Here is a 56195-nt window from a genome sequence, read left to right on the forward strand (position 1 = left end):
AGGTGCCAGCGGCTCCGCCCATGACAAAAAGCCCAGGCAGAGGCACGCTTCGGTAACGCGTGAGGGAAGCCCTCTGCTGGACTTCTGCGATCAAGGATGCCCCCTCTCCGGGGCTTTACTCACCGTTTGCTGGTCACAAAACCGTTACGACTGCCTCTTGAACAGATTGTTCACAACGAAAAGTTGACAACGACTTGTGCCGCGCCGCATGGTTGAACGCATGACCTCCTCCACTGATCCCTTCATGGCGCCGCAGCCCGAGCAGGCGCGGGCCCATCGGGTCTACGCGTCCCTGCACCGCATCTCCGAGCGGCACGCCGCCACCGACGAACAGCGCGCCAGGCAGGCGCACCCCTCGATGCTGGGCGCCCATGAGGCCGTCAGGCTGGTGTCGTTCCTGCTCAGCGGGGCCGCCCAGGCGCAGGAGGGCGAGCCGGAGGTGGATCACGCCGACATCACCGCGGCGCTGAGCCTCGTTCCGCTGATGCGCGGGGAGATGGACGCGCTGGAGGCCGGGCTCCTGGAGATGGCCAGGGGACGGGGCATGACCTGGCAGGACATCGCCTTCGGCCTCGGCCTGCGGACCGCGCAGGCGGCCAGGCAGCGGCACGAGAGACTGGCCGGCCGTACGACGGCCGATGAGGACGTGCCGGGCTCGGACTGACGGCCACGCCCGAGCGGCGCGGTGCCGGCCGGGGTGGCCGGGCGGCACCGCGCCAGGGTCGTCAGCCGGCGGCGGCCGAGTTGCCCAGCGCCACCGGGGCGGGGCGTTCGCAGGTGCTCTCGACGTCCACCGAGCGCCCGGACTTGGCCGAGGCGAGCAGCGATTCCATGATGTCGAGCACATGGATGCCGAGCGTTCCGCCCGCCCTGGGCTCGCGGCCGAAGGCGAAGTCGATCAGGCCGACGCCGCGCCCCGCCTCCTCGTACCCGGCCGACACCGGCAGGGGGGCCGCGTCCTTCTCCCCCAGCCGGGTCAGCAGCACGGTGCCGTCGAAGTGGTTGGGGTCGGGGACCACGAGCGAGCCCAGTTCCCCGTGCACCTCGATGTTGGGCGCCTTGGTCGCCACCGCGTCGAAGCTCATGACCAGCGTGGACAGCGCGCCCGACTCGTGCACGAGCACGCCCGTGACGTGGGTGTCCACCAGGACCGGGATCTCCTCGCCCTGGCGCGGGCCCTTGCCGATCGTGCGCTTGGCCCGCGTACGGCCGGCCGCCCCGATGACCGTGGCCACCGGGCCGAGCAGCGTCACCAGGCTGGAGATGTAGTACGGGCCCATGTCGAGGAGCGGCCCGCCGCCCGGCACGTAATAGAAGTCGGGGTTGGGATGCCAGCGCTCGTGGCCGGGCGTCAGCATCGTCGCCGTCGCCGCGACCGGCCGGCCGATCAGCCCGTCGTCGATCGCCACGCGGGCCGTCTGCGTGCCGGTGCCGAGCACCGTGTCGGGCGCGCACCCGACCCGTACCCCGGCTTCGGCGGCTGCCTCCAGCACGCGTCGCGCGTCCGCGCCGGTCGCGGCGAGGGGCTTCTCGCAGTAGACGTGCTTGCCCGCGGCGATGGCCTGGAGCGCGATCTCGGCGTGGGCGGCCGGGATGGTGAGGTTGAGCACGGTGTCGATCCGCGCGTCCGCCATCAGGTCCGGCACGCTCAGCACCTCGACGCCCGCGTACGGCCGCACCGCCTCCCGCGCCCGGTCGAGATCCAGGTCGGCCACCGCCACCAGGTTCACCTGCGGCAGCCGGTCGATGGTCTGGAGGTACTGGGCCGAGATGGCCCCGCAGCCCACGATGCCGAGGTTCACCGGCTGGCCCACAGCATGCCCCTTTCGATGATCGTGCGCACGCTGTCGTTCTCCAGGACGTCGACGCTGTGCCCGGGAGTGGCGACGAAGATCTTCCCGTTGCCCCAGCGCCGGGTCCAGATAGCCGGCGAGGTCACCTCGCGGTGCCAGGGGTCCCACGGGCGGACCTTCTGCGTGGTGGTGGCCAGCACGTCGATGTAGGCGTCGCTCAGCACCCAGTACTGCTCGGTGACGAGGTCGAAGTCGGCGATCCCCCGGGTGATGGGGTGGTCGGCCGCCTCGGGGAGCATGTTGACGGTGTAGGGGACGAAGTTGTGCCGTTCCGTGCCCGCGTCCTCGTCGTCCGGGTGCTTGCCGGGGTGGCAGGCGAACTGCCCGCCGATGAGGTGCAGGTAGTCGGAGGAGTTGCGGTAGGAGTCGGCGATCCCGCCGTGCCAGCCCGCCATCCCGGTGCCCGCCTCGATCGCGGCCCGCAGGCCCTTGAGCTCGGCCGGCTCGATCTTGCCCATGGTGTAGCACTGGACGATGAGGTCGACTCCGGCCATGTACGCGGGGTCCGCGTAGGGCGCCGGGCTGTCCGACAGCCGTACCTCGAAACCGTTCTTCTCAAGGAAGGGTACGAAGAGGTCGGTGGCCGCCACCGGGGCGTGCCCTTCCCAGCCGCCCCGCACCACGAGGACCGTGCGCGTGTTCTCGCCCGCCATGCAATCGCCAATCGCTCGATGAACCATAAATCGGCCGTGTGCCGCCAAAGACATAGAAGCGGCACACTTCGCCAATTGTGTCTGAGTCCGGCGGAAAACTCCCGTTGATATTGCCGCCGATGACGCCGGGATTGTCGGGATTCCGGCGTCATCGCACAACGCGCTGGTCAGCGAGGTGATCGGGCGAGGTGGTGGACCACGCCCAGGTCGTGCGAGATGAACAGCAGCGCCGTGCCGTCCTCGGTCTGGAGGTCGGCGAGCAGGTCGAGCACCTGCGCCTGGATCGAGACGTCGAGCGCGGAGACGGGCTCGTCGCACATGAGCACGTCGGGGCGCGGGGCCGGGGTGCGGGCGCGCCGCTCGTCCCGCCCGCCGGTTCGCAGCGGCTCGGCGATCAGGCGGCCGGTGGTGTGGCGGGGGGTCGAAGCAGTCGACGGGGTTCTGCGAGATGAGCTGGATTCCGGGACGGAACGGGCGGCGCCGGCGTTCCGGCAGGGCGCTCCACGGCTGTCGGTGCAGGGTGACGCCGCCCTCGTCCGGGGTCAGCAGGCCGAGGGCCAGCCGGGCCAGCGTGGTCTTGCCCGAGCCGGATTCGCCGACGACGCCCAGGGTCTCGCCGCGGTGCAGGGTGAAGGACACGTCGACGACGCAGCGGGAACCGTACGAACGGAACAGCCCGGTCGCCGCGAGCACCGGCGCGGGGCCCGGCGTCTGAACGGTGGATTCCGGCCTGGGAGTGACGCGGGCCTCCTCCGTGGCGCGGCTCCCACCGGTGCGGGGAAGTGGGCGGCCAGGTGGATCGGCTTGCGGCTCATCGCGGCCGCTTCATGGGTCGGGTCACGCTTGGCTCCGGGGTGCTCAGTCTTCTGGATGCGGGAGGAACCGGCCGAAGCGGCCCTGGTGGTAGAGGAGGGGGCGGCCAGGGCTGTGCGTGGTCACCTCGGCGACCAGCCCGACCACCAGGATGTGGTCGCCGACCTCGGCCGTCTCGTACGGCAGGCAGATCAGGTGCGCGGAGACGTCCTGGAGCAGCGGCGCGCCGAGCGGCCCCGCCCGCCAGCGGGTGGGCGGCGCGAACCTGTCGATGCCCTTGCGCGCGAACCGGGCGGCCACCTCGGCCTGGTCGCTGGCCAGGATGTTGACCGCGAAGTGGTCGGCGGTGCGCAGCCAGGGCCAGGTGGAGGAGGACTGGTCGACGTAGAAGGAGACCAGCGGCGGTTCCAGGCTGACCGAGGAGAAGGAGGTGGCGGTCAGCCCGACGGGGACGCCGTCGTTCTGGGCGGTGATGATCACGACGCCGCTGGCGTGCACGGCCAGCGCCTTCCTGAAGTGCTCGGCTTCGACGGCGCGGTCGGGCAGGGTGTCCGTCATGCCCGGCCCCTCCTCTCGGATGCGTGGCGGGCGGCCATGAACCTGGTTGAGATCACGGAGTTGTTCCTCACGAAGAAGGGCGCGCTCAAGCGGCACGGCGCGAGCATGGGCGAGCGCGGGCGAGCGCGGGCGGAAGGGTTCGTCAGCGGAGCGTGGACGGCGTCGGCCACGCCGGAGCACGAGGGTGAAGGGCGGGCGGGGGCCGCGCCGCCGGCTACTGGTCCGTGATCAACGACACTGGGCGCTGGCGACGTGGCAGCAGTCCACGTGCGGGCGTCCGGTCAGGAGGAATCCCTGGCTCATGGCAACGACGCTAAGCCGCGATCCCGGATAAGTCAATATTTCCTACTGGTTATGAGGGAAATTGGCGAGGGAGCCCGGCGTAGACCTTCATCGCGTTGCCCGCGAGCACGGCCGCGGCCACCTCGTCCGGCAGCAGCCCGGCCACCGCGCGGGCGTTGGCGGCGGTGCCGGGAACGCCCGGCCAGTCGGTGCCGAAGATGCACTTCCCGGCCAGCCGGGCCAGGTCGAAGCGGGCGTAGTACTCCGGCAGCCGCTTGGGCGGCAGGCCGGACAGCTCCAGCCAGACCGTCTCGTTCGACAGGGCCAGGAAGGCGGCCGCGTCGTACCACCAGCCGCGCCCGCCATGTGCGAGCACCACGTCGAGCCCGGGGAAGTCGCGCACGACCGGGATGAGGAAGGCCGGGTCGGCGTTCTCGTTGGCCGAGCCGGGGAAGGTGCTGGTGCCGCAGTGGACCACCAGCGGCACGCCCTGCTCCTCCAGCACCTGGTAGGCGGGGTAGAGCGCCGCGTCGTCACAGCGGAAACCGCCGTGGACGGGGTGCAGCTTCAGCGCGGCGGCGCCGAGGGCGAGCTGCCTGCGCACCTCGGCGGCGAGGGGGAAGTGCAGGTGCGGATTGACGTTGGCGACCGGGCGGAACCGGGACGGATTGTGCTCGACGATCGGCAGCAGGTCCTCGAACGCCTGCGTGCCGGTGGCCTTCGGGCTGTATTCGCACAGCAGCAGCGCCACGTCCACGCCCTGCGCGGCGAACACCTCGTCCAGGCGGGCGGGACGGGGACGGCCCCCGGCGTCCCAGACGTCCTCGATCAGCCCCTCGGGGCCGAAGTCGCGGGCCCAGCGCAGCCAGGCGGGCTTGAGGGTGCCGAGCACCGGCACATGGACGTGGGCGTCGATGAGCGGCGTGCCGTCGAGCATGCCCCGTACATTACGCTCTACACAGCCATAATGGTTCGGCGGTGGTTTGTAGCACGTGAACGGCGAGAAGAGAGCCGGCATGATCCAGGGCGAGACACACGTCCAGACAAAGGCCAGGGGGTCGACGGGAGCGCGTTCGCTGCTGCTGACCGTGCTCGGCGAGTTCGTCCTGCCGCGCGGCGGCGAGGTCTGGACCGGCACCCTGGTCACCGCGCTGGGCGCGCTCGGCGTCGAGGAGAAGTCCGCCCGCCAGGCCCTCTCGCGCACGGCCGCCGAGGGTCTGCTCGGCTCCGCCCGGCACGGCCGCAGGGTGCGCTGGAGCCTGTCCCCGGCCGGCGACCGGCTGCTGCGCGAGGGCACCGAGCGCATCTACGGCTTCATGCGCGGGCCGCACGACTGGGACGGCCGCTGGCTCGTGCTCACCGCGGGGGTGCCGGAGTCGCAGCGGCGGCTGCGCCACCGCCTGCGCACCCGGCTCACCTGGCTCGGGCTCGGCTCCCCCGCTCCCGGCCTGTGGGTGATCCCCGACGCCTCGAAGGAGGCCGCGGTCCGCGAAGTGGTGCATGAGCTCGACCTCGGCGACCGCGTCTTCGCCTGGACGGGCCCGTCGGCCGGGATCGGCGACCCCGCCAGGCTGATCACGGCCGCGTGGGACCTCGACGACGTGGAGAAACGCTACCTGGCCTTCATCGAGCGCTTCGCGGGCCTCACCGCGGCCACCGGCCGGGAGGCGTTCGTCCACCAGGTGCGGATCGTCCAGGAATGGCGGGGCTTCCCGTTCCTCGACCCCGACCTGCCCGCCGAGCTGCTGGAGCACGACTGGCCGGGGCCGCGGGCCGCGGCCGTCTTCCACGACCTGCGCAACCGCTGGCACCGCAGGGCCCAGGCCGAGTGGGACGTCATGGACGGCGAGGCCGGCACCCGCCCGTGACGCCCATCGACACTCTACGGACTCTCGACGCCGGACCATCCGCCTGTCGCCGATCCCCTGGCTTTCCGCTCAGTTCTTGATGCCGGTGAGCGTGACCCCCTCGATGAAGTAGCGCTGCAGGAAGAAGAACAGGGCGATGATGGGCGCGATCACGGCGGCGGAGGCGGCCATCAGGTATCCCCACTGGGTGAGGTACGTGCTCTGGAAGGAGGCCAGGCCGAGGGAGAGCGTGTACTTCTCCTCGTCGTTGAGGTAGAGCAGCGGGCCGAGGAAGTCGTTCCAGGTCCCGATGAAGGTGAAGATCGTCACCACCACGATCGCGGGCTTCGACAGCGGCATGACGATCGTCCAGAAGACCCGCCACGGCGAGGCCCCGTCGATGTAGGCGGCCTCGTCCAGCTCGAACGGGATCGTCAGGAAGAACTGCCGCAGCAGGAACACGTTGAACACCCCGCCGCCCGCGCCGGCGAACCAGCTCGGCACCGTCAGCGGGACGAACGTGTCGAGCGCGCCCAGCTCCTGCCACATCACGAAGGTCGGGATGAGCGTCACCGCGTACGGCAGCATGACCCCGCTCAGCAGCACCGCGAACGCCACGTTCCGGCCCCGCCAGCGCAGCCGGGAGAAGCTGAACGCGGCCACCGAGCAGGTCAGCACCGTGCCGAGCACGCTGATCACCGCGATGACCACCGTGTTGACGAAGTACAGCCAGAACGGCTGCGCCGTGAGCGCCTCGGTGAAGTTGTCCCACTGGAACGGCGACGGGATCCACTCCGGCGGCGCGACGAACATCTGCGCGTCCTGCATGAGCGCGCTGCGCACCAGCCAGACGAACGGCAGCAGCGTCGGCACGGCCCCGGCCACGAGCGCCACGTACAACAGCGCCTTGCCGTACCTGCGCGGCCGGCGCGGGCCCGCGACCGGGGCGACCCGCGCGGCGCGCGGCGGCGTTTCCAGCGCGGTCATCGGGCCCCCGCCATCTCGTAGTAGACCCAGCGGCGGGCGTTCCTGAACAGCAGGAACGTGATCACCACGATGATCATGAACAGGACCCAGGCGAGCGCGCTGGCGTAGCCCATCTCGCTCTCCTTGAACGCCATCCGGAACAGGTAGTAGACGTAGAACAGCGTGGCGTTGTTGGGGCCGCCCTCGGTCATCACGTACGCCTGGTTGAACACCTGGAAGGTGCCGACCACGCCCACCACGAGGTTGTAGAAGATGGTGGGCGTCATCATCGGCAGCGTCACGTGCCAGAAGCGCCGCCAGGGGCCGCCGCCGTCGATCGAGACCGCCTCGTACAGGTGCCGCGGCACCCCTTGCAGGCCGGCCAGGAAGATGACCATGGTGTTGCCGAAGCCCCAGGTGCTCATCACGATCAGCGACGGGATCGCCATCGCCTCGTCGTAGATCCACTGCCCGGCCGGCAGCCCGGCCTGGCGCAGCAGCGAGTTGAGCAGCCCGAAGTCCGGGTTGAAGATCCAGATCCAGAGGACCACGTTGGCGATGGCGGGCACGAGTGTGGGCAGGTAGAAGATGGTCCGCCAGATCGGCAGGCCGCGTACCTTCTGGTTGAGCAGCATGGCGACGGCGAACGAGACGATCAGGACGAGCGGGACCGCGCCGAGCGTGTAGTACGTGGTCGCGCTCAGCGACGTCCAGAACAGCTCGTCGTCCACCAGCTCGGTGTAGTTGCCGAGCCCGATGAACGACGGCGAGCCGCCCACCTGCCAGTCGGTCAGGCTGAACACGAGCGAGGCCACCATCGGGCCCGCCGTGAAGATCACGAAGCCGAGGATCGCCGGGAGCGCCATGAGCAGCCCCCAGCGCCGCTCCATGCGGCGCTGCCCGGACAGGCGCCGGTCCGGCGGGCGCGGGTCCGGCTGGCGCGGGTCCGAAGGGCTTCGGCCGGTGGGGCTCCGGTCCTGGGTGCCCGGCATGTCACGGCTCCTGCACGTGCTGCCAGCCCTGCAGCATGCCGGTGATCTTCGGGCTGACCTCCTTGAGCACCTCCGCCGCGGGCCGCTTGCCCGACTCGAGCTCCTGCAGCGCGGGGGTGAGCACGTCGCTGGAGATGGCGGACAGGTTCTTGACCCGGTTGCGCAGGTCGGGCACGCCGTGGTCGCGGGCGTAGTCGACGACGGCCGTGCGGAACTCCGGCGGGTGGCCGTCGTTCTTGGTCCAGGAGTCTACGGCGGCCTGGTCCTCGTAGTACTTCTTCTCCTGCGGCATCCACAGGCCCTGCTGGTAGAGGTCCACGTACCGCGGGTCGATGTGGAAGGCGAACAGCTCGACGGCCTCCTCCACGTGCTTGGTCGTGCTGAACACCGAGGAGGCGCCGGCGACCTGGGAGGTGGTGAACGGCTCGGCGTACTTCGGCAGCACGCCGATGCCGTAGTCGACCTTGCTCTCGTTCATGTCGAGCAGGCTCCAGTGGCCGTCCACCACCATCGCCACCCGCTTGGTCTTGAGCAGGATGTTCGTGCCCGGCACGTCGTCGCCGGTGGCCGCCAGCTGGCCCGGTCCGGGGGCGACACGGTGCTTGTGGATGAGGTCCTGGAGGTTCTGGAACACCTGGATCGCCTCGGGGGTGTCCAGCAGGCACTTCTTGCCGGCCTCGTCGGCGAAGTCGGCGCCGTTGCTGCGCAGGAAGCCGTACCAGGCGGCGGCGTAGGTGAGGCTGATGGAGATGCCGAACTGCCTGACCTGCTTGGGGTCGAAGCCGGACTCGTCCGGGTGCTTGCCGTTCTGGTCCACGGTGAGCTTGTAGGCGTTCTCCACTAACTGGTCCCACGACCAGGCCGAGGAGGCCACGGCGGGCGGCGTGGCGGCGCCGGCCGCGGCGATGGCCGACTTGCTGTACCACAGCAGCTCGATCTCGTTGGCGGTGGCCACGCCGTGCAGCTTGTCCTGGCCGTACCAGAGGTAGGCGTCCGGCAGGTAGCCGGCCAGCTGCGGATACTTCTGCAGGTACGGGAACAGGTTGACCAGGTTGCCCTGTTCGGCCAGGCGGAACGACATCGACATCGGCACGTACCCGAGGTCCGGGGTGTTGCCGCCGGCGACCAGGCTGTTGAGCTTGACGTCGTACTCGTCGGGGGTGAAGACCGGCTTCACCTTGATGTCCTGGTTCTTCTGCTCGAAGGACTTGAGCATCTTCTCGACGGCGGCCTTCTCGAACGTCGAGCCCCAGTACATGAACTGCAGCTGCGTCGACCCGGCCGCGCCCGACCCTCCGCCCGAGCCGCAGGCGCTCACGCCCGCCGCTCCCAGGGCGGCCAGGCCGCCCATCCTGAACAGGTCTCTTCTCTTCATCGTGCGTGTCCTTACGCGAGGGGGGTCCAGACCCGCATGACGCCGCCGTCGCGGTTGTCCCACTGGTAGTAGGGAACGGCCACGGCGGTGGTGGGGGCCGGGAGGCTTGCCGGGGGTGCGGTGCCGTACGGGAGGCCGTCCGGCGGGGCGGGAGGCAGGCGGACGGCGTCCGCCTCGATGAGCACGGTCCTGCCGACGCCGGGCAGGTCGCGCTCGACGGCGCGCAGCCCGGAGTCCGGGGTCAGCGCCAGGTCTTCCAGATCGCCGTCCTGGTCGATCTGCTCGAAGCAGTAGACGAGCGGGCCGCGCTCGATCGCGGCGCAGCCGCGCAGCGCGTCGATCCTGCGGTGCGGCAGCACGAGCCTGGGCGTCATGTCCAGGTCGAGGGTGAAGGTGTCGCCGGCCCGCCAGTCGCGGCGGATCTCGGCGTAGCCGTCGGCGTTGGGGGTGAGCTCGCCGGAGGCGCTCCAGGCGGGGACGCGCAGCTTGAGCGTCCACTCCCCGCCCGGCGTGTCGCGGACGGTGAACCGGATCCGGCCGTCCCAGGGGTAGTCGGTCTCGACGGCGAGGGTGATGCCGCCGGCCCGGATGGTGCCGGGCACGTACTGGTGCACCGACAGGCCGTCGTCGTCGGTGGTGGCGACGTAGTGGCCGAGTGAGGCGACCAGGCGCATGATGTTCGGCGGGCAGCAGGCGCAGGCGAACCACTCCCTGCGCCGGCCCAGGTAGGCGTCCTCGAACAGGTCGGCGCGGCGCTGCAGCGGGTTGACGTAGAAGAAGCGGACGCCGTCGGCGGAGGTGGAGGCGGCGAAGGCGTTGTAGAGGGTGCGCTCGATGAGGTCGGCGTAGCGGCCGTGGCCGGTGGCCAGCAGCAGCCGCCAGTTCCAGTGGATGCTCGCGATGGCGGCGCAGCTCTCGTTGTAGGCGCGGTCCGGCGGCAGCTCGTAGCGCTCGCCGAACGCCTCTCCGTCGTGGCGCGAGCCGTGGCCGCCGGTGATGGCGGTCTTGGTGGCGACCAGGTCCTCCCAGCGCCGCACCGAGCAGGCCAGCAGCGTCTCGTCGCCGGTCTCGACGGCCACGTCCACCACCCCGGCCTCCAGGTAGAGCTGGCGCACGGCGTGCCCGACGGCGGTGTCCGCCTCGCGTACGGGCAGGTGGTCCTGGGCGTAGAGCGGCCCGAGCCCGGTCTCGGCGATCAGGCCCCGGCCGCGGTTGTCGATCAGCTTGCGGGCCAGCTCCAGGTAGGAGCCCTCCCCGGTGAGCCGGTACAGCTCGACCAGCGCCGTCTCGACCTCGGCGTGCCCGTCGATGGCGTCGTCGCCGTCCACCAGGAAGCGCTGGACCAGCAGGTCGGCGAAGCGGCGGGCGACCGCCGGCAGCTCGTCGCCGAGCCCGGCCCGCGCCGCGGCCACCGCGGCCTGGATGAGGTGGCCGGCGCAGTACATCTCGTGGCTGTACTCCAGCTCGGTCCAGATCTTGTCCGGCTTGACCATCTGGTAGTGCGAGTTCAGGTAGCCGTCGGGGCGCTGGGCGCGGGCGAGCAGCGCGGCCGTCTCCGCGACGAAGGCGCGGTAGCCGTCGTCCGGCAGCCGGCCGTGCTCCCACGCGACCGCTTCGAGCTGCTTGTACAGGTCGGAGTCCTGGAAGCGGAAGCCCTGGAAGGAACCCTCGCTCTCCCCTGCGGCCAGCCGCAGATTGGGCAGGGCTCCCGACTTCTCCATCTGCTCCAGGCCGAGCGGGATGCCGGCCTCCCTGTTGATCCGCTGCCAGCGCCCGAACGGGCCTCCTTCGATCTCGACGTCGTCGATGCCCAGCGGTCGCTGAACGCCGGTGGACGGTGCCAGCGGGCCGCGGACGCGGTCCGTGCGGTCAGACATCGCGCTCCCTGTGCCTGGGAAGAGGTTTTCTCGCCGAAATGTAGGATGTGATACAGCACTAGTCAATAGTCCCAGCATGTGCGGCGTATCTTCGTCGGCAAACGATTGCCTTCTCTTGCCCCCGCCGGAGGCTCTCCGGCGAGCTTCGTATCAGCCGAAAACCTTTTCTCGATCGAGCGTGTCGCCGTTTCCGCAACACAGCAGCGCGGCCTTGACAGACGACTTCTCCTGGGTTTTGCTTCCGAAAACCTTTTAGTTTTTCGCTTTCCGCAGCGCACAGACGGGTCTCCCATGAGACGAATGGCCGCCGTGGCCGTGTTACTCGCGTCCTTCCTCGTCGCCGGCACCCCGCCGCCCGCCCACGCCGCTCCCGCCGCCCAGGTGGCCGACCTGTTCGGCCGGACGGTCAACTCCTACGGCGTCAGGCTGGTGGAGTGGCAGGGCTACCTGGCCAACCCGTACGTCGAGCTCACCGTCAGGCCGCCGGCCGACGTGCGCTTCCCCGTCACGATCGACCTCAAGGCCGAGGGCACCTCGCGGCTGATGATGGACCTGCCCAGCCGGCTCACCGCCACCGGCGCGACCGAGACGCTGACGTTCGCGAACGCCGCCGAGTCCAAGGTCTTCCGGCTGGCCATCCACTCCAAGCGCGGTCCCGGCGCCGACGAGCGGCGCACGCTGCGGCAGTCGCGGGCCCGCTGCACCGCTCGACCGCGATGATCCTGGAGTACAACGAGGCGAACAAGCAGCTGTTCACCTCCCTGGCCGACGAGGACTGGTACAAGACCGACATCCAGGGTTCGGTGCTCGATGTGCACGGTCTCGTCATGCACGAGTACGGCCACGCGGTCGCCTTCCACAGCGACTGGGCCGGGACGCGCTCCTACGTGGCCTCCGGCGGCACCGACCCCGACGTGGTGGCGTATCAGGGCCGCGCCGTGCCGCTCGACGGCAGCTACCACATCCCCGGCGACCAGTCCTCCTGGGACCGGCTCAGCGGGCAGAGCGGCGGCCGGACCCACCTGTTCCCCACCCGCAGGTGGATGCTGACCAAGCTGGGCCCTGCTGGTGGCGGAGAACGCGGGCTGGAAGCTCAACCGGAACCTCACCCCGTTCCTGGAGCCGTCGATCACCACCACCTCGCTCCCCCAGGCCACGCCCGGCTCCGCCTACCGGCAGACGCTGGCCGCCAGGGGCGGCGTCCCCTTCTACGACTGGCAGGTCACCGGCGGCTCGCTGCGGGGCTCGCCCTCGACCGCTTCACCGGCGCGATCACCGGCACACACCCCGTCGGCCTCCCACACCTCCGCCTGGGAGAGTGTGGCGGCGTTGAACGACGGCATCGACCCGCCGTCGTCGAACGGCACGGTCAACCGCCGCTGGGGCACCTGGCCGCAGACGGGCACCCAGTGGGCCGAGCTGACCTGGCCGTCGGCGCGGACGCTGCGCTCGGCCGAGGCGTACTTCTTCGACGACGGCCAGGGCGTGCGGCTGCCCGCCTCGTGGAAGCTGCAGTACTGGGACGGCAGCGCGTACGCCGACGTGCCCGGGACTCACCCGGTCGCGATCGACCGCTACAACCGGGTGACCTTCGAGGCGGTGAACACCGCCAGGCTCAGGGTGGTGCTTCGGAGCGGCGCGGCTTCGGTCGGGCTGCTGGAGGTGAAGGCGTACGCCTGAGGGGTTCCGAGGACGTCTTGAGCCTGCCTGAGGACGCCTTCAAGCGCCTGGGCGGCCGGGTCAGGCGCCTGCGGGAGCCAGGCCCGCGCCGCCGAGCAGGTCCAGCTCGATCGTCTCGGCCGACTTCACCAGCCGGAACGCCTCGGCCGCCTCCGAGCTCCCTCTGACCTGCGCGAGCGCGGCGTCGAGGTCGGCCTGGCTGCGCCACAGCTCGGTCACCCAGACGGTGTCGGGCGCGTCGGCCTGCCGGTTGACCAGGTACAGCTCGCAGCCGGCCTCGTCCTCCAGCCGGGCGGCGGCGCTCAGGAGGAGGTCGGCGAGCTCCTGGCCCCGGCCGTCCTGGGCGATGAACTTCCCGTAACGGGCTTGTCGAGTCACGACGCCGAGCCTACCGGTGCCGATCAGTCCCCCGTGAACAGGGAGGACGGCAGCGGGATGGCGGGGAACGGGTTGTCGGGGAGCAGGACGACCCGGCGCGGCTGGTCCGCCCGGCCGGCCGCGTCGAGGTGCAGCAGGGCCGTGCCGATGCCGGCCGCGCCGACCATGTAGCCGGTGTCGGCCGTCACCTCGCCGGGCCGCAGCCGCCGGTACGCCTGGTACCAGCGGTAGCCCTGCCCGTTGTGGTCGGTGGCCCGGCCGATCAGGTCGGCGGCGAGCGTGCGGGCGTATTCGAGGTGGCGCGCCTCGCCGGTCGCCGCCCACAGCCCGGTGAACAGCTCGATCACGCCGGCCGTGCCGCAACACTGGCAGGCGACGTTCCAGTAGCCCTCGGTACGGTGGTGCGGCACGCCGCTGCTCACGATGCCGTGCGCCAGCCGTCCGGCCCACTCCAGGTCGCCGGGGTCGCCGGCCACCCGGTACAGCTCGTAGAACATCCTGGCCACGCCCGCCGAGCCGGAGCAGAACCCGAGGTAGTGCAGGTCGCGGGCCTGCGGCACGTGGTGCGGGACGACCGCGCAGGCGCCGGTCACGTGGCTGACCTCGCGCACGAAGGCGGCGCCGCCGCGGGCGGCGTGCAGGAAACGGTCCTCGCCCGTGACGCCGTACAGGCGGGCGAGCAGGAACGCGGTGCCGGACGTGCCGGCCAGGAAGCCCGGGGTGACGGCGTCGACCGGCAGGTCGGCGCAGTCGCCGAAACGGTGGCCAGGAACGGGCAGCCGGGCGATGCGCCGCCCGGCCTCGACCGCCGCCTCCTCGTACGCGGGCACGCCGAGGCGGGTGGCGGCGCGGAGGAGCCCGAGGATGATGCCGCCCTCGCCGCGCTGCGCCGGGTCGCGCGACCACCGCACCCCGTCGCCCGAGCTCTGCTCCACGCCCCGGCGGACGATCAGGTCGGCGATGGCCGCAGCCTCCGCCTCGAACCCGGCCTCGCCGAGCGTCCAGCCGGCCTCCATGAGGGCGATCATGACGCCGGTCAGGCCGTGGTAGAGGGTCAGGTCCTCCTGCTCGCGCCAGGTGGCGGCGAGCCGGCGGGCGCCGGCCCTGGCATCCTCCAGGTACGCCTCGTGCCCGGTGGCGGTGGCCAGTTCGAGGAAGAACAGCACGATGCCGGCCGCGCCCGAGTAGAGGGACCAGGGTTCGGAGGTGACCGCCGAGGCACCGCGCGCGTCGGGGTTGGCCAGCCAGCGCCGGCCGTGCTCGTCGTCGATCGCGGCCGACCTGATCCACCGGCCGGCCATGATGGCGGCGGTCAACGGGGAATCGGCGCGGGCGCTCGACGCGCGCATCTCCTCGAGGCTCATGCCCTTATTTTCCCATAGGTTGAGTAGGAATACTGGGAATTCCGGGATTTCGTCTCTTCACCCGGCGGCTTCGGCGGACCGTACCAGTATGGCGGCATCCCACCGCTCCGCCGATCCCGCCGCCGCCATCGTCTCGTCACCGTGACCCGTCCCGATCGGCCGCGTCGTTGCCGGTCACGTCACGAGCGGCCGCGTCATGATTGGTCGTGTCGTGAGCGGTCGCGTCACGACTGGTGGCGTCGTGGTCGGCCGGGTCGTGGTCGTCGTCGATCACGCCGAGGGCCCGCAGCAGGACGGTTCTGAGCTCGGCGTGGCTCGCGCCGCCGTCGAACCGCTGCTCGGTCGCGATCCTGCCGTCCTCCAGGACGAGCACGCGGTCGGCCAGCGCGATGGCCTCGTCCACGTCGTGGGTGACCAGGAGCACGGAGGGGCGGTGCTGCTCGTACAGGCGGCGCAGCGGGGCGTGCATCTTGAGCCTGGTCAGCGCGTCGAGTGCGCCGAAGGGCTCGTCGGCCAGGAGCAGGCGGGGCTCGCGTACCAGGGAGCGGGTCAGCGCGACGCGCTGCTGCTCACCGCCCGGCAGCTCGTTCGGCCAGGCCCGCTCGCGGCCGGCCAGGGCGCGCAGCAGGGTGCTCTTGCCGCAGCCGCTGCGGCCGAGCGGCGCGACGAACTCGCCGGGCTCCGGCTCATGCGCGTTGGCCGGAACAATCGCCGCTCGGTCCGCGCGCACGCGGCCGGAGAAGCCGGAATCCGTCCGCGTGCGGACCGGCCCGAGATGCCGTCCGTCAGTCCGCGTGCAGGCGGTGGAGGTCGGCGAGGCTCTGGCGGTAGAAGGCGAGGTCGCTCTCCAGCTTGGCCCGGGTGAAGCGGCCGGGGGCGGCGTCACGCGCCGAGCGGCCCATCTCCGTCCAGAAGGACTCCAGATCCGGCCCGTCGGCGCCCGCGTCGCCCTCGGGGACGAACTTGAGCGCCTCCGCGACGGCGTCGGCGGCGAAGGACCAGTCGGCGGCGACGGCGTCGAGCCCCTCCGGGTCGGACGGATCCTCGGCGAGCAGGAGGCCGCCTTCCAGGGCCCGGCTCGCGTACGTGGCCGAGACCAGCACCCACTGGCCGGGGTCGAGCAGCGCGCTCAGCCCCGTGCCGAACGTCGCCTCCGACTGCCTGGCCGCCTCCTCCGCCTCGTAGGGGACGAGCACCTCGACGCCGCCGGCGCGCACCAGCCAGCCCTCGTCCCCGTCGGCGACCGCCGCCTGCTCGGAACCGCCCGGCGCCACCAGGTCGAGATAGACGTACGCCTCCACGAGACTCCGCGCGGGACCCGGCCCGTCAGCACGGCGGTCCAGACCGCCTGTCAGGCGGTGGTCCGAGCCGTGGTCCGGACCTTGCTCCGAGCTGTGGCCGGAGGCTTGGCGGCGGGCGTCGGGTCCAGGGCGCTCGGGGTCGCGGTCAGGCATGCCGGGCCGCCAGGTCACGGTAGGAGTCGCGGACGATCAGCAGCCGGTCGAGCCGGAACCTGCCGGGCTCGGCCGCACGCACCTCCCGCCCGCGCGGCGACCAGAATCCATCGTCGGGCACCGCCTCCGCGCCGGGCGGGATGAACTTGACGACCTCCGCCACCGCCGCGGCCGCCACCGACAGCGTGCGCCTGGCCTCGGCCTCGTCGTCCACCGGCACGTTGCCCGCGGTCAGATCGGCCACCCACATCCACTCCCCCGCGTCCAGCAGCTGCGAGCGCTCCTGACCTCCGAAGGTCGGATAGCCCGCCGGCATCACGGGACGCTCAGGCAGCCCGAACACGAACTCCCTGCCCCTGCCGCACTCCCCGCAGACGCCGCTGTAGCGGTTGGCCGGCCCGCCTTCGGCGCCGACCAGACCGCTCTCCCAGGTCGTGTCCACCGAACCGCAGGCGCATGGGTGCAGGTCGAGGTAGAGGTGGGCCTCATCCCTCGTCCGCGCTACCGCGAAGGTCATCTCCGTCCTCTCCTCAAGGGTGTAGCCGGGGTTCCCATCATGCCCGTACCCGGCCGGTCCACGCCCGCAGTCCGCACCCGCAGGGGCCGTCCGCGGGGCAACGGCACTCCTCCTCCGGCGGCTGGAGACCGGTGCCGTCATTGAGCAGACGCATCCGCTCCCAGTACGCGTGCCGCGCGGCGGAGCGGCGGGTCGTTCCGAGCAGGGTGGTCAGGTGCGCGGCCATGGGAGCGGGCACGAGGTGGAACGGGGCGGCGGCGGCGAGGTCGCGCAGGACGCCCAGCCGACCGGGGCGCTGGGCGGCGGTGGCGGTGCGGACCTGGCGCGCGGCCTCGTACAGCTCGGCCAGTCTGGCGTGATCCGCGACCGGCAGGCCCATGGCCCGCGCCACGGCGGCGGCTGCCGTGGCGGCGGCGGCGCGCTCGTTCGCGCCGATCGTGCGGTGATCGTCCACCTGGAACGTCAGCACACCCCCGTCCTGAGCGGACCCGTTCTGAGCGGGTCCGCTCTGAGCGGGTCCGTTCTGAGCGGGAACGCGTTGGGCAGGTCCGCCCTGCACCGGCCCGCCCTGAGCGGCGCCGGGGGGCGTGGCGCGGCCGGCGGGCTGGACCTCGACGGCGATCGGCGGCCGGCCGGGCATCTGGATGTCCAGCAGGCCCGGGCCGTGTGTGCGGACGCGGGCGCCCAGGAGGGCGGCGCCGCGTTCGACGGCCTTGGCGGCGGCGATCTCGGGCAGCGCCACGGGACCGCGGATCGCCGCGATCTGCTCCGGGGTCAGCTCGCCCGCCCGCGCCAGGAAGATCGTCCTGGCCGCCGCGCCCGGCTGATCCGCGGCCAGGCCCGCCCTGCGTACCTCGGAACGGAGCTCGGCGGCGGCGGTCCTGGCGTCGGACGGCGCGCCGCCCAGCAGGGACGACAGGGTGCGGCCCCGGCCGGGCGCGGGCTCCTGCCGCGTGGCGGCGTCGATCAGGCTCCGGAGGCGGGCGATCGGCCCCTCTCCTCCGCGCTCCGGCCGCTGCGGGCCCGTGCCCCAGGGCGGGGGCGGCGGGGTGTGGCCGCGGCGCTCGATGTCGGCGGCGAGGGTGCCGATCGCCTCCGCCAGCCGCGACCGGGCGGCCGGGTCCTCCTCCGCCCGCCACTTCCGTGACAGGTGGGCGTGCTCGTCCAGGCGCGGCATCAGGCAGTGGTCCGTGCCCTCTGCCAGGTCGTGCGACAACGACGGCCGGACGACCCCCTGCCGGGCCCCGGCCGCCGCCGCGGCGCTCGCCTGGGCGGCGTGCGAGATCTCGTGCACCATCACCGAGGACACGACCTGCGGGTCCAACCGCGGCCCGATCCATATCACGTGCGGGGCGGTGGCGGTGCCGGCCCGCAGGTCCGTGCGGCCGAGCAGTCCGGGGCCCGGGTCCTCGACGAGCACCCGGATGTGCTGCTGGTTGGGCGAGCCGGTGAACTGCAGCACGATCCGGTTGCCGCCGGCCCAGCGCACGTTCGCCACCGCCCCGCCGAAGTCGGCGGCCGAGAGGGGCTGGGCGCGCACCTCGGCGAGGGTCAGGTCGGGGCTTCCCTCCGGCCTGGCCGCGGCGTCGAACGGCGTTCCGGCGATCGCCTGGTCGGTCGCCGAGGCCCCGGACCCCGAGCCCGCCGACCCGCCCGTCAGCCCCTGCGCGACACTGCCTCCCGCGGGCGCGTGCGACGGCCCGGTGGCGGCGGGCCAGGCGGGCGCGGCGGGCGCGCCGGGAACGGCGGCCGCGCCGGGAGTGCCCGGCGAGGCCGTGCCCGTCGCGTCAGGCGTGCCCGGGGCGGGTGCGCCGGTGGTGCCTTGCGCGGGCGTGCCGGTGGTGCCCGGGGCGGGTGCGCCGGTGGTGCCTTGCGCGGGCGTGCCGGTGGTGCCCGGGGCGGGCGCGCCGGTGGCGCCTTGCGCGGGCGTGCCGGTGGCGCCTTGCGCGGGCGGGAGGGCGCCGCGGTCGCGGACCGCGGCGGTCACCTGGTCGGTGAAGGTGCCTTCCACCTCCGAGTTCATGAAGACGTGCCGCAGGTCCAGCCGAGGGTGGCGGATCTGGTCGGCGACCTCCAGCAGGCCGGGCGGAAGGGTGGAGAAGGCCTCGGCGAAGCCCCCGTCGGCGGTGTGGCTGGTGATCACGCCGTCGGGGTAGGCGTCGTAGCGGTGCAGGCCGTCCGGCTCGCGTACCGCGACGACCGCCACCGCCCCGCGCTCCCTGGCGGCGAGGCGGGCGTCGCCGAGCACCTGGATGAGCCCTTGACGCCCGGACGCGGGCACGAACCGGAAGCTGTGCGACACGTCGGACCGGGGCCCGATGCGCACGCCCGACTCCATCCGCTCGCGCAGCTCCTCGATCTCCTCGCCGAAGAGGGTCACGTCCACCTCGCCGCCGCTCGCGGCCGGCATGTGGACCGCGTCGCCGACGGGCCGCACGTCGCCGTCGCGCAGCCGGGCCACGTGCTGGAAGACGAGGTCGTAGTCGACCCGCATCCGCACGGTGTAGACCTTGCCGCGGACGAACCTGCTGCGTTCGCGCCGCGCCCCGTGGTGGTCGTTGACGTTCTCCGACGACTGCTCGCCGGCCCTGGTGCCGACGTCGATGCCGAGCCCGGTCTTCGCGACGCCGTTCCCGGCCACGGGCAGGGCGCGGCTGCGCGACACGCTCACGTTCTGGGCGTCGGCCTTCCTGTCCACGTCGCCCTTCTCGGCGTCGAACGGCCCGGCCACGACGGTCATGTCGGACAGGCGGGCGCTGATCGTGACGTCGGCGCCCTGGTCCTTGAACTTCTGCCGGGCCATCCGCACGACGACGTCGCCGCCCGGCCCGGCCATCCGCTCGAAACCGCTGATCAGCGCGGACGGGTCGAGTCTGGCGACGAGTTCGGCCCGGCGTTCCGCGACCGTGTTGCGGCCCAGCATCTTGCCCAGCTGGGCGGTGACGACCTCGAGCAGCGTAGGCCGGCCGGGGTCCTGCCGCAGCGTCTCGACGAAGTGGCCGGAGTGCAGCTCGACCCGGCGGGGATCCGTCACCATGACGAGCGGGCCCGGGTCCTCGCTCGCGGGCCTGGCCATGCCGGTGGGCAGGCGGCGGACGAGCTTGGCGTCGTACCGGACGGGGAGCACCTTGGGACGGCGGCGAACCCGCTCGGCCGCGGCCTTGATCGCGGCGGCGGCGCGGGCCCTGGTGCTCGCGCCCGGCGCGCTCCTGACGCGGGCCGGCTTGCGCTCGACCTCGATGACCAGGACCATGTCCTGCTCGACGCGGTTGAGGCCGTTGAACAGGCCGATGCGCTGCAGCCTGGTCCCCTGCTCGTTGTTGGTGCTGGAGTAGGAGCGGCCGCGGTCGGTGGACAGGCCCGCGCCGGTTCCGTCCCCGTCGTCGCTGCTGGAGGTGTCGACGCCGGCGGAGTAGGACCCGTTGTACGCCTCCACGTGCGACAGGTCGGTGTAGCGGTAGCGCTGGATGATGATGCCGGAGTCGGAGGTGTGGCCGAGAAGCCTGCCCTTGCGCGGGTCGGCTCCTTCCGCGGGCTCCAGCCGCACCCGTACGGTGACCGCTTCCGGCCCGTCCGCCGGTCTGCCGCTCTGCACGTGGTAGGTCTTCTCGAAGCCGTTGGACGACCACATGGAGGGGATGCGGATCTGCGCCCGGTCGCCGGCGAAGTCGACGCTCGCCTCCCTGCGCAGGGTCGGCGTGTTCTCCTCCGCCCCCGGCATCGCCTCGTCCACGGCGTGCAGGACCGCGTCCAGCAGGTTGACGTCCTCGCCCTGGTCGTCGGTCAGGTCGAACGACTCCACGACGCTCAGGCCCATGCCGTTCTCGTACTGGGGCGCGAGCACGACCTCGTCGGTCCGCCTGATGTGCTCCTGGGCGTCGCTCAGCACCTGGTCGAGCTGGCGTTCTTCCTCTCCCTGCCTGGCCCGCGTGGCTTCCGGGCCGAGTCCCGTGACGTCTCTGAGCGACTTCAGCAGGCTCTTGGCGGTGTGCCTCTTGGCCAGCGCCGGCTCCTCGCCGCGGGCGCGCGCCTCGGACAGGGCCTTGACGTAGGTGTTGACGAGGGGCACGGCGAGGGTGCGGTCCAGGGTGAGGCTGCCGTTGCGGAAGCGTTCGACCGCGTCGGCGACCAGGTGCAGCGGGAGCGCGAGGTCGCCGTCGGCGTACATGCGCAGCGCGTCGTACTCGGGGATGGAGAACAGGACGGCGCCTTCGGCGGCGGCGGTCCCCGGCTTGCCGGCCGGGATGCGTCCCTCCTCCGTGGGCAGCGCGTTCGGGTAGCTCTCCGAGCCGGTGAAGGTGACGCCCATGTCGGCGCGCAGCATGTACTGGCGGCCGAATTCGATCGTCAGCTCCTCGGTGCCCCAGATGTCCAGGATGGAGGTGGAGGTCGAGGTGCCTCCCGAGCGGGAGGGCAGCGAGAGCGTGCCGCCGTCGCTCTGCGTGCCGCCGCCGTCCAGGTCGCTGAGGCCGGTCGAGGCGCCGATCGAGTGGCCGGCCGAGCCGCCCCACGACACTCCGGCGCTGCCCAGCCCGAACATGATCCGGCCGACCACGTGGTCGACGACGCCGATCACCTCGGCCTCGCCCAGCTCGCCCTGCACGTCCAGCGACGACTGGGTGGGCGCCGCCCCCTGCGGCCGGATCGCGGTGTCGCTGTTGATCGGCGTCTCCAGCATCTCGGGGTGCGAGACGAGGTTGCGCGTGTTGAGGAAGGCCGCGATGTGGTGGTACGCGGGCGAGTCCTCGCGCATCGCGGCGGGCAGCACCCGTCGCGCCGTGGCCATCGCGTCGCGCACGTCCAGGGCCAGCAGCGTGGCCCGGCTCATCAGCTTGCGGGTCGGCTTGCCCACCGAGGCGTTCTGGGCGGGGCCGTCCACCGGGAGGAGGTCGAGCGGCACCGACAGCCTCGCCTTGCCGTCGCGGGAGGCCAGCGGCGTCGTCTCGCCGTCGTGCAGGAGCTCCGCGGACACCACGTGCTTGACGTCCAGGAGCGCCTGCGCTCCCTTGGTCTCCCCGAGCGTCACCACGTTCACGGTGCCGCCGGTGCTGGAGCCCGCCGTGCTGGTGACGTTGCCGCCGGCGTTCACCCCGACCTCGTGCTTCAGCCCGTCGTGACCCTCTTCGGGGCCGTCGCCCATGCTCGCGGAGGGCCCGCCGCTGTACGTCCTGGACCGGCTGATCGCCCGCGCTGAGGTGTCGGTGCCGATGTCGAGGTCGACGTTCGTGTCCTCCTCGGTCACGCCGACGTACGTGCCGCGGTCGCTGAAGTCCTGCTTCAGCGACAGGCGCACGGTGTAGTGATCGGGGGCCTGGTTGAGGCCGTGCATGACCAGGTCGACCAGGATGCCGTCCTGCGCCACCTGGCTGTAGGCGGTGCGCAGGCGCCGCTCGGACAGCTGCTGGACGATCTCCTGCAGGTTGAGCACCTGGCTGGCGCGTTCGAGGGCGTTGGAGGAGTACTGCGGGACGCCGTCGACGATCCTGGGCACCAGGCCCTTGTCGGCGAGCTGGTCGATGACCTCCTCGGTGAACCCGTCCAGCCCGAAGAGCTCCTGCACGATGCCGGGGCCCGCGCCGCGGATCTGCCCCGGCCCGTCGCCCATGATCTCCGGCAGCTCGGTCTTCCGCCCCTTGATCGGCAGCGGCAGGGGGTCGCCGCGCAGCACGTCGTTGCCGTCGGCGTCGGTCAGGACCTTCCCGTTCACGCGGATCAGCGCCGCGTCGTCCACGGGCAGGCCGAACCGGTAGGCGAGGCGCTCCTGCATGCGCACGAGCGCGTCGCTCCGCATCGGCGGCAGCGTGACCGGCGGATCGCCGATCTTCTCCACGGTGAACGTGTGCCGCAGCTCCAGCCGGTAGCCCTGGGTGTGCCGGGTCTTCCTGAGCACGGTGGGATGGATGGCCTGGCCGTTGGCCGTCGCCGAGTACGTCTGGGACGCCGACCGCGCCCCCTTCAGCCTGGGCCCGATGGCCGGGTCGTACCCCGCCATGATGTCGACCGCCTGCAGCCCGGGGATGTTCAGCCCGGCCGAGGAGTTGCCCTCCAGCGATCCGCCCGCCGAGACCCCGCCGGGCGACGCGGCGAAGTCGACGAGCACCTCCTCCTCCCACTCCTGGTTGCTCGGGCCGCCCACCGGGCGGCTCGCGACCAGGACGACCTCGGTCTTGACGCGGATGCGGGCCTTGGGCTGGCCGTCCACGTCGATGGTCCGGTCGATCCCCTGGTCCGTCGCCTCCCGCAGCCGGCTCGGCAGCTCGTCGATGATGAACTTGCGCAGGTTGGACCGGGAGTTCGTGCCGATCTCGGCGAAGTCGCCGCCGAGCCGGCCCGCGAGCGCGTCGAGGGCCTCCTCCAGGCCGGTCATGCCGGTGACGACGTGGTTGGGCAGCGCGCTGGTGCGGCGCGCGTCGTCGATCCTGGCCAGCTTGCGGGGCGGCTGGTCGGTGTAGGAGTGCGTCACCCACAGCCGCTGGGCGGCGCTGTCGCCGGGCAGGCCCTCGCTGACCTGGGTGGTGCCGCGCCAGGCCTCGTCCCGTCCGGTGCGGATCTCGACCGTCCACGCGGCGGCCGCGTCGAACAGCAGGGACTCGCTGCGGTTGTCGGCGACCGAGCCGCCCTGCGCGTACGTGCCCGCCCCGCCCGACGTCGACCAGTTCCGCCCGGCGCTCACGCCCAGGCCGAGTCCGATCAGCTCGCCCACCGTGCGCACCCACTGGCCCTCGGGCAGCATCTGCGCGAGCCCGCTGGTGTTGAGGTTGCCGAACACGCCGGCGCTGCCCGACTCGGTCGCGGTGACCGTCCGGCCGGCCTGGAAGAAGATGCCCACCATCATCTCGGACGCCTGCACGGCCGGGTCGATGACCTCGATCAGGTCGGAGAGCGTGAGCCGGATCCGCAGCTCGGCCGCCGACCTGCCGTGGCCGGTGCGCAGCACGACACCTTCTCGCGTGACGACCTTGTGGAAGTCCGCCCGGATGGCGCGCCCGAGCTCGTCGGGGGTGAACTGCTTGGCGATCCCCTCGCGTTCGAGCATGGTGTTGACCGTGCGGGTGAGCGCGCCGAGGTGCGCCAGCCGGCCTGCGGGCATCGCGGCCGACAGCGAGACCTCCTGCGGCAGCGCGGCGGCCAGCGCGTCCAGGTAGCGCTGGTGCTGCTGCGTGGCCTGGCCCGCCAGGCGTGCCGCGATGTCGGCCATGCTGACCTCGCCCGGCGCCGGGGGCATCGAGGCGAACCGCAGCGCGCCCAGCAGTTGCTCGTACGCCTGCCTGGCTCGCGTCGCCTCCTCCAGCGCGGCGGTGTAGGCGTCGGCGATCCTGGTGTGCCTCAGCTGCGTGTTGCGGTGGCCGCGCGCCTCCCGCTTGGACTGGCGGGCGCGCTCGAAGCGACCGGCGTCGTGGTGGTTCAGCGTCCTGCGGGCCGACCGGCTGGCCTTCTTCCTCGCCTTGCGGGCGTTCTCCGCGCTCTCCCGCTTCGCGTCGATCTGCTGCTGGAGAGCCCGTTCCGCGCCTTCCAACGCCGTGACGACCGCGGCCACGTCGGCGGTGAGCGGATCGCCCGGTACGGGTGGCGCGTGGCTCGGGCGGCTGTCGCTCCCCGGAGCCCAGGGCGGGGCCGGCGGGGTGTCCCCGTGCTCCTGCAGCTCGCGCATGACCCCGTCGATGTCCACGGCCAGGCGGCGCTTCTCGGGCAGCGTACCGGCCCGCCTCCACTGCTCGGTCAGGTACGCCAACTCGTTGCGCCGGGCGGGCACGCACTCGTCGCGGGTCGGCCGGTTGCCGGGCAGCACCCGTCGCAGGACCCTCTGCCCCGAGTTGTGCCCGGTGGCCTGCAGGCGCTGGAGGGTGTCGGTGATCTCGTGCAGCCAGAGCCTCGGCAGCTGGTCGGAGGCGACGCGGGGGTTGATGTGGACGATGTGCGGGTCTTCGGGGACCGTGCCCTGCTTCAGCTCCGTCTGGCCCATCAGGCGGGAGTCGAGGCCGCCCACGACCGGGACGAAGTGATGCGTGTCGCCGTCGCTGGTGGTGACCATGAAGGTCCTGCCGTCCAGGGACCAGGCCAGCGCCTGGACCTCCTCGGCGCCGAAGTGGTCGGGGCGCAGGTCCGCGGTGGCGTCGCGGGCCTCGTCGGAGGTGAGGTCGGGGCCGGTACGGGTGCCGGGGACGTAACCGGTGCCGGGCACCGGCTGGGAGGTCACGGTCCCGGGCGCGCTCGCCATCACGGGGGCCGCGGCGCTGCCCGGGGGCTGCGCGGTGTCCGGGGATTGCCCGGTGTTCGCAGACTGCCCGGTGTTCGCGGACTGCCCGGCGTCCGGGGCGCCGCGTGGCGACGTGTCCGGGCCGGTGCGGGGGGCGGTGTCCTGGACTCCCTGGGGAGACGTGTTCGGGGCACCGTGCGGGGACGCGTCCGGGCCCGCGTCCGGGGCAGTGTCCGAGTTGCCGTCCAGGCCGCCTTCTGGTGCCGCCGCTGAGAATCGGTCGTCGGCCTGGGCGACGAGGAGCAGCGAGGCCGCCTCCACCTCCAGGTCGGCCTGACCCTGCGTCTCGGTGGCGCGGGCGTGGAGCACGGCGCCGATACGGCTCAGCGTGGCGGCGGGGAGGACCCGGGGGCCGCCGGGGGCCGGGACGATGAGGTCGCCCGTGGGACCCATCACCGCGTCGGGGAAGTTCGTGCCGATCGCGTCCACCAGCGCCGTCCGCGCCCGAGCCACCGGCGTCAGCTGGGCCGCGGTGGGCACCGCGGCACCCTGGGTCCGGTCGGGCCCGTCACCGGGCTCCGGCGCCGGCGTGGCATCCGCGGGACGCGACTCACCTCGCGACCCCGCTCCGTCCTGCGCGGACCCGTCCTGGGCCTGACCATTCTGCGCGGACCCATCCTGATTCGGACCGCGCTGAGCGGACCCGTCCTGGGCCTGACCGTTCTGAGCGAGCCCGTCCTGGGTGGAGCTGTCCTGTACGGGACTGTTCTGGGCGGGGCCGGTCTGTCCGGCGTCGTCCGGTCGAGAATCCGGCGAGGCCGGGTCACCGTTGGCCGGCGCGCCGCCGTCCTGTGCTGTCGCCCCTTGGGCGGGCGCCCCCGCGTCGGCTTGGGCGGGGGTGTCGTCGGCGGCCGGGGACGTCGCAGGCGACGTTTGGTGGTCGGCGGTGCCGGGCCGGCGGCCGGTGCTCTGGTCCCCAGCAGGGTCGGCGGCCGGGTCCGACTTCAGGACCGGCTCCGGCTCGGGGGCCGGCTCCGGCTCGGGGGCCGGCTCCGGCGTCGGTGCGGGAGCCGGATCCGGGGTGGACGGGGCGCGGCGGGGGGCGGACGTGTCGGGGTCGGGCATCGACGGCCGGCCGCCCTGCGGCGAGGAGGACGAGGAGGTGCGCTGGGCGGGCACGCCGGGCTGGTCGGGGACGCGGGTGGCCGCCTGGTTGCCGGGCCGGCCGCCCGAGGCGGGGCCTCCGGGCGCGGGGCCGGTCGGCGCCGTGGGACCGTCCGGGGACTGCGGCCCACCGGGACCGGCGCCAGGGCCGGAGCCGGGACCCGCGCCCGGACCGGCGCCCGAGCCGGCGTCCGCGCGGGCCGCGTCGGTCCTGGCGGCGGCGGTGTGCGCGGCGGCGAGCGTGCTCAGCGGGTGGGCCAGGGCGGAGGCGACGTCCGGGTTGAACGGGCTGATGCTGCCGGTCCGCCCCGCGCCGCCGAGGAAGCCGCCCATCAGCGAGTCGGCGGTGAAGGGGTTCTGCACCTGCCCGTACACGGCGGTGTTGGCGATGAAGCTGCCCACCGGGGAGGCGATCGTGTTCGTCAGGCCGGTGGTGAGGGCGCGGCCGGTGAAGCCGGGGACGCCGCTGGTGAGGCGGGACACGGGCCCGGACAGGCGGGTGCCGATGACGGCGCCGGTGCCCGCCCCGACGATCGCGGCGGTGGACTTCTGCCAGTCCCAGTCCTGGCGGGTGCCCATCCTGATCTGCTGGTACTGGGCCGCCGCGTCGATGAAGAACTCTTCGCCGATCTCCTCGATGAGTTCCCGGCCGATCGGCGAGGCCAGCAGCCGGGTGATGGCGCCGCGCCCGGTGGCGCCGCTGAGCACGGCCACCCGGGCCAGCCTGGTGGCGCCGGCCTCGCGGCCGGCCACGGTCGCCAGCCGGACGAGGATGCGGCTCAGCGCCGCGCGGGCGCCGGCCGCGTACGGGCCGATGAGGGCGGTGGAGGCCCCGGCGCTGAAGAAGGAGGTGACGATGGCGATGCCGATGGCGATGACCGTGATCCAGAACGCCACGTTGATGGAGAGCTTGGAGTACTGCGTCTCCACGGCGAAGTCGTTGGCCTGCTGCGCGTAAGCCCGCGCGTTGCGGTCCACGCCGGAGATGCCGTCGTCGCCGTACAGGGCCTTGATCCTGGTGACGAAGTGCGCGGTGGCGGGCGAGGCCCAGCCCGTGACGACGGTACGCGCGGCGGAGCCGGCGGGCCCGGCCGAGCCGACGGCCCCGTCGCCCAGCGCCTCGTACGCCCGCGCCAGCTGCGACAGCCCGCTCTCGCTGGCCTCCGGCCATTTCTGGCCGGCGGACAGCATGGGGATCAGCCAGTAGACGACCCAGCCGGGCAGCGCCTCGGTCTCCCAGACGGGACGCGTGTCGCTGTCGATGGTGACGGCACGCGTCCGGCTCGGCCGGCCGGCCGTGTTCTGGACGTCGATTCCGCCCGTGTGCGTCATCCCCGGGCGCCTCTAGACCTCTCGCCGCTGTGCGAGGCCCGTGAGGTCGTGCTTGATGTCGGCGTCCGTCTGGAGGGTGTTGTCGATGGCCGTCCTGAGCCGGTCGCCCGCGTCCGTGATCTCCTTGGCGAGCCGGGCGCACTGGTGGAGCATCTCGCCGGGCCCGTCGTCGCGGAAGTGCGTGCGGATGAACGCCTCGCCCTCCATCCCGCCGCCCCAGGGGGCGCTCGCGATGCGCGCCTCGACGTCGGAGACCAGCTTGGGCAGGCTCCGTTCGACCTCCTCGGCCATCACGGACCACGCGGAGATGCCCCGGTCGACGATCGGCTTGGCGATGGCCGCGCCTTCCCAATCCTTCACTCGCCACCTCCGGCCAGCTGGGACAGGACCGCCTCGACGTCTCCGTCGAGGTGCGCCTGGAACTGCTCGGGCGGGATCACGGGCGCGAAGATCTCCACGATGCGCTCGCGTGCGGTGGCGGCGGCGCGTTGCCCGGTCGCCACGATCGTGTCGGCCAGGCCGCGCGCGTCAGGGCGCCGGTAGATGCGCGGGTCCAGGTCGATCCGGACGAGCTCGCCGCGCGATCCGACGGTCACCGACACGAGGCCGTCGGGTGAGGTCTCCGTCACCTGGACCGCTCTGGCCCTGGTGTGCAGTTCGAGACCTTCCTCCTGTAGCCGGGTGAACATCTCGCGCAGTTCGTCCGCGTACGCCCGAACTCCCGCCACGTCTGGCCGCTCCGCTGATCCCATGACCCTCTCATGACGCTCTCGCCTTGTAACGACACATGTTCCTGACGGGTAAGTTTCCGTCACATGAACACCATCAAACAAGAGCCTGTCGCAAAAGTGAGGATTTCGTTGGATTTTCCCGGCGACTTTCACGGCCCGACAGGTACGGCCTCTTCGCGCATTTCGTCCACTTCGTCACGGTTTGCCCAGCAGCGATAGACGCCCCGTTCGACCCGGTCGAGCCCCAGCCGGCGCGCGGTGAGCACCGATCCGCCGAGGTATTCGAGCAGCAACCGCCCGTCCCGCTCCCCGTGCACCTGGAACGGCTCGCCCCGCCAGCGGCACACCACGGTCACGAAGTGCAGCGACTCGCACTCCCCGAACGGGACCGTGCGCACGTGACAGCCCGGCTCGACCTCCTCGAACCCGTCGGCCGGATCGGTCCTGCGCAGGCGTACCCACAGCTCCAGGGCGTGCGGCTCGGGGCTGGCGGTGTAGTCGGCGCCCCGCCAGCGGGCCCGGTAGGCGTGCCAGGCGGTCACGACGCCCTCCCGATCAGCAGCCAGCGGCGCAGGTCGCCGTGGTAGACGGCCCTGCGGTGCTCGGTTCCCGCGAGGGTCAGCTCCCAGATCTCGGCGCCGTGGGGCAGGCCCACGCCGTACACCTTGTACTCGCGGATGACGTTGTCGGGGCTGGGCACCAGCCCCATGCCGACGAACGGCGGCTCCTCGACCACCCAGCCCGCCACCGCGTCCCGGCCCTCCTCGTCGGTCCCCCCGTACGGCGTGCGGTAGAGGCCGAGCCCGACGGGACGCCAGCGCAGGATGTTCAGCGAGCCGCTCGCGCTCAGCAGGTCCGGCCGGCCCAGCGCCGCCGCGAGGACCGCGGGCGTGGCGATGTGGGAGACGTCGAGCGCGTGATGGCAGTAGCCCGACACCCTCGGCTCGCTCGCGGCCAGCAGGTCGGGCAGCTCGCCGGTGGCGAGCAGCTTCTGCACCACGGGCACGCCAGAGCCCGGTTCGAGCAGGAGGTCCTGGGTCAGCGTGGGCACCGCGAGCCGCGCCACCGTCCCCGGTTCGAGCTGGAACGAGACCGGCAGCCCCGCGTTGACCGCCAGCCCCCAGCGCGGCTCGGGCCAGCCGGCCGCCAGCTCCGTCATCGACGTGATCCGGCAGTGCGTGGCGGTCCCGCCGGTGGCCAGCCGCATCGCCTCGACCGAGGTGTAGGCGAGCAGCCACGTCCGCCCGGGGCCCGCGGCGGTCGCCCAGGCGGGTGTCTCCTCGCCCGCCGCCGCGGCGGCGCTGATCGGCAACGCCAGGTCGGCGCCGCGCAGCAGGCTGAGGCAGAGCGCCAGGTGCCCGTCCCGATGCGCGGCCCACAACTGCTCCTCGAACGGGGTCACCGGCAGATGATCATCGTCGGCCATCCGCCCATTCTGCCGGGTACACCCACCACCCACCGCGCACCGGCCCCGGCACCGGCGGCTGGGCTGCCACCGCCGCGGGTCGGTCACGGGTCCGTCGCCCGGTCACGAGTGGTTCCCGACGCGGGTCGGTCAGGAGTCCGTCACCAGGTCGCGGGGCGTTCCCGTCGCGTGGATGATGCGTTCGGTGGCTTCGTCCCAGCGCCACGGCACGTCGCGCCCGTGCAGGCGTACCCCGCCGATCCACCGGTCGAGGCCGTTGAGCGCCACGTGGTCCGCCGCCCCGGCCAGGACCTGCGCCCCCACCGGGGTCAGCCGCAGCTCGGTGCCGGGCCCGACCGGTCGGCCGGCCGGTTCGGCGTCCAGGAGCGGGACGGGCGCGCGGGCCATCCGCTCCATCATGGTGAAGCACCAGGAGTCGCCGAGGTACGGGCGCGTCTCGCGCGCGGCGGCGTGGACGTACGCCGCCCCGGCGTCGGTGGCGCCGCCGGCGACGGCGGCCAGCACGCGCCGTTCGGTCAGCGACAGCCCGTCGCGGGTCGAGGGGTATTCGCGGCTGAGCCGGTCGAACGCCTCGCCCAGGAAGCGCAGCTCGGCCGAGCGGTCGGCGGCGACGGCGCCCAGGCCGTCGGGGACCGGGGCGCGGAAGGCCGCCCACGCCCGGGTGGCCAGGTCGAGCGCGGCCGGGCTGAGCCGGATGCGGGCGTTCGTGCCGGGGAGCGCGCGCAACTGGCCGGCCGTCAGCTGCCCGAGCCCGCCGAAGCGGGCGATGCCGGGGTACTCGCCGATGCAGATCAGCGTGATCCGCTCCGCCGGCACCCCGAGGCCGGCCAGGCGGGACAGGATCTCGATGATCTGCAGCTGGTCGTACAGGTCGGCCTCGAACCACAGCACGTACGCGCCGTCGCGATTGTCCGCCAGCGTCCGGTCCCGGTCGGCGAACATGCGCTCGCCCTCCGCGTGATCGTCCGCGCCCGCCCCGGTCAGGAACGCCACCCTGATCCGGCGCAGCTCCTCCGGCTCCACCTCGGGCACGGGACCCTCGTGCAGGACGTCGCGCCAGTAGATGAGGCGGCGCGCGAGCCCGGTGCCGGGCAGGTCGGTGGCATCGCCGTTGCTCACGTGCAGCGCCGCCGTCAGGGTCTCGGCCCCGCGGGCACGCTTGAAGCCGGACAGTCTGGTCATCGTCGTCTCCCGCGCTCCGCCGGGGATGGGGCGCGGATCGCATTTTACCTGGTACGACGGCCGTTCACGAGGTGAGCAGCTGGCTCGGCAGCAGCACCGCGTTCGCCAGGCCGCCACCCAGGATCAGCCCTGAGCCGACGGTCGCGGCGAAGGCCCCCTCATCCCCTCTGCGGCGCTGCGAGACCAGCTTGGCCACGCCGCCGAGCAGGATGGCGGCGGACGTGGCGGCGGGCAGCAGCACGCCCAGCCCGAGCAGGGTCGTCAGGGCCGGCGTCCAGGCGAGCGCCAGTCCGGCCAGCCCGGCGGGGACGAGGAAGAGCAGGGCCGAGCTCGCGTACTCCGGCGACCCCCGGAGCAGGCCGTTCAGGAACTCCAGGGCACTCGACGTGGGCGCGGGGAAGGCGGCGGTGCCGACGCCGCCCAGCTCGCCGACCAGGAAGAGCAGCGTGATGCCCGTGCCCACGCCGGCGACGCTGCCGATCGCCTGGCAGGCGAGGAGCTGCCGGGTGCGGAGCGCGTCCCGCGCCGGCGCCGTGGCGGCGACCTTGGCCGCCTCGATGAAGTACGCCGACGCCAGCGCCGAGCCGCAGATGAGGCCGACGAGCAGGTACGCCGCCCCCTGCGGCACGTGGGCCAGCGCGAGGACGACCAGGGTGAGGAACTGCAGCACGCCCGTGGGCGCCATCCCGGTGGCGGCGTTGACCCGGTTGAGGATGACGGCGAAGAGCGGGGCGAGGACGACGAGGGCGACGGCGATCGTCCGGTACGGCGGCGGCAGCGCCACGACAGCCGTTACCGTCACGGCGGCCACGCCCGCCGCCGCGAGCCATCGGTGGCCGCCTCTCCCCCGCATCGCCCTGACGGCGGCCCGGCGCGGCCCGTCCGCCGTTCTCGCCGCGAAACCGCAGGCGTAGCCGAGCAGCAGGCCCACGCCCACGGCGAGGATCCAGGGCGAGCCGAGATGCTCGGCGTAGGCGGGGGCGGGCCGCGGTGCCGCGCGCAGCGCGGTGGCGTACCAGACGACGAGGGAGTACGCCGCCCCGAGGCCGATCCAGACCGTGGCGGCCCCCGACAGGCGCAGACCGAGCCCGAAGAGCATCGGCGACAACGACAGGACGAGGTACGGCGGCAGGCCGGGAGCCGGTGGGAGAGAGTCCCGGCCGGCGACCGCAGCCGTGAACGCGAGCACGGCGGCGACGACGGCGGACACGACAATGAGACGCTGCCGCCCCGCGCCCGCGTCGCCGGAACCGGTGAGGGCGTGCATGAGGTCGATGACCGGCCACAACGCCGGATACTTCAGGCTGGGGTCACCGATGATCGAGGGGGCCAGGACGACGCCAAGGACGAGGCCCAGGAGGTTCGCCAGGAGCGCCAGGCCGACGAGCGCGATCCAGGCCGGCATGGGCGCGCCGCCCAGGAGCGCGGCGCCGATGCTCGTGTCGATCGCGGAGACCGCCAGGGTGCCGCCCGAGGCGGTCGCGTAGGTGACGAAGAGGGTCCGCCAGTCGAGCTTCCGCAGCAGGCGCAGGGCGGCGCCGCCGAGCAGCACGGTGATGATCGCGCCGCCGGATCCGGTGCCCGCCTTGAAGGCCAGGATGACGTTGAGCACGCTGAGGCAGCCGCCGAGCAGCACACCGAGGGCGACGGGCGCGAGCGTGAGGTGACGGGGTGACGGCGGCGGGGATTCCTCACGGGGGCCCGACGGCATGAGCCGGCCTACGCCCGCTCGTGGAGCAGGCGCAGGCCGGCGGCATTCCGGAGACGGCGATCCCGCCTGGTCTCCACCAGAGATCCTCCTCACGAACGCGCGCACCGAGCAGGCCACGCACGGCACGCGTTCCTCCCGGCCGCGCACGCATGTCCACCCGGCGCGCACATGCCAGGCCGGCCGGGACGGCGGCCCCGCTGATCCCGAGCCCCCAGGATCTGACGGGGGCTCACCCGATGTCGAGTCGGCACCGGACGGCCCAGCTCCAGGCGGGCCGGCACCGGACGGGCCGACACCAGGCGGGCCGGCACCGGACGGCGTCGCCGCCGAGTGGCCGGTGGCACCTGGGTGGGTCAGGTCGGTCGGTCGGCCAGGTTCCGGAGGCGGGGTTCGCCGATCATCGTGAGCATGTCGGTGTGGGCGGGGGTCCAGCCGAGTTCGCCGCGCGTGCGGGGTGCGCGGCAGCGGCTCGATCCGGCCAGGATCAGGCCGCCCATGTCGCCCCACACACCGGCCGCCTCCTCCGGAGTCAGGGTGCGGGTGCCGCAGCCCAGGTCGTCCGCCACCGCCTCGGCGATCCACCGGTTCGGGATCTCGCCGGCGACCGCGTGGTACAGCGCGCCCGCGGCGCCCTTCTCCAGCGCCAGGGCGAAGAGCCGGACGACGTCGTCGATGTGCACGTTGGAGTAGGTGTTGAGTCCTTCGCCGACGTAGCACGCGGCACCGGTCGCGGCGACGGAGCCGTAGATCATCGAGAGGTGGCCGTGGTCCCCCGGTCCCCAGATGAGCCCCGGCCGGATGACCAGGGACCGCACCTGCCGCTCGGCCGCGGCGCGTACCGACCGCTCGACGCCGAGCCGGCGGGCGGCGAGCGGCTCGACCGTGAAGGGGTCGTCCTCGCCGAAGCTGTCCTCGCTCCAGGCGCCGCCCATGCGCTGGATGAGAACGCCGGTGCCGGAGGTGAACACGAACGTCTTGCCGGTGCCGGCCAGGGCGTCGAGCAGTCCGGCGACCGCGCGTTCCTCCGTCCCCGGGTCCGGCTGGGCGGCGAAGATCACCGCGTCGGCTCGCCCGGCGGCCGCCAGAACGGCCTCGAACCTTCCGCGCTCCTCCTGGCCGGTGCCGGACACTCCGGAAAGGCCGCCCGGCTCGTCGCCTGACGGGCCGGAGAAGTCACCGGACGGCTCCGAACGACCGCCGGGCGGGCCCGGCAGGTCGCCTGCCACGGGGGTGATGCCCTGGGCGGTCAGCCGGGCGGCGGCCTCACCGGAGCGGGCCAGGCCGGTGACCGTGTGACCCCGGGTCGCGAGGTGGCGTGCGACGGCTCCGCCGACGAAGCCGGTGGCGCCGACGACCAGGACGTTCACTGCGGCAGGGTGCTGCGCTCGCCACCGTTGGCGACGATGACGGTGCCGTTGATGTAGCTGCTGTCGGCGTGGATGAGGAACTGGACGATCGAGGCGATCTCCTCGGGTTCGCCGATCCGCTCGCGCAGGTTGACCTTGCCCATCATCTCGATGTTCTCGCCGAGCATGGCGGTGGTGCCCGCGGTGCGGACCGGGCCGGGCGAGACCCCGTTGATCCGGACGCCGCTGGGGCCGAACTCCGTGGCCCAGGAGCGGGTCAGCAGTTCGATGGCGGCCTTCGACGCGCCGTACGCGCCCCCGATCGGGGCGGGGGAGGTCGCCGCGGTCGAGGTGATGTTGACGACGAAGCCGTGCCCGCGCTCGGCCATGCCCGGCGCCAGCGCGCCGACCAGCAGGAACGGGGCCCGCGTGTTGATGGCGAACTGCTCGTCGAAGCTCTCGGCGCTGGTGCCCGGCGTGCTGGTGAAGGTGTAGATCCCGGCGTTGTTGACCAGGATGTCCACCTTCCCGGCCGCGGCGGCCAGCGCCCGGGCCTCGCCGGCGTTCGCCAGGTCGGCCGTGACGAAGCGCGCGGTGCCGCCGGCCGCGGTGATCTCCTTGACGAGCTGGGCGCCGCGTTCCGGGTCGCGGCCGTGGGCGACGACGTGGCTGCCGTCGGCGGCCAGCCGCAGCGCGACGGCGCGGCCGATGCCGGCGGTGGCGCCGGTCACGAGGGCGGTGAGGGTGCGTGCGGGAGCGATGGTCATGGTGTCGGTCTCACTTTCTGGGTTGTTCTGTCCAGAAAACGTAGGGGCATTTTCTGGATTGCGCAACCCAATCCGGTAGGCTCTGGACGTGCCCGAAGCAACCAAGCCCCGCCGCCTGACTCCGAAGGGCCAGGCGACGAAGAACCGCATCATCGAGGCGGCGACCGCGCTCATCGCCCAGCGCGGCGTGGCCGGCACCGGCATCGAGGACGTACGCGCCGCCGCGGGCGTCAGCGGCTCGCAGCTCTACCACTACTTCGCCAGCAAGCAGGCCCTGATCAGGGCGGTCATCACCCGTCAGGCCGACTCCGCGCTCGATCCCGGCCTGCCGCGGATCACGGCGCTCGACAGCTTCGAGGCCCTGCGCGCCTGGGCCGACGCGGCGATCGAGCGCCAGCGGGAGAACGGCTGCCGTGGCGGCTGCGACCTCGGCACGCTGGCCGGCGAGCTGAGCGGCACCGACGAGGAGTCCAGGACCGACCTGGCCAACGGCTTCCTGCGCTGGAAGGACCTGATACTCAACGGTCTGCGGGCCATGCGCGAACGCGACGAGTTGCGCGCCGACGCCGACCTCGACGAGCTCGCCTTCGCGCTGCTCTCCGCCCACCAGGGCGGCACGCTGCTGTCGCAGACGGTGCTCGACGTGCAGCCCCTGGAGGCGTCGATGAACGCGACGCTGGCCTACATCCGCTCGTTCGCCACGGACCAGCGGCAGCCCGTACGGTAAGGGCAGTTATCTCCCTTTTGCCCTGTCCACCTATAGTGAGGTTTACCTACCCGATATACATAAAAGCGGCCGCCCCCGTCCCGTGTGGTGGCCGTTTTGCTCAGGAGTCACCTTGACCAGGAAGTTCGCCGGCGTCGCGGTCGCCTTGGCCCTCGCACTCGCCGCATGCGGATCGGACCCGGCGGCCGCGCCCCAGGAGGGCGCGGGCAGCGGCGCCGCCACGATCGAGATCGGCTCCCTGTACGAGCCGCAGAACCTCGACAACACCGCCGGCGGCGGCCAGGGCGTGACGGAGACGTTCAACGGGAACGTCTACGAGGGTTTGTACCGGCTCACCGACGCGGGCCAGGTGGAGAACCTGCTGGCGGAGAGCGAGAAGGTGTCGGACGACGGCCTCACCTACACCTTCGAGCTGCGCCAGGGCGTGACGTTCCACTCCGGCAAGGCGCTGACGGCCGCGGACGTCAAGCACAGCATCGAGCGGGTGAGCGCCGAGGACTCGCAGTCGGCGCGCAAGAGCCAGCTCCAGGTGATCAAGTCGGTGACCGCGCCCGACGAGCACACCGTGGTGGTCAAGCTCTCCAGCAGGTCGATCTCCCTGCTCTACAACCTCAGCTACGTGTGGATCGTCAACGCCGACGTCAAGGACCTGACGACCGGTGAGGACGGTACGGGGCCGTACAAGCTGGGGTCGTGGAAGCGCGGCTCGACGCTCAGCCTGGAGCCCTTCCCCGGTTACTGGGGTCCGAAGCCGGCCAACGGCGGCGTGGTGTTCCACTACTTCACCGAGGCCACCGCGCTCAACAACGCGCTGATCACCGGCGCCGTGGACGTCGTCACCAGCGAGCAGAGCCCCGACGCGCTGGCCCAGTTCACCGGCAACCCCGACTACAAGGTGGCCGAGGGTCACTCCACGACCAAGCTGCTGCTCGCCTTCAACGACAGGAAGGCGCCGTTCGACAAGCCGCTGGTGCGCAAGGCCGTCTCCTCGGCGATCGACGACGCCAAGCTGCTGGAGTCGATCTGGGCCGGGCACGGCAGCCTGATCGGCTCGATGGTGCCGCCCACGGACCCGTGGTACGAGGACCTGACGAAGGTCAACCCGTACGACGTCGAGCTGGCCAAGAAGCAGCTCGCCGAGGCGGGCTACGCCGGCGGCTTCCGCTTCACCCTGGACACGCCCAACTACGACCCGCATCCGACGGTGGCCACGTTCGTCAAGAGCGAGCTGGCCAAGGTCGGCATCACCGTCGACATCAACGTGATCACCGCCGACGAGTGGTACAGCAAGGTGTTCAAGAAGCGTGACTTCGCCGCCACTCTCCAGGAGCACGTCAACGACCGCGACGTGGTCTGGTACGGCAACCCCGACTTCTACTGGGGCTACGACAACAAGCAGGTCACCGGCTGGGTCGAGCAGGCGGAGCGGGCCAAGACCGCCGAGGAGCAGACCGAGCTGCTGAAGAAGGCCAACCGGCAGATCGCCGAGGACGCCGCCAGCGACTGGCTCTACCTCTATCCGCAGATCGTCGTGGCCTCCTCCAAGCTGTCGGGCTATCCGGTCAACGGCCTGAACTCGCAGTTCTACGCGTACGGGATCAAGAAGGGCTGATGGCGCGTTACCTGCTGCGCCGCACGGCCTTCCTGCTCGGCTCGCTGCTGCTGGCGGCCTCGCTGCTGTTCGTGCTGCTGCGGCTGCTGCCCGGCGATCCGGCCAACGCCCTGCTGTCCATCGGCGCGACCCCTGAGCAGATCGCGGCGGCGCGCCGCCAGACCGGCTCCGACCTGCCGCTGCCCGAGCAGTTCGGCGCCTGGCTGGGCGGCCTGGCCCGGCTCGACCTCGGCACCTCCTACGTCAGCAAGCTGCCGGTCGGCGGCGAGATCGCGGCCCGGCTGGTGGTCACCGTGCCGCTGACGCTGCTGGCGTTCGCCCTGGCGGTGGTGGTGGCGGTGCCGGTCGGGTTCCTGGCCGCGCACCGGGCGCAGCGCTGGTACGGGCCGCTGCTGAGCGGTTTCGCGCAGCTCGGGATCGCGGTGCCGGTGTTCTGGATCGGCATGCTGCTGGTGACGGTGTTCGCGCTGCGCCTGCGGCTGCTGCCGGCCGGCGGGTTCCCGCGCGAGGACTGGGCCGAGCCGGGACGGGCGCTGGCGGCGCTGACCCTGCCGGTCGTCACCATCGCGCTGGTCATGTCGGCCTCACTGATCCGCTACGTCCGCTCGGCCACGCTGGACGTGCTGGGCAGCGACCACCTGCGCACCGCGCGGGCGCTGGGCGAGTCGTTCGCCGGCGCCATGTGGCGGCACGGCCTGCGCAACGCGGCCGGGCCGGTCATCGCGGTGCTCGGCATCGAACTGGCCACGACGTTCCTCGGCGCGGTGGTGGTGGAGAGCGTGTTCGCGCTGCCGGGGCTCGGCACCCTGCTCATCGAGGGCATCTCCGAGCACGACTATCCGGTGATCCAGGGTGTGCTCGCGGTCAGCACGTTCGCGGTCCTGGTGATCGGGTTCGCCGCCGACGTGGCGCAGCGGCTGGTCGATCCGCGGCTGCGGACCCGTCTGGGGCGGTCGTGAGGGGGCTCGGGAGCAAGGGGCTCGCCGCGGGGTGCGTGCTGGTCGGCGTGGTGCTCGGGGTGGCCGTCGTGTCGCTGGTGTGGCTGCCGTACGATCCGGCCGACACCTCGGGCGGCCGGCTGGTCCCGCCGGGGGGCGAGCACCTGCTGGGCACCGACAAGCTGGGCCGCGACCTGCTCACCCAGCTGATGATCGGCGCCCGCATCGCGCTTGTAGCGGGCGGCGGTTCGGTGCTGCTCGGCGGCGTGCTCGGGGTGCTGGCCGGGCTGGCCGCCGGATTCGCGACGCGGTGGCTCGACGACGCGCTCGCGGCGGCGCTGGACGCGCTCATCGCCTTCCCGACCCTGCTGCTGGCCATGCTGGTGGTGGCGGTGCGGCAGGCGTCCCTCGGCTCGGCGGTGCTGGCCATCGGGCTGGCCATGTCGGCGGTGGTCGCGCGGCTGACGCGGATCCTGGTCAAGCGGGTGCTCGCGCAGGACTACATCACGGCGGCGCGTACGTCGGGCAGCTCGTGGCCGCGGATCATCGCCGAGCACGTGCTGCCGAACATCTGGCCGACGCTGCTGGTCAACCTGGCCCTCCAGCTCGGCCTGGCCGTGCTGGCCGAGGCGTCGCTGTCCTACCTCGGCCTCGGCCCGCCCCCGCCGAACGCGTCCTGGGGGCGGCTGCTGCACGAGGCGCAGGCCACCGTGCTCACCGCGCCGGTGGGCGCGATCGCGCCGGGCGTGCTGCTGGTCGTGCTCGTCGTCGGCGTGAACCTGGTCGCCGACGGGCTGCGCGACCTCGCCCCTGGGAGGAGCCGATGACCGGGGAGAAGCCGATGGTCCCGGACCGGTCGCCGGCACCGGGGATCCCGGCGGAGCCGGCCGCCCTGCTCGACGTGGACGGCCTGTCGGTGCGCCGGGCCGACGGGCACGAGCTGCTGCGCGGCGTGTCGTTCACGCTGGCGCCCGGTGAGCGGCTGGGCCTGATCGGCGAGTCGGGGTCGGGCAAGTCGCTGACCGCGCTGGCCGTCCTGGGCCTGCTGCCCGCCGGGCTCAGCGCGCACGGCAGCGTGCTGCTGGCCGGCACGCAGATCGTCGGCGCGCGGGACCGCCGGCTGGACCGCGTCCGCGGGCGGACGGTGAGCGCGGTGTTCCAGGAGCCGCTCACGGCGCTGGACCCGCTGATGCGCATCGGCAGGCAGCTCGCCGGGCCGATCCGGCGCCGGCGCGGGCTGCGCGGCGCGGCGCTGCGGGCCGCCGTCTCGACCGCGCTGGACGAGGTCCGCCTGCCGGAACGGGTCGCGGGCGCGTACCCGCACGAGATCTCCGGCGGCCAACGGCAGCGCGCGGCCCTCGCCATGGCGCTGGCCTGCGAGCCCGACCTGCTGATCGCCGACGAGCCGACCACGGCGCTCGACGTGACCGTGCAGGCCGAGGTGCTCGCGCTGCTCAACGGGCTGGTCTCGGGCCGGTCGATGGCGCTGCTGCTCATCGGCCACGATCTGGCCGTGGTCGCGGACGTGACGGACCGGCTGGCCGTGCTCGAACGCGGCTCGCTGGTGGAGACGGGAAGGGCGGAGGACATCGTGCGCGAACCACGGCACCCCTACACCCGTGCGCTGGTGGAGAGCGCGGAGGCGTTCGAGGCCGAGTTCGATCGGCTGGCGCCATGACGCTGCTGGAGGCCAGGGAGGTCGGGTTCGCCTACCGGGGCGGGACGCCCGTGCTCTCCGACGTGTCCGTCACGGTGACGGCGGGACGCAACCTGGCGCTGGTCGGTGAGTCGGGTGCGGGCAAGAGCACGCTGCTTCGGCTGCTGCTGGGCCTGGCCCGGCCCAGTACGGGTGAGGTTTTGTTCGACGGCCGGCCGCTGCGGCCGGGACGCGACCGGGAATTCCGGCGCAGCGCGCAGCCGGTGTTCCAGGACCCGTACTCGTCGCTCGATCCCCGCCAGCCGGTGGACCGCATCGTGTCGGAGCCGCTGCGGGCGATGCGGATCGGCGCCCGCGACGAGATCGGCGACCGGGTGGCGCAGACGCTGCGCGCCGTCGGCCTGCCGGCGGACGCCGCGCGCCGCTATCCGCACGAGTTCTCCGGCGGGCAGCGGCAGCGCATCGCGATCGCCAGGGCCATCGTGTGCGAGCCGCGGATCCTGCTGGCCGACGAGCCGGTCAGCGCGCTCGACGTGACCACCCGGGTGCGCCTGGTCGAGTTGCTGCGGGAGCTGAAGGCCACCAGGGAGCTGACGCTGGTGATGGTCTCGCACGACCTGGCCGTGGTGAGCGCTCTGTGCGACGAGATCGCCGTACTGGACGCGGGCCGGATCGTGGAGCAGGGGGCGAGCGCGGCCGTGCTCGGATCGCCCGAGCACCCTCACACGCGCCGCCTCGTCGCCAGCGTCCCCCGCCTGCGCCGGGACACCGGCCCGGCGGCTCCCTGACCGGCCCCTCGTCCTGGTCAAGGCGCGGGGCGGGGGCCGCCGTCCTTGGGTGCGGCCCGAGCCTGGTCCGTGCGCGGCTCGGGCTCCGTCGCCGGCTCCTCGCCGTCCTCATCCAGGTACGCCTCGGGTACGTCCGGCATGACCGGCATCATCTCCTTACGGGACACGAACGTGTCCACCAGCGACAGCAGCATGGCCAGCACCGGCACCGCCAGCAGCGCGCCCACCGCCCCGAAGAGCTGCGCCCCCAGCAGCACGCCCGCGAACGCGACCCCCGGATGCATGTTCACCGCCCGCCCGCTGATGCGCGGCTCCAGCGTCAGGTTCTCCACCTGCTGGTACAGGATCCCCCAGGCCAGCGCCGCCAGCCCGATCCACGGCTGGGGCGAGACCAGGCCCACCACGGTGGGCAGGGCGATCGCGATGTACGTGCCGATCGTGGGCACGAGCTGGGCCACCATCCCGGTCCACACCGCCAGCGCCAGCCACGAGGGCAGACCGATCAGCAGGAACACGACGGCCGAGGTGGTGCCGTTGATCGCGGCCAGGATGAGCCGGGCGGAGACGTACCCGCCGGTCTTGACCAGCGACACGTCCCACACCGTGAGGAAGACCTGCTGGATGCGGCCGGGCAGCAGCTGGGCCAGCCAGCGCCGCAGCCGGGGGCCGTCGGCCGAGAAGTAGAACGTGAGCAGCAGCAGGGCGAAGGCGTTGAACACCGCCGCGGTGATCGTGCCGAGCAGGCCGAGCACGCCGCCGAGCAGGTCCTGGGCGTAGGTGGCGGCCTGCTGGGGCGTCAGGTTGATGGAACTGAGGATGGTAGAGATGTCGTACCTTGTGCCGAACCGGGCGTTGATCCACTCGATGGCGCCGGTGACCACCTCGGGCAGCGCGCGGACGAGTAAAGCGGCCTGCTCGACGAACAGGTTGCCGAACAGGAAGAGGAAGACCGCGGTGAGCAGGGCGATCCCGATCATCACCAGGACGGCCGCGGCGCCCCGGCGCATGTGCCGGGCCAACCGGCCGACCGCGGGCTCCATCGCCAGCGACAGGAACCACGCCATCACCACGACGACGATCAGCGATCCGGCGTCGGTGAGGACGAAGCGGATGAGGTACACCACGACGACGACCGCGACGACGACGAACCCCACCCGCCACACGTTGGCCGGCGAGAACAGCACCTGGACCCGCTGGGTGGCCTCGGGGCGGGGCTTGCGGGGATTCCGGGGCTCGAACGGCTTGGTCATGGCACCCTCCTGACCGGGGCACGCGGCGATATGCCTCACCGGCATCTCTTCCCCGTCCGGAGTGGATCGTGCACGACGCCCCCGGGCACCTGAGCGGACGTGAGGTCCATCAGGGGCTCTCGGGCAGGTGATCACGGTGCCCACGGCCGGCGCCGGGTGGTCACGGGCGGGTGGCGGCGGCCACGAACAGCGGCAGGGCCAGGAAGAGCCGGTCGCGCCGCCCCCGTTCGCGCTGCTCGGTGAGCCACGCCTCGGCCTGCGCGGCGCTGATCGACCCGGCCGAACGCGCCCGCTCCGCGAGGTCGGCCAGCACGGGCACCGCCGCCGCGCCCGTGAGGACCCAGGTGTGGACCTCCACGGTGACGTCGATGAAGCCGGCGTCGAGGAGGAGGTTGCGGTGACGGCGGGCGACGCGCGGGCCGGTGACCAGGTCGGCGCGGGCGTGCACGACGGTACGGGTGAGCGCGGCGTCGTCGGAGTCGACGACGTAGGTGTCCCAGTCCTGCCCGATCAGCACGATGCGCCCGCCCGGAGCCAGCACGCGCCGCGCCTCGGCGACCGCGCGGGCGGGGTCGTCCAGGATGTGGTACAGCTTCTCGGCCCGGTAACCGCTCAGCTCGCCGTCGGCGAACGGCAGCGCGTAGGCGCCCGCCACGCGGAAGTCTGCTGCGGGCCATCGCCGGCCGGCCACCTCGATCATCCGCTCGTCGAGGTCCACGCCGACCGGCCGCGCACCCCGTCCGGCCATCTCCCCCACCGCGCGGCCGGCCCCGCACCCGACGTCGGCGATCGCCGCGCCCGGCGCGAGGCCGAGGAGTTCGTAGGAGCGGGCGCGCAGGCCGGCCGCCCCGGGGAGTTCGTCGCCGAGGTCGAGCAGGGCGATGAGCGCGTCGGTCTGCTCGCTGGTACGGCCCGTGCCCGGCGTCCTGTCCAGGTTCGTGTTCGTGTCCATGGGGGCGATCCTGCGACTTCAAGTCCGCTTGAAGTCAAGCGACCGCCCCGGGCAGGTGAGCACCACCCGCACCGGCGACGAAGCCCGGCGCGCCGGGTGACCACCTGGAGGAAGGTCACCCGGCAGCGGCCGGGCGGAGCCGCCGGTCAGGCCGCGCGGTGCACCCGGCGCGGCCGAGCCGGTCGTCAGGCTCTCGCTGTGCAGGCGCCCGGCCGGGGAGCCCTGGCCGTGATCAGGTAGCGGTCGATCTGCCGCTCCAGGCAGGTGGACCCGCCGGCGTAGGCCGTGTGACCGTCGCCGTTCTTCGTCAGCAGCACGCCCTTCGACAGCTGCGCCGCCAGCGCCTTGGCCAGCGCGTACGGCGTCGCCGGGTCACGAGTCGTGCCCACCACGACGATCGGCGGCGAGCCGTGGGCCCGCACTTTCTTGGTGAACCTCTTGCCCTTGACCGGCCAGTACGGGCAGCGCAGCTCGGGCCGGTCCAGGCACTGGATGGCCCGGAGCGCCTCCAGCGTGTTGGCGTACGTGCCGTCCTCCCGGCGCCCGTTGTACAGGTCGGCGAGACGCAGCAGCAGCGAGCCGTCGCCCTTGAACCCCTGGGCCAGCGCCAGACGCAGCGTCGGCCAGTACGCCACTCCGTACAACGCCTGCTGGACCCCGGTGCGCACGACCGCCTCGCTCACCTGGCGGCCGTCGTAGGTGTTGCGCAGGGGCGCGCGATCGGCCCGCTGGTACAGCGCGTCGATCCGCTTGACCGCCGCACGCACCGAGTGCTTCTTGAACGGGCAGCCCTTGGCCTTGAAGCAGTCGCGCAGGAACGACTCCAGCGCCGTCCCGAAGCCCGCGGCCTGGCTCTGGACGAACTCGCCGCCCGACTGGTTGGGGTCCTCGGCGCCGTCCAGCACCATGGCGCGGATCCGCCTCGGGAACAGGTCGGCGTACCGGGCGCCCAGGTAGGTGCCGTACGACCAGCCGAGGTAGGTCAGGCGGGAGTCGCCCAGCGCCGAACGCATCACGTCCATGTCGCGCGCGGCCTCGCCGGTGCCGACATGGGCGAGCAGGTCCTTGCCCGCGTTGGTCGCGCACGCCTTCGCGAACGTCTTCGCCCACATCCTGGCCTGCTTGAGCTCGGCCTTGGTGTCGGGCGTCGGGTCGGTGGAGTAGTAGGCGTCCAGGCCCAGCGTACCCAGGCAGCGTACCGGGGCCGATCCGCCCACGCCGCGCGGGTCGAAGCTCACGATGTCGAACCGCCGGCGCAGTGAGGCCGACACGATCGTCCTGCTCACCTTCAAGCTGTCCACTCCCGAGACTCCGGGACCGCCGAAGTTGAGCACCAGCGAGCCGATCTTCTTTCCGGTGGCGGGAAGGCGGATGAGGCTGATCTTAATCCGTTTCCCGGCCGGCTTCGAATAGTCGAGTGGAACCTTCAATGTGGCGCACTGGAAGCCGCCACCGCACGCTGACCAGGCCAGACGCTGTCCATAAAAATCGGAGACCCGGCCGGGCGCCGTGGCGTTCGCCGTACCGGCCAGGCCGGTCATGGCGATCACGGCGGCGATCACGGGCGAAATGATGATGATGAAACGTCGCATAAGGAAAAAGTGACCGCTTAACCTTGCGGCCCTCTTTAAAGGCGCTGGAATAGATCGCTTGCAAGAACGCCCGCGCCATGGCCGCGCGCCGCCGTCCTTTCGTGACCGCGCGCCGCCGTCAGGGCGCGGAGCGCTCCGGGGCGCGCAGGCCCGCGATGATGCGGTCGAGGGCGGCCAGGTCCGCGGGGTCCAGGGCGAGCAGGGAGCGCGGCGGGCGGGCCAGGATGCGCTCGGCCTCCTCGGCGACCGCCGTTCCCGCCGCCGTCAGCGTGACGATCCTGCTCCGGCGGTCACCCGGGGCGATGCTGCGGGTCACGTAGCCGCGCCGCTCCAGGTCGTCCACCATCAGCGTGGTGTACGGCTTGTCGGTGGCCAGCTCGGCGGTCAGCTCCCGCATCGTCATCGGCCCGGCCAGCAGCCGGCGCAGCGCCTTGACCCGGAAGAAGCTCATGCCGAGCGTCTCGGCCACCTCCTTGCGACGGTCCTCCTGGCGCAGGACGAGGTCGTACATGCCGGACCAGACGCGGGAAACCGCCTCCTGGTCGGGGGTGTCGCTCATGAGGTGTACGCCGTTCCTTCCGCGGTGGGGGCGAGCCGTGCGGCGGTGCGGGCGGCGCTGTCGCGGGCCCAGCCGGTCGTGGTCAGGATACCGAGCAGGAGGATCACCAGTCCGGCGCCGGCCACGATCCACCAGCCGATGCGGCTGGCCACGGGGAAGCCGGTGGCGAACGGGCCGGACACCGCCGAGGTGACCAGCGAGCCGATGACCGCTACGCCGAGCACCTGCCCGATCTGCCGGCTGGTGGAGGCCACCGCCGCGGCCACCCCGGCCCTGGCGCGCGGCATGCCGGACACGGCGGTGTTCGTGATCGGCGCGTTCACCATGCCGAACCCCAGCCCGAACAGCACGTACGCGACCATGAGCCGCCACAGCGGCATGTCCGCAGACAGGCCCGTCAGGACCAGCCCGCTGAGCGTCAGGCCGGTCCCGGCCACGACCAGCGGCACGCGCGGCCCGGCGCTGCCGACGATCCGGCCGGCCAGGGGCGCGCAGACCACGGTCAAGCCGGCCATGGGCAGCGTGTAGAGCCCGGCGTGCAGGGCGGACAGGCCCAGCACGTCCTGGAGATAGAGGGTGTTGAGGAACAGGAACCCGCCCAGCGCGGCCAGGGCGCACACGGCGATCACGGTGGCTCCCGCGAACGGGACGCTGCGGAAGAAGCGCAGGTCGATCAGTGGTTCGGCGCGGCGCAGCTCGTACGGCACCAGGCAGGCCAGCGCCAGCGCGGCGACCGCGAAGCAGGCCAGCGTCCGCGGCGAGCCCCAGCCGGCCGCCGGCGCCTCGATGAAGGCGTACGTCACGGTCGTCAGCACCACGATGACCAGCAGCTGGCCGACCGGGTCCATCCGGCGGGCGCGCGGCGCGCGCGACTCCGGCACGAACAGCGCGCACAGCACGAACGCGGCCAGCCCCACCGGGATGTTGATCCAGAAGATCGCCTGCCAGCCGGCCGACTCCACCAGGCTGCCGCCGACCAGCGGGCCGAGCGCCATGCTGACGCCGACCACGCTGCCCCACACGCCGATGGCCCTGGCCCGCTCGCGCGGCTCGGTGAAGGTGTTCGTGATGATCGACATGGCGACCGGGTTGAGCATGGAGCCGCCGACGGCCTGCAGCGCCCGCGCCGCGATGAGCCAGCCGAGGCCGGGCGCGAGCGAGCACATGAGCGAGCCGAGCGTGAACAGCACCAGCCCCGTCTGAAACGTGCGGCGGCGGCCGAACCGGTCCCCGGTCGAGCCGGCCAGCATGAGAAGGCTCGCCAGCACCACCGTGTAGGCGTCGATGATCCACTGCAGGCCGGAGACGGAGGCGTTCAGGTCGCGGCGGATGGCGGGCAGCGCGATGTTCACGATCGTGTTGTCCAGCCCGACGATGAACAGGCTCATGCAGCAGATGCCGAGGACGAGCATCCGCCGGCGGGGGATGAGCACGGGGGCCGAGTCAGGCGGGGCGGAGACCCGCCCGGTTATCGACATATAATGATTATATTCGCATAACTAAGTACCTTGAAACCGCATCGAGCGGGCCCGGACGCTACACGGGCGAGCCGAACCCGATGCCTTCGCCGCCGTCCTCAAGCTCCAGCAGCCCCTCGATGCCGTTCTCGAGGAACCGGGCGGTCTCCGCGGCGCGGGGCAGCATGGTCTTCTCGTACGTACGGACGGCGTCGCCGACCGTGGCGGAGCCGGCCAGCGCGAGCGCGAGTTCGCAGGCGTCCAGCATGGCCAGGTTGGCGCCGACGCCCAGCGGGGGCATGAGGTGGGCGGCGTCGCCGAGCAGGGTCACGGCGGGGTCGTGCTCCCAGGCGTGCGGCACGGGCAGGGCGAACAGCGGGCGGTCCACGTACGGGCCGTCGTTGTCGGCGATCATCCGGAGCATGGACGGCGACCAGCCGGAGAAGGCGTCCAGCAGCCGGGCGCGGATCCCGGCGGTGTCGCCGGCGTCCAGCCCGCTCGCCGCGATCCAGCCCTGGGGCAGGCGCTGGACGATGTAGACCCGGATGTGGTCGCCGCTGTTGCGCTGGGCGAACAGGGCGCGGTCGCCGTCGGCGGCGAGGGCGCCGCCCTGCCCGACGAGCGCGGCCAGGGCGGGGTGCGCGTTCTCGACGTCGTGGAACCAGGCCTCCAGGAAGCCGGCCCCGATGTAGCGCGGCACGGCCGCCGACACCGCCGGGCGGACCCGGGAGAACGCGCCGTCGGCCCCGATGACCAGGTCGGCCTCGACGGCCGTCCCGTCACGGAACCGCAGCCACCTCGGACCACCCTCCCGGCCACCACCCGAGCCGTCTTTCACCCCGTCACCCGAACCGCCGCCCGGGCCGCCGCCCGGGCCGCCGCCCGGGCCGCCATCCGGGCCGCCATCCGGGCCGTCGCCGGGGCCGCTGACCGCTTCGAGGGCGTGGTCCCATCGCACGGTGCCCGGCTCCAGCGAGTCGAGCAGCAGCTTGCGCAGCACGCCCCGGTCGATCTCAGGGCGGGACAGCTCGCCCTCGTCCGGAAGGTGACGGCGCACGATCCGGCCCGCCGGATCGAGCCGGCGCATCTCCTGCCCCTCCGGGCGGGCCAGCCGGAAGAACTCCTCGATCAGGCCGGCCTCGCGCAGGGCGATCTGCCCGTCGTCGGCGTGCAGGTCGAGGGTGCCGCCCTGGTCACGGGCCCGTGGATGCGGGTCGCGGTCGTAGACCGTCACGGGGATGCCGTGGTTCTGCAGGATGCGGGCGCAGGTGAGCCCGCCGGGACCCGCTCCGACGACGGCGATCCTGGCGGCGGCCGGTGCTGGTGAGCGCATGACTTGTCCTCTCGTTCATGACCCTCGCGAAGCCGCGGGGGCTCCGTGGAACGAGCTCCACAAAAGCAGACTCGATTAAAAAGTGCAACCAGTCAACTTTTGAACCGGGACCACCTTTGCTAGGGTGTCCGTATGGACAAGCCACCCGTCGTCGGCCGCCGCGAGCGCAAGAAGGCGGCCACCCGTCAGGCGATCGCCGACGCCGCACTGGAGCTGTTCCTGGAGCGCGGCTACGACGGGGTGAGCATCAGGGACATCGCCGACGCCGCCGACGTGTCGACCACGACGCTGTTCAAGCACTTCCCCGGCAAGGAGGCCCTGGTCTTCGACCAGGAGGAGAATCTGGAGGCGGAGCTGATCGGCGCCGTACGTCAGCGCCCCGCCGGTCAGAGCGTCATCGACGCGCTGCGCGAGCACGCCCTCAGGTCCTGGCTCCCCGTCGCGACCCACCCGCGCTGGGCCGAGTTCAGCCGGCTCCTCGACTCCACACCGGTGCTCCGCGAATACGCCAAGCGCATGTGGACCCGCCACGCGGACGCGCTCAGCGCCGCCATCGCCGACGACGCGGGGGTCGGCCACGACGACCTCGCCTGCCAGGCCCTCGCCCGGTTCGTCCTGGAGATCCCGGCACTCACCCGAAGCCGCCCGGACCATCGGGCCGCCGTCGAGGAGCTCTTCGACCTCCTCACCCACGGCTGGCGCCCGCCCGTGCCCGCGAAAGGTCAGGCCCGGCTACCCGCTCCCCAGTAGAACGGGCCGAAGGTGGGGTGCACCTCGACGCGCCAGCCGGTTCGGGCCGGCCGCCGTTCGAGGTCGCGCGGCCGGTGCGGAACCTCGACGATCCGATACGCGCTCCCGTCCAGGAGCCGCCGCCGGATGCTCGCCGGGGAGTGCTTGCAGAGGTGCGCCGTCAGCGATGTCATGAGACGACTGTCACCGAACGACCGCCGGACTGCGACACCCATCGGGCCGGGCGGGGGTGAGGTGGGTGTTCTCGCGGGGAGGAGACGACCATGGGCGAACCGGTCTCCGCACGGCGCGATGGAGGCGAGGAGCGCGGTACCGCGATCCTCGATGTCAGCGGGCTGCGCTGGGCCTCGGAGCAGAACGTGGTCGTGGCCGTGCTCGGCCGGCGTCCCGGGGTGCTGCACGTCGAGGCCAACCCGGTCGCGCAGACGGCGACGGTGCGCTTCGACCCGCGCCGCACGTCCGTCGCCGAGCTGCGTACGTGGATCGTCGAGTGCGGCTACCACTGCGCGGGGCAGTCCGTACCCGCTCACCTGTGCGACCCGATGGCCGAGCCGGGCCGGCCGGTCGATCACGCGGCGCGCGCCGGCGCTGAGGCGGCGCCGCACGGCACGGCGGTTCGCGACGGCGCGGAGGCCGCGCCGCACGAGACGGCGGACCACGACGGTCACGGTCATGGTCACGGTGGTCACGGTGGTCACGGTGGGATGTCGATGGCGGCGATGGTCGCCGACATGCGGAACCGCTTCCTGGTGGCCGTGCTCTTCTCCGTCCCGATCGTGCTCTGGTCCCCGATCGGCACGGACGTGTTCGGCCTGGAGCTGCCCGTGCCGTTCGGATGGCGGCAGGACGTCTGGGCGTTGCTGCTCAGCCTCCCGGTGATCTTCTACTCGTGCTGGATCTTCTTCGCCGGAGCCGTACGCGCGCTCAAGGCCCGTACGCTCGACATGATGGTGCTCGTCGCGGTCGCGGTGGGCGCCGGCTGGCTCTACTCCCTGATCGTCACCCTCACCGGCGGCGGCGAGGTGTTCTACGAGGCCGCCACCGTCCTGGCCGCCTTCGTGCTGCTCGGCCACTGGTTCGAGATGCGCGCGAGAGGCGGCGCGAACGACGCCGTCCGCGCCCTGCTCGACCTGGCCCCGCCCATGGCGACGGTCCTGCGCGACGGCCGCCCGGTGGAGGTGCCGACCGCCGAGGTGGTGGCCGGTGACCTGCTGCTGGTACGCCCCGGGTCGAAGATCCCCGTCGACGGCGTGGTCGAGGACGGCCAGAGCGAGGTGGACGAGGCGATGGTCACCGGCGAGAGCCTGCCGGTGCACAAGGAGCCGGGCTCGGCCGTCATCGGCGCCACCATCAACCGCGACGGCACGTTGCGCGTCCGCGCGACCAAGGTCGGCGCCGACACGGCCCTGGCGCAGATCGTCCGCCTGGTGCAGGAGGCGCAGAACTCCAAGGCGCCGGGGCAGCGGCTGGCCGACCGGGCGGCGTTCTGGCTCGTCCTGGTGGCGCTGGCCGGCGGGGCGCTCACGTTCCTCGTCTGGCTGCTGGCGGCGGGGCAGCCGCTCGGCGTCGCGACGCTGTTCGCCATCACGGTCGTCGTCATCACCTGCCCGGACGCGCTCGGCCTGGCCACCCCGACCGCCATCATGGTCGGCACGGGGCTGGGCGCCGAGCGGGGCGTGCTGTTCAAGAACGCCATGGCGCTGGAGACCTCGGCCCGCGTCGACGTCGTCGTGATGGACAAGACCGGCACGTTGACCAAGGGCGAGCCGGAGGTCACCGATGTGGTGACCGGCGGCGCGCTGCCGGAGGAGGAGTTCCTGCGCCTGGTCGCGGCGGTGGAGCGGGAGTCGGAGCATCCGCTGGCCGCGGCGATCGTCCGGCACGCCGACGACCTGGGCCTGGCCCCGATGGCGGCGAGCGGGTTCGAGAACGTCCCCGGGCACGGCGCCGTCGCGGAGGTCGGCGGGCGCAGGGTCGTGGTGGGCAACCGGCGGCTGCTGGAGCGCGAAGGCGTGGCGCCGGGGACGCTGGCGAGCAGGCGGCAGGAGCTGGCCGAGGGCGGCAGGACCGCGGTCATGGTCGCCGTGGACGGCGCCGCGGCCGGGGTGATCGGCATCGCGGACGCGGTCAGGGACACCTCGTCCGCCGCGGTCGCCGCGCTGCACGAGCTCGGCGTCGAGGTGGTGATGCTGACGGGCGACAACGCGGCCACCGCGGAGCGGATCGCGCGGCGGCTCGGCATCGACACCGTGGTCGCCGAGGTGCTGCCGGAGGAGAAGGCGGCCAAGATCGCCGAGCTGCGGGCCGGTGGCCGCAGGGTGGCCATGGTCGGCGACGGCGTCAACGACGCCCCGGCGCTGGCCCAGGCCGACCTGGGCATCGCCATCGGAGCCGGCACCGACGTGGCCATCGAGACCGCCGACGTCGTGCTCATGCGCTCCGATCCGCTGGACGTGCCGGCGGCGCTGCGGATCGGCCGGGGCACGCTGCGCAAGATGCGGCAGAACCTGGGCTGGGCGATCGGCTACAACGCGCTCGCGCTGCCGATCGCCGCCGGGGTGTTCGAGCCGGCGTTCGGGTTCGTGCTCCGGCCCGAGATCGCCGCGCTGTCGATGTCGGGTTCGAGCCTGATCGTGGCGGTCAACGCCCTCGCGCTCAAACGGCTGCGCCTGCCCTCCCCCGGTTCCCCGTGACGATCTCCTGCTATCCGGCGTCGCACAGGGCCCGGTCGACCAGCCGGTCCACGGCCGCCTCAAGCCGCAGAGCGCGCTCGGTCGAGTCGAAGCGCTCGGTCGAGACGGACACCACGATGCTGCGTTTGCCTTCGGCGGTGACTCCCGTCCGGGTGGAGAAGCCGAGAATGTCCCCGCCGTGCCCTGAATAGGTGCCGCCGCACGGCAGCGGACGCCGCATCAGGCCGAGTCCGTAGCGGGCGCCGGGCCAGATCCGCCTCAGCTCCTTGGCGACGGGGACGGTCTTGCGCATCTCGGCTAGCTGGGCGGGCCGCAGCAGTTCGCCGCCGAGCAGGGCGGTGAAGAAACGATCGAGGTCCGCGGTGGTGGAGATGAGCCCGCCTGAGGCGTCCGCGTCGCGGTGCCGGGTGGTGTCGACGAATCCTTCACCTGTCTTGAACACGCTGTACCCGCGCGCGTGCGGCCGCGGCAGCCCGGCCGAGCGTCCGGGCCAGCGGGTGTGCGTCAGGCCCAGCGGCTTGACGACGCGCCTTTCCACCTCGGCGTGCCAGGGGCGGCCGGTCGCCTTCTCGATGATCAGGCCGAGTACGGCGTACCCGGTGTTGGCGTACGACCAGCCTTCGCCGGGGGCGAAGGCCGGCCGGTGGCGCATCGCCCTGGAGACGACCTGCCGCGGGGTGTAGGTGTCGTACCGGTGGCGGCGGTATTCGCGGGAGGAGGCGATGGCCGTCGGGAACGGGTAGTCGTCGACGATCCCGCTGGTGTGCTGGAGCAGGTGGCGGACGGTGATCTTCCGCCCGTCGTTGCCGTGCCCCTTGATCAGCCCGGGGAGCCACCGGTCCGCGGTGTCGTCGAGCGACAGCTTGCCCTCGCCCACCAGTTGCAGCACCACGGTGGCGACGAACGCCTTGTTGCTGGAACCGATCCGGAAATATCCGTTCGGCGGCACCGGGCTCTTCGTCCGGACGTCGGCCACGCCGGCGGTCGCGACCATGCTCCCGCCCTCGCCGGTGACGCGCACCTGCACCCCCGTGGCTCCCGCGGCGACGATCCGCTCGGCGTCCCGCCGCAGGTCCCCCTGGCCGTACCCGGGGGCGGCGGTGATCGCGGCGGCCAGCACGGCGGCGGCCATGCCTAAATGACTGACGAACATGATTTTTCGCTTTCGTCGGCGTACGTGATCGAGCGCGTCCCACTTTCGCGGCGGGCGCGCGGGCCGGCATCGGTCGTTCGGCCGATCCCGGCTGGACGATCGGCCATCGATCACGGGAAGCGACGCCGAACGGCTCCGCACCGGGCGGTGCGGAGCCGTTCGGGGGACGACGTCAGCGGAAGCGGCGCAGCCGCAGGCTGTTGCTCACCACGAAGACGCTGGAGAACGCCATCGCCGCGCCCGCGATCATCGGGTTGAGCAGCCCCATCGCCGCCAGCGGCAGCGCGGCCACGTTGTAGGCGAACGCCCAGAACAGGTTGCCCTTGATCGTGGACAGCGTGCGGCGCGACAGCCGGATGGCGTCGGCCGCCACCCGCAGGTCGCCGCGGACGAGGGTCAGGTCGGAGGCCTCGATGGCGGCGTCGGTGCCGGTGCCCATGGCCAGGCCCAGGTCAGCCTGGGCCAGCGCGGCGGCGTCGTTGACGCCGTCGCCCACCATGGCGACGACCTTGCCCTCGGCCTGCAGCTTCTTGACCACGTCCACCTTGTCGGCGGGCAGCACCTCGGCGATCACCTCGTCGATGCCCACCTCCGCGGCGACGGTCTTCGCCACGGCCTCGTTGTCGCCGGTCAGCAGGACGGGCGTGAGGCCGAGGGCGCGCAGCCTGGTGATGGCCTCCGCGCTGGTCGGCTTGACCACGTCGGCCACGACGAGCACGGCGCGGGCCTGACCGTCCCAGCCGACCGCGACCGCGGTGCGGCCGGCGGCCTGGGCCTCGTGCAGCTCCCGTTCCAGGTCGGCGGGCAGGTGCTGGGACCACTCGGCCAGCAGACGGGGGCGACCGACCAGGACGGCGTGCCCGTCCACGACGCCCTGCACGCCGAGGCCCTCGACGTTGGCGAAGTCCTCAGGCGCGGGCAGCCGGCCGACGCGGGCGGCGGCACCCTTGGCCACGGCCTGGGCGATCGGGTGCTCGGAGGCGTGCTCCAGCGCGCCGGCCAGGCGCAGCACCTCCTCCTCGCTCTCCCCCTCGGCCACGTGGACGGCCGTGAGCGTCATCCTGCCCTCGGTGACCGTGCCGGTCTTGTCCAGCACGACCGTGTCGATGCCGCGGGTGGACTCCAGCGCCTCAGGGCCCTTGATCAGGATGCCGAGCTGGGCGCCGCGCCCGGTGCCGACCAGCAGCGCGGTCGGGGTGGCCAGGCCGAGGGCGCACGGGCAGGCGATGATCAGCACCGCGACCGCGGCGGTGAACGCCGCTCCCGCGCCGGCGCCCGTACCGAGCCAGAATCCGAGCGTGCCGAGGGCGAGCGCGATCACGATGGGCACGAAGATGCCGGAGATGCGGTCGGCGAGCCGCTGCACCTGCGCCTTGCCGGTCTGGGCCTCCTCGACCAGCTTGGCCATCTGGGCGAGCTGGGTGTCGGCGCCGACCCGGGTGGCGCGGACGACCAGCCGGCCGCCCGCGTTCACGGTGGCGCCGGTGACGGCGTCGCCCGCACCGACCTCGACCGGCACGGACTCGCCCGTCAGCATCGAGGTGTCCACGGCCGAGGAGCCCTCCTCGACCACGCCGTCCGTGGCGATCTTGTCGCCGGGCCTGACGACGAAGCGGTCACCGGCCTTGAGCTGATCGACCGGCACGCGCCGGCCGTCGGCCAGCTCCACCTCCTTGGCGCCCAGCTCCAGCAGCGCCCGCAGCGCGGCGCCGGCGCGGCGCTTGGAACGGGCCTCGAAGTAGCGTCCGGCCAGGATGAACGCCGTGACGCCGGCCGCGGCCTCCAGGTAGATGTTGCCGGAGCCGTCGGTGCGCTCGATGGTGAACACGAACGGGTGCGTCATGCCGGGCACGCCCGCGCTGCCGAAGAACAGCGCCCACAGCGACCAGCCCAGCGCGGCGATCGTGCCGATCGAGATCAGCGTGTCCATCGTCGCGGCGCCGTGGCGCAGGTTGGTCCAGGCCGCCTTGTGGAACGGCCAGCCCGCGTACACCACGACGGGCGCGGCCAGCACCAGCGACAGCCACTGCCAGTTGGTGAACTGCAGCGGCGGGATCATCGCCATCGCGATCACCGGCACCGCCAGCACCACGGAGGTGACGAGGCGCTGGCGCAGGGACCGGAGCTCGTCCTGCGGCTCCTCCTCCCCCGTCTCGTTCCCGGTCTCGGGGGGCGCGGGCAGGGCCGCCGTGTAGCCGGCCTTCTCCACCTCGGCCACGAGCAGGCTCGGGTCGACGCTCTCGGGGAAGGTGACCTTCGCCTTCTCGGTGGCGTAGTTGACCGTCGCGGTCACGCCGTCCATCTTGTTCAGCTTGCGCTCGATGCGGTTGGCGCACGAGGCGCAGGTCATGCCGCCGATCGAGAGTTCGACCGCGTTGCGCCGGTCATCGGTGAGCTGGGACATCACCGTTCTCCTTCCTCTCGCTCAGTGGCCGTGGCCGTCGTCGTCGTGCCCGGTCGCGGTCGCGGCCGGGGTCGGCTCGGCCGTCGCCGGCCGCTCCCCCGCCGCCGCGGTGAAGGCGGCGGTACGGACCTCGTCCCCGTGCTGGAAGTCGAGGAAGAGGCGGTAGTCGCCGGTGCTGGGCACCTCGGCGTAGAAGACGATCTCGGGGCCGGCCTGTGTCCTGCCGTCACCGGGCTCGCCGTCGGGGTGGACGTGCAGGTAGGCCAGGTCCCTGGCGCGCAGGGCCACCAGGTGGCCGTAGGCGCCGAGGTAGGGCTGCAGGTCGGTGACGGGCTTCCCGTCCTTGCTCACCTTGAGGGTGAGCTTACTCGACTGCCCGGGCGTCAGCTCGCCGTCGAGGGTGACCTCGTAGCCGTCGACCTTGGCCGTACGGGTCTGTTCGGGCAGCTTGCCTGGCCGGTAGTCGCCGGCCGCGGTCAGGTCGGCTCCCAGCGTCAGGCCGCTGCCGCCGGCCGGCACGAAGTCGGCGAAGGCGCGGTACGGCCCGGCTTCCGGCAGCGTCAGCCTGACCGACCAGACGCCGCCGGAGCCCAGCTCGGGGTGCACGTGCTGGAAGTTCCTCAGGTCGCGGGAGGCGACGATGAGGTGCAGCTTCTTGTCGTGCTCGACCTCGTAGCCGGTGACCGGCCGGCCGTCGGGCCCGGTCACCGCGAAGCGGAAGTCGGCCGGCTCGCCCGGCTCGAACGTCGCCGTCAGCGGTTCGAACGTGTAGCCCTTCTCGGACACCTGGAGCCCCCCGGGGGTATCTTCCTTCGCCTGTCCAGCGTCGTGGCCGCCGTCATGCCCGGCCTCCGCGGCGGGCGTCGCGGCGTCCTGGCCTGGGGTGGTCGCCGTCATGCCGGCGTGGTCGCCGGCCTTCGGCGCCCCCGCCACGCCGGCCTCGGCCGTTCCGACCGGGCCCACCACCTTGCCCGCGCCCAGGGCGCCGCCGAAGACGACGGCCAGCCCCAGCACGTACGCGCCGAGCTTCGTCGCGGCGTTCACTGGTTCACCACTTCATAACCGGCCTCGTCGACCGCGGCCGCGATCCGCGCCGCGTCCACGGGGCCGTCACTGCCGACGGTCAGCAGGCCGGTCGCCAGGTCCACCTCGACGTTGGTGACACCGGCCACTCCGCCGACCTCCTCCTTGACCGAGCTGACGCAGTGGCCGCAGGTCATGCCCTTGACGGTGTAGGTGGCGGTGTTCATATCGATGCTCTCCTTCAATCCTCGGGGGTCAGGAACGTACAAGTCGTGCGATGGCATCGGAGGCCTCCTTGACCTTGGCCTCCGCCTCGGACCCGCCCTTCCGCGTGGCCTCGGCCACACAGTGGGCCAGGTGCTCTTCGAGCAGCGACAGGGAGAACGACTTCAGCGCACTGGTCGCCGCCGACACCTGCGTCAGGATGTCGATGCAGTACTTGTCGTCCTCGACCATCCGCTGCAGGCCGCGGACCTGCCCTTCAATCCGGCGCAGGCGCGTCGCGTGGTCCTGCTTGCTGCCGCTGTATCCGGCCATGTCCACCCCTTCCCTCGGTCAGCTGCTCTAACAACACCATACCCCCCTATGGTATTTCCAGCAACGCCCTCGCCCCCACCCCGAACCCAGTCCCTTCACCCCCGGGCCTCGCTCTTCCGCAGGCACGAGCCCGCGCCGCACAGGGCATGACACCGTGCGGCACGAACGCGGGTCTGCCCGTCGGCTCCTTTCCTTGAGCGGCTTCTCGGGGCGACATTCCTTGGGCGATCTGGGCCGCGGCCGGAGCGCGTACGTCCGCAGAAAAAATTCCGGCGGGGATGTCGAGTGGCGTCGAGCCCGTTCGT

At 72.6% G+C, this 56195-nt stretch carries 47 protein-coding genes and 2 pseudogenes; 13 read left to right on the top strand and 36 right to left on the bottom strand.

Going from position 1 to position 56195, the window contains the following annotated elements; translation table 11 throughout:
- Nucleotides 1–220 precede the first annotated feature (220 nt).
- Nucleotides 221–664 (top strand): DNA-binding protein, encoded by a 444-nt coding sequence (locus B0I32_RS51725; RefSeq protein WP_219912459.1) that lies wholly within the window; start codon nt 221–223, stop codon nt 662–664.
- Nucleotides 665–725: 61 nt separating this feature from the next.
- On the opposite strand, the gene B0I32_RS51730 is transcribed toward B0I32_RS51725, so the two are convergent.
- The 5 genes and pseudogenes from B0I32_RS51730 to B0I32_RS51745 all read right to left on the bottom strand — a co-directional run bounded on the left by B0I32_RS51730 (nt 726) and on the right by B0I32_RS51745 (nt 3877).
- The gene (locus tag B0I32_RS51730) at nt 726–1814 is read right to left on the bottom strand and encodes a Gfo/Idh/MocA family protein (protein ID WP_106252432.1); all 1089 of its coding nucleotides are present in this window, start codon (nt 1812–1814) and stop codon (nt 726–728) included.
- Nucleotides 1799–2506: a ThuA domain-containing protein gene (locus B0I32_RS51735; protein ID WP_106252433.1), complete on the bottom strand. Its 708-nt coding sequence runs from the start codon at nt 2504–2506 to the stop codon at nt 1799–1801. Before B0I32_RS51735 ends, B0I32_RS51730 begins: the two co-directional genes overlap by 16 nt.
- A 167-nt stretch (nt 2507–2673) precedes the next feature.
- Nucleotides 2674–2826, bottom strand: a complete 153-nt coding sequence (locus B0I32_RS60645; protein ID WP_245956673.1) for a hypothetical protein — start codon at nt 2824–2826, stop codon at nt 2674–2676.
- A 175-nt stretch (nt 2827–3001) separates the two neighbouring features.
- Nucleotides 3002–3199: pseudogene (locus B0I32_RS60650) on the bottom strand (ATP-binding cassette domain-containing protein); the annotation flags it as partial.
- A gap of 165 nt (nt 3200–3364) precedes the next feature.
- Complete coding sequence (locus B0I32_RS51745; RefSeq protein WP_106252435.1) at nt 3365–3877, bottom strand: flavin reductase family protein; 513 nt, start codon at nt 3875–3877, stop codon at nt 3365–3367.
- A 36-nt stretch (nt 3878–3913) separates the two neighbouring features.
- Between B0I32_RS51745 and B0I32_RS51750 the strand changes: the two genes are divergently transcribed.
- Nucleotides 3914–4105, top strand: a complete 192-nt coding sequence (locus B0I32_RS51750) for a hypothetical protein (RefSeq protein WP_106252437.1) — start codon at nt 3914–3916, stop codon at nt 4103–4105.
- Between the two features lie 124 nt (nt 4106–4229).
- On the opposite strand, the gene B0I32_RS51755 is transcribed toward B0I32_RS51750, so the two are convergent.
- Nucleotides 4230–5096 (bottom strand): amidohydrolase family protein, encoded by an 867-nt coding sequence (locus B0I32_RS51755; protein WP_106252439.1) that lies wholly within the window; start codon nt 5094–5096, stop codon nt 4230–4232.
- Between the two features lie 55 nt (nt 5097–5151).
- Between B0I32_RS51755 and B0I32_RS51760 the strand changes: the two genes are divergently transcribed.
- Complete coding sequence (locus B0I32_RS51760) at nt 5152–6027, top strand: PaaX family transcriptional regulator (RefSeq protein WP_219912460.1); 876 nt, start codon at nt 5152–5154, stop codon at nt 6025–6027.
- Nucleotides 6028–6096: 69 nt separating this feature from the next.
- On the opposite strand, the gene B0I32_RS51765 is transcribed toward B0I32_RS51760, so the two are convergent.
- Genes B0I32_RS51765 through B0I32_RS51780 form a run of 4 tightly spaced genes read right to left on the bottom strand, consistent with a single transcriptional unit; the run spans nt 6097 to nt 11216 of the window.
- Nucleotides 6097–6993 carry a carbohydrate ABC transporter permease gene (locus tag B0I32_RS51765; RefSeq protein WP_106252442.1) on the bottom strand — a complete coding sequence of 299 codons (897 nt, stop codon included), beginning with the start codon at nt 6991–6993 and terminating at the stop codon, nt 6097–6099.
- On the bottom strand, nt 6990–7964 hold the full coding sequence (locus B0I32_RS51770) for a carbohydrate ABC transporter permease (protein WP_106252443.1): 975 nt from the start codon (nt 7962–7964) through the stop codon (nt 6990–6992). The genes B0I32_RS51765 and B0I32_RS51770 overlap by 4 nt, the downstream gene beginning before the upstream one ends.
- 1 nt (nt 7965) lies before the next feature.
- Entirely contained in the window at nt 7966–9339 is a 1374-nt protein-coding gene (locus tag B0I32_RS51775) for an extracellular solute-binding protein (protein ID WP_106252445.1), read from the bottom strand.
- An 11-nt stretch (nt 9340–9350) separates the two neighbouring features.
- The gene (locus B0I32_RS51780; protein ID WP_106252446.1) at nt 9351–11216 is read right to left on the bottom strand and encodes a glycoside hydrolase family 127 protein; all 1866 of its coding nucleotides are present in this window, start codon (nt 11214–11216) and stop codon (nt 9351–9353) included.
- Between the two features lie 291 nt (nt 11217–11507).
- Here B0I32_RS51780 and B0I32_RS59285 point away from each other — a divergent pair, with 291 nt between their 5' ends.
- Nucleotides 11508–11936 carry a hypothetical protein gene (locus tag B0I32_RS59285; RefSeq protein WP_146178630.1) on the top strand — a complete coding sequence of 143 codons (429 nt, stop codon included), beginning with the start codon at nt 11508–11510 and terminating at the stop codon, nt 11934–11936.
- A 348-nt stretch (nt 11937–12284) separates the two neighbouring features.
- Nucleotides 12285–12896, top strand: a complete 612-nt coding sequence (locus B0I32_RS59290) for a hypothetical protein (protein ID WP_219912461.1) — start codon at nt 12285–12287, stop codon at nt 12894–12896.
- A 60-nt stretch (nt 12897–12956) separates the two neighbouring features.
- Here the strand turns inward: B0I32_RS59290 and B0I32_RS51795 are convergent, their stop codons facing one another.
- The 14 genes and pseudogenes from B0I32_RS51795 to B0I32_RS51860 form a co-directional block, all read right to left on the bottom strand.
- Nucleotides 12957–13274: a putative quinol monooxygenase gene (locus B0I32_RS51795; protein ID WP_106252449.1), complete on the bottom strand. Its 318-nt coding sequence runs from the start codon at nt 13272–13274 to the stop codon at nt 12957–12959.
- A gap of 23 nt (nt 13275–13297) precedes the next feature.
- Nucleotides 13298–14638: a lanthionine synthetase LanC family protein gene (locus B0I32_RS51800; protein WP_106252450.1), complete on the bottom strand. Its 1341-nt coding sequence runs from the start codon at nt 14636–14638 to the stop codon at nt 13298–13300.
- A gap of 271 nt (nt 14639–14909) precedes the next feature.
- A pseudogene (locus B0I32_RS51805) lies at nt 14910–15368 on the bottom strand (ATP-binding cassette domain-containing protein); the annotation flags it as partial.
- 55 nt (nt 15369–15423) lie between these two features.
- Nucleotides 15424–15939 (bottom strand): hypothetical protein, encoded by a 516-nt coding sequence (locus B0I32_RS51810; RefSeq protein ID WP_106252453.1) that lies wholly within the window; start codon nt 15937–15939, stop codon nt 15424–15426.
- A gap of 145 nt (nt 15940–16084) precedes the next feature.
- Entirely contained in the window at nt 16085–16609 is a 525-nt protein-coding gene (locus B0I32_RS51815) for a hypothetical protein (RefSeq protein WP_106252455.1), read from the bottom strand.
- A gap of 37 nt (nt 16610–16646) precedes the next feature.
- Nucleotides 16647–27302, bottom strand: a complete 10656-nt coding sequence (locus tag B0I32_RS51820) for a WXG100-like domain-containing protein (RefSeq protein WP_106252456.1) — start codon at nt 27300–27302, stop codon at nt 16647–16649.
- A 12-nt stretch (nt 27303–27314) separates the two neighbouring features.
- Nucleotides 27315–27662, bottom strand: a complete 348-nt coding sequence (locus tag B0I32_RS51825; protein ID WP_106252458.1) for a hypothetical protein — start codon at nt 27660–27662, stop codon at nt 27315–27317.
- On the bottom strand, nt 27659–28054 hold the full coding sequence (locus B0I32_RS51830; RefSeq protein ID WP_106252459.1) for a YbaB/EbfC family nucleoid-associated protein: 396 nt from the start codon (nt 28052–28054) through the stop codon (nt 27659–27661). The genes B0I32_RS51825 and B0I32_RS51830 overlap by 4 nt, the downstream gene beginning before the upstream one ends.
- 128 nt (nt 28055–28182) lie before the next feature.
- A complete protein-coding gene (locus B0I32_RS51835) occupies nt 28183–28575 on the bottom strand; it encodes a hypothetical protein (protein ID WP_106252461.1) in 393 nt (130 codons plus the stop codon).
- Nucleotides 28572–29459 carry an SseB family protein gene (locus tag B0I32_RS51840; protein WP_106252462.1) on the bottom strand — a complete coding sequence of 296 codons (888 nt, stop codon included), beginning with the start codon at nt 29457–29459 and terminating at the stop codon, nt 28572–28574. Before B0I32_RS51840 ends, B0I32_RS51835 begins: the two co-directional genes overlap by 4 nt.
- 129 nt (nt 29460–29588) lie before the next feature.
- Nucleotides 29589–30641 carry a hypothetical protein gene (locus B0I32_RS51845; protein ID WP_219912462.1) on the bottom strand — a complete coding sequence of 351 codons (1053 nt, stop codon included), beginning with the start codon at nt 30639–30641 and terminating at the stop codon, nt 29589–29591.
- Nucleotides 30642–30705: 64 nt separating this feature from the next.
- Entirely contained in the window at nt 30706–32352 is a 1647-nt protein-coding gene (locus tag B0I32_RS51850; RefSeq protein ID WP_106252464.1) for an OPT/YSL family transporter, read from the bottom strand.
- Between the two features lie 353 nt (nt 32353–32705).
- Nucleotides 32706–33719, bottom strand: coding sequence for an NAD-dependent epimerase/dehydratase family protein (locus B0I32_RS57060; protein ID WP_146178631.1), 1014 nt, complete (start codon nt 33717–33719; stop codon nt 32706–32708).
- Complete coding sequence (locus tag B0I32_RS51860) at nt 33716–34465, bottom strand: SDR family NAD(P)-dependent oxidoreductase (protein ID WP_106252465.1); 750 nt, start codon at nt 34463–34465, stop codon at nt 33716–33718. Before B0I32_RS51860 ends, B0I32_RS57060 begins: the two co-directional genes overlap by 4 nt.
- Nucleotides 34466–34553: 88 nt before the next feature.
- On the opposite strand from B0I32_RS51860, the gene B0I32_RS51865 reads away from it, so the two are divergent.
- The 6 genes from B0I32_RS51865 (at nt 34554) to B0I32_RS51890 (ending at nt 40187) form a co-directional block, all read left to right on the top strand.
- Complete coding sequence (locus B0I32_RS51865; RefSeq protein WP_106252467.1) at nt 34554–35192, top strand: TetR/AcrR family transcriptional regulator; 639 nt, start codon at nt 34554–34556, stop codon at nt 35190–35192.
- A gap of 112 nt (nt 35193–35304) precedes the next feature.
- Nucleotides 35305–36804, top strand: a complete 1500-nt coding sequence (locus tag B0I32_RS51870; protein ID WP_181308726.1) for an ABC transporter substrate-binding protein — start codon at nt 35305–35307, stop codon at nt 36802–36804.
- Nucleotides 36804–37763: an ABC transporter permease gene (locus tag B0I32_RS51875; protein WP_106252468.1), complete on the top strand. Its 960-nt coding sequence runs from the start codon at nt 36804–36806 to the stop codon at nt 37761–37763. The genes B0I32_RS51870 and B0I32_RS51875 overlap by 1 nt, the downstream gene beginning before the upstream one ends.
- On the top strand, nt 37760–38569 hold the full coding sequence (locus B0I32_RS51880) for an ABC transporter permease (protein WP_106252470.1): 810 nt from the start codon (nt 37760–37762) through the stop codon (nt 38567–38569). The genes B0I32_RS51875 and B0I32_RS51880 overlap by 4 nt, the downstream gene beginning before the upstream one ends.
- Nucleotides 38566–39420, top strand: a complete 855-nt coding sequence (locus B0I32_RS51885; protein WP_245956669.1) for an ABC transporter ATP-binding protein — start codon at nt 38566–38568, stop codon at nt 39418–39420. Before B0I32_RS51880 ends, B0I32_RS51885 begins: the two co-directional genes overlap by 4 nt.
- Entirely contained in the window at nt 39417–40187 is a 771-nt protein-coding gene (locus B0I32_RS51890; protein ID WP_106252472.1) for an ABC transporter ATP-binding protein, read from the top strand. Before B0I32_RS51885 ends, B0I32_RS51890 begins: the two co-directional genes overlap by 4 nt.
- Before the next feature lie 17 nt (nt 40188–40204).
- Here B0I32_RS51890 and B0I32_RS51895 read toward each other — a convergent pair whose 3' ends face one another.
- The 6 genes from B0I32_RS51895 to B0I32_RS51920 form a co-directional block, all read right to left on the bottom strand.
- Nucleotides 40205–41437, bottom strand: a complete 1233-nt coding sequence (locus B0I32_RS51895; RefSeq protein ID WP_106252473.1) for an AI-2E family transporter — start codon at nt 41435–41437, stop codon at nt 40205–40207.
- 160 nt (nt 41438–41597) lie between these two features.
- Nucleotides 41598–42389 (bottom strand): methyltransferase domain-containing protein, encoded by a 792-nt coding sequence (locus tag B0I32_RS51900; RefSeq protein WP_106252475.1) that lies wholly within the window; start codon nt 42387–42389, stop codon nt 41598–41600.
- A gap of 185 nt (nt 42390–42574) precedes the next feature.
- Nucleotides 42575–43951, bottom strand: a complete 1377-nt coding sequence (locus B0I32_RS51905; RefSeq protein ID WP_245956670.1) for an alpha/beta hydrolase — start codon at nt 43949–43951, stop codon at nt 42575–42577.
- 148 nt (nt 43952–44099) lie between these two features.
- Nucleotides 44100–44540: a MarR family winged helix-turn-helix transcriptional regulator gene (locus B0I32_RS51910; protein ID WP_106252476.1), complete on the bottom strand. Its 441-nt coding sequence runs from the start codon at nt 44538–44540 to the stop codon at nt 44100–44102.
- Nucleotides 44537–46018, bottom strand: coding sequence for an MFS transporter (locus tag B0I32_RS51915; RefSeq protein WP_181308728.1), 1482 nt, complete (start codon nt 46016–46018; stop codon nt 44537–44539). The genes B0I32_RS51910 and B0I32_RS51915 overlap by 4 nt, the downstream gene beginning before the upstream one ends.
- A gap of 58 nt (nt 46019–46076) precedes the next feature.
- On the bottom strand, nt 46077–47330 hold the full coding sequence (locus tag B0I32_RS51920) for an FAD-dependent oxidoreductase (RefSeq protein WP_106252478.1): 1254 nt from the start codon (nt 47328–47330) through the stop codon (nt 46077–46079).
- 132 nt (nt 47331–47462) lie between these two features.
- Here B0I32_RS51920 and B0I32_RS51925 point away from each other — a divergent pair, with 132 nt between their 5' ends.
- Nucleotides 47463–48080, top strand: coding sequence for a TetR/AcrR family transcriptional regulator (locus B0I32_RS51925; RefSeq protein ID WP_106252479.1), 618 nt, complete (start codon nt 47463–47465; stop codon nt 48078–48080).
- On the opposite strand, the gene B0I32_RS51930 is transcribed toward B0I32_RS51925, so the two are convergent.
- Nucleotides 48053–48253: a hypothetical protein gene (locus tag B0I32_RS51930; protein ID WP_106252481.1), complete on the bottom strand. Its 201-nt coding sequence runs from the start codon at nt 48251–48253 to the stop codon at nt 48053–48055. The two genes, B0I32_RS51925 and B0I32_RS51930, sit on opposite strands and share 28 nt — an antisense overlap.
- A 90-nt stretch (nt 48254–48343) precedes the next feature.
- Between B0I32_RS51930 and B0I32_RS51935 the strand changes: the two genes are divergently transcribed.
- Nucleotides 48344–50773 carry a heavy metal translocating P-type ATPase gene (locus B0I32_RS51935; protein ID WP_106252482.1) on the top strand — a complete coding sequence of 810 codons (2430 nt, stop codon included), beginning with the start codon at nt 48344–48346 and terminating at the stop codon, nt 50771–50773.
- Nucleotides 50774–50783: 10 nt separating this feature from the next.
- Here B0I32_RS51935 and B0I32_RS51940 read toward each other — a convergent pair whose 3' ends face one another.
- The 5 genes from B0I32_RS51940 to B0I32_RS51960 form a co-directional block, all read right to left on the bottom strand.
- Nucleotides 50784–51926 (bottom strand): serine hydrolase domain-containing protein, encoded by a 1143-nt coding sequence (locus tag B0I32_RS51940; RefSeq protein ID WP_106252484.1) that lies wholly within the window; start codon nt 51924–51926, stop codon nt 50784–50786.
- 172 nt (nt 51927–52098) lie between these two features.
- Nucleotides 52099–54330 carry a heavy metal translocating P-type ATPase gene (locus B0I32_RS51945; RefSeq protein WP_106252485.1) on the bottom strand — a complete coding sequence of 744 codons (2232 nt, stop codon included), beginning with the start codon at nt 54328–54330 and terminating at the stop codon, nt 52099–52101.
- A 21-nt stretch (nt 54331–54351) separates the two neighbouring features.
- On the bottom strand, nt 54352–55374 hold the full coding sequence (locus B0I32_RS51950) for a hypothetical protein (protein ID WP_106252487.1): 1023 nt from the start codon (nt 55372–55374) through the stop codon (nt 54352–54354).
- Complete coding sequence (locus B0I32_RS51955) at nt 55371–55580, bottom strand: heavy-metal-associated domain-containing protein (RefSeq protein WP_106252488.1); 210 nt, start codon at nt 55578–55580, stop codon at nt 55371–55373. The genes B0I32_RS51950 and B0I32_RS51955 overlap by 4 nt, the downstream gene beginning before the upstream one ends.
- Nucleotides 55581–55608: 28 nt before the next feature.
- Nucleotides 55609–55890 (bottom strand): metal-sensitive transcriptional regulator, encoded by a 282-nt coding sequence (locus tag B0I32_RS51960; protein ID WP_106252490.1) that lies wholly within the window; start codon nt 55888–55890, stop codon nt 55609–55611.
- Between the last annotated feature and the right edge of the window lie 305 nt (nt 55891–56195).

Origin of the sequence: Nonomuraea fuscirosea, assembly GCF_003001935.1 — a bacterium.
GTDB lineage: Bacteria > Actinomycetota > Actinomycetes > Streptosporangiales > Streptosporangiaceae > Nonomuraea > Nonomuraea fuscirosea.

What these genes read in the sequence shown, in the direction of transcription:
- B0I32_RS51725 (WP_219912459.1), top strand. Translation starts at nt 221, where the DNA reads ATGACCTCCTCCACTGATCCCTTCATGGCGCCGCAGCCCGAGCAGGCG.
- B0I32_RS51735 (WP_106252433.1), bottom strand. Translation starts at nt 2,506, where the DNA reads ATGGCGGGCGAGAACACGCGCACGGTCCTCGTGGTGCGGGGCGGCTGG.
- B0I32_RS60645 (WP_245956673.1), bottom strand. Translation starts at nt 2,826, where the DNA reads ATGTGCGACGAGCCCGTCTCCGCGCTCGACGTCTCGATCCAGGCGCAG.
- B0I32_RS51745 (WP_106252435.1), bottom strand. Translation starts at nt 3,877, where the DNA reads ATGACGGACACCCTGCCCGACCGCGCCGTCGAAGCCGAGCACTTCAGG.
- B0I32_RS51750 (WP_106252437.1), top strand. Translation starts at nt 3,914, where the DNA reads ATGAACCTGGTTGAGATCACGGAGTTGTTCCTCACGAAGAAGGGCGCG.
- B0I32_RS51755 (WP_106252439.1), bottom strand. Translation starts at nt 5,096, where the DNA reads ATGCTCGACGGCACGCCGCTCATCGACGCCCACGTCCATGTGCCGGTG.
- B0I32_RS51765 (WP_106252442.1), bottom strand. Translation starts at nt 6,993, where the DNA reads ATGACCGCGCTGGAAACGCCGCCGCGCGCCGCGCGGGTCGCCCCGGTC.
- B0I32_RS51770 (WP_106252443.1), bottom strand. Translation starts at nt 7,964, where the DNA reads ATGCCGGGCACCCAGGACCGGAGCCCCACCGGCCGAAGCCCTTCGGAC.
- B0I32_RS51775 (WP_106252445.1), bottom strand. Translation starts at nt 9,339, where the DNA reads ATGAAGAGAAGAGACCTGTTCAGGATGGGCGGCCTGGCCGCCCTGGGA.
- B0I32_RS51780 (WP_106252446.1), bottom strand. Translation starts at nt 11,216, where the DNA reads ATGTCTGACCGCACGGACCGCGTCCGCGGCCCGCTGGCACCGTCCACC.
- B0I32_RS59285 (WP_146178630.1), top strand. Translation starts at nt 11,508, where the DNA reads ATGAGACGAATGGCCGCCGTGGCCGTGTTACTCGCGTCCTTCCTCGTC.
- B0I32_RS51800 (WP_106252450.1), bottom strand. Translation starts at nt 14,638, where the DNA reads ATGAGCCTCGAGGAGATGCGCGCGTCGAGCGCCCGCGCCGATTCCCCG.
- B0I32_RS51815 (WP_106252455.1), bottom strand. Translation starts at nt 16,609, where the DNA reads ATGACCTTCGCGGTAGCGCGGACGAGGGATGAGGCCCACCTCTACCTC.
- B0I32_RS51820 (WP_106252456.1), bottom strand. Translation starts at nt 27,302, where the DNA reads ATGACGCACACGGGCGGAATCGACGTCCAGAACACGGCCGGCCGGCCG.
- B0I32_RS51830 (WP_106252459.1), bottom strand. Translation starts at nt 28,054, where the DNA reads ATGGGATCAGCGGAGCGGCCAGACGTGGCGGGAGTTCGGGCGTACGCG.
- B0I32_RS51840 (WP_106252462.1), bottom strand. Translation starts at nt 29,459, where the DNA reads ATGGCCGACGATGATCATCTGCCGGTGACCCCGTTCGAGGAGCAGTTG.
- B0I32_RS51845 (WP_219912462.1), bottom strand. Translation starts at nt 30,641, where the DNA reads ATGACCAGACTGTCCGGCTTCAAGCGTGCCCGCGGGGCCGAGACCCTG.
- B0I32_RS51850 (WP_106252464.1), bottom strand. Translation starts at nt 32,352, where the DNA reads ATGCCGTCGGGCCCCCGTGAGGAATCCCCGCCGCCGTCACCCCGTCAC.
- B0I32_RS51860 (WP_106252465.1), bottom strand. Translation starts at nt 34,465, where the DNA reads ATGACCATCGCTCCCGCACGCACCCTCACCGCCCTCGTGACCGGCGCC.
- B0I32_RS51875 (WP_106252468.1), top strand. Translation starts at nt 36,804, where the DNA reads ATGGCGCGTTACCTGCTGCGCCGCACGGCCTTCCTGCTCGGCTCGCTG.
- B0I32_RS51885 (WP_245956669.1), top strand. Translation starts at nt 38,566, where the DNA reads ATGACCGGGGAGAAGCCGATGGTCCCGGACCGGTCGCCGGCACCGGGG.
- B0I32_RS51890 (WP_106252472.1), top strand. Translation starts at nt 39,417, where the DNA reads ATGACGCTGCTGGAGGCCAGGGAGGTCGGGTTCGCCTACCGGGGCGGG.
- B0I32_RS51895 (WP_106252473.1), bottom strand. Translation starts at nt 41,437, where the DNA reads ATGACCAAGCCGTTCGAGCCCCGGAATCCCCGCAAGCCCCGCCCCGAG.
- B0I32_RS51900 (WP_106252475.1), bottom strand. Translation starts at nt 42,389, where the DNA reads ATGGACACGAACACGAACCTGGACAGGACGCCGGGCACGGGCCGTACC.
- B0I32_RS51910 (WP_106252476.1), bottom strand. Translation starts at nt 44,540, where the DNA reads ATGAGCGACACCCCCGACCAGGAGGCGGTTTCCCGCGTCTGGTCCGGC.
- B0I32_RS51915 (WP_181308728.1), bottom strand. Translation starts at nt 46,018, where the DNA reads ATGTCGATAACCGGGCGGGTCTCCGCCCCGCCTGACTCGGCCCCCGTG.
- B0I32_RS51920 (WP_106252478.1), bottom strand. Translation starts at nt 47,330, where the DNA reads ATGCGCTCACCAGCACCGGCCGCCGCCAGGATCGCCGTCGTCGGAGCG.
- B0I32_RS51925 (WP_106252479.1), top strand. Translation starts at nt 47,463, where the DNA reads ATGGACAAGCCACCCGTCGTCGGCCGCCGCGAGCGCAAGAAGGCGGCC.
- B0I32_RS51930 (WP_106252481.1), bottom strand. Translation starts at nt 48,253, where the DNA reads ATGACATCGCTGACGGCGCACCTCTGCAAGCACTCCCCGGCGAGCATC.
- B0I32_RS51935 (WP_106252482.1), top strand. Translation starts at nt 48,344, where the DNA reads ATGGGCGAACCGGTCTCCGCACGGCGCGATGGAGGCGAGGAGCGCGGT.
- B0I32_RS51940 (WP_106252484.1), bottom strand. Translation starts at nt 51,926, where the DNA reads ATGTTCGTCAGTCATTTAGGCATGGCCGCCGCCGTGCTGGCCGCCGCG.
- B0I32_RS51945 (WP_106252485.1), bottom strand. Translation starts at nt 54,330, where the DNA reads ATGTCCCAGCTCACCGATGACCGGCGCAACGCGGTCGAACTCTCGATC.
- B0I32_RS51955 (WP_106252488.1), bottom strand. Translation starts at nt 55,580, where the DNA reads ATGAACACCGCCACCTACACCGTCAAGGGCATGACCTGCGGCCACTGC.
- B0I32_RS51960 (WP_106252490.1), bottom strand. Translation starts at nt 55,890, where the DNA reads ATGGCCGGATACAGCGGCAGCAAGCAGGACCACGCGACGCGCCTGCGC.